The sequence below is a fragment of the Acinetobacter sp. NRRL B-65365 genome, from assembly GCF_001605865.1.
In the GTDB taxonomy this organism is placed as follows: Bacteria; Pseudomonadota; Gammaproteobacteria; order Pseudomonadales; family Moraxellaceae; genus Acinetobacter; species Acinetobacter vivianii.
The window spans coordinates 1-55977 of sequence record NZ_LRPD01000078.1 but is presented as its reverse complement, the minus strand read 5'-3'; the positions used below and the strand labels follow the sequence as shown (position 1 = coordinate 55977).

Genomic DNA, 55977 nt, shown 5'->3' with positions numbered 1-55977 from the left:
CCCATCTGAGGTTTTAGGCTATCTTATTGCAATTACAACTTGGGGATTTTTACTGGAGTCGGTTTCCCATTTAGTACCGTGGTTGCCTCCGTTATTAAAGCTATTTAGTGCTGTTTTTATTATTTATTTAGCTGTAAAGCTTTGGTTAACCTCAACAAAAGAAATTGATTTAAATCAGCCATTGATTACATCTAAGGCATTATTTGTTGCAACACTGCTTAACCCGAAAGCGTTATTATTTGCTTCAGCCGTCTTTCCACATACAGCATGGTTGAATCCAGATCAATATTTTATCCATATGGGAACATTTTTAGCCCTGATTACGCCAATTGCATTTTTATGGATTGCTTTTGGAACCATGTTGATTTCTAATAAAATCGTTTGGTTAAATCAACGTAACTTGCAACGAACTGCTGCTTTTATTTTAACTTTTTTTGCAATGCCTTTAGCTTTTTCGGCAATTACATCTTTTTAATTTATTTAGCTTTTTTCAATTTTTAAAATGGAGTTATTTGATGAACAATATAAAAATCAAAGTAAAGGATCAATTTGAGGCTGAAAACATAGCCGTTGCCTTAATTCGAAAGGCGAATGATCAAGAAATCCCTTTATTTAAAAGAATAGAACACATTGAAATTGAAGGAGAGATCCTTCTGCCAAATATGGAACTTCTTTATGAAAATCCAAAAGATGGTCGTATCTATAGATTTATAGAGGAATTATAATTGAGTTACTGAGAGACTTATATTCTCGATGATAAGGTGAATTCCATGATCAAAAGTCATGGAATTTTTTTTTGCTATTATTATTCGATTGAATTATTTAAATTTTTTTGCTTATATTTATCTATTTCCTAGAAGCCAAGCATTTGAAAATTATTGGTAATTAAAAAAATATAATAAACAAGATGCTTAAGCGTATTTGATTTGTTGTTTTTTATAAAGAAATTATATTAATTAATGGTGGTCTTATTTCTGATTTTTATTAAATACATTAACTGTTAAATTTAAATGGTTTTAATGATAATTTTTTAGTTGATGTCTTTATATAATGAACACTCTTTTTTATAGGGTGTCTTTAATGATTGAATGGATTTGTAAAACATGTAAAAAGTATAAGCGGTTTAATCCGAATACTTTAAAATTAGGGCAGATTGTTTCCTTTTATCAATATGAGGTGATTGCCGGTAAGCTAAATAGCTTAATCAAAAAGGGCGTGATATTGAGAATAAAGAACAAAATCTTGACCGTACTGGATAATGGTTTAATCCTTTACTTTAAGGATACACAAGTTTATCCGCTAGATGCACCTGCGCAACTTGTTTATAAAATATTTGGTGAGTGTAGATGTTTGGGGCGCTGATCAATATTGTATAAAAGGAGTCAATAGAAGGAGGACATTTGAATGATAGTATGAAATTCTTGTTTCATTAAAAGAATATAAATAACAAGATTTTAATTCAATAAGAATAAATTAAAAATAGAAGTCTAGATTTTTTACTCAATATCTCATCCCCATCCAAAGCTCTATTTAATGATATTCCTTTGTCAATTCCGTAAATTTTCAAGCTATTTAGATAAAAAATAACAGTGCCTAAGATTTTAAAAATCAACAATAAAATGATGACTTTAAATAATAAAAGACATCATCTGATGCCTTTTATTTTAAAGATTAGATCATTGAAGAGGTTTAGGGCATTTTAATTTGCCGTAGTTTCTCTTCGTGGTAATTCGCTACGTGGTACGCGTGTTAGATCCATCGTCATTTGGGTAAAGGCTGCAGTTTGTCGATGTAACAAATCAAAATCAACAAAATCTACGGTATCAAGACCATAGTTCAGCAAGTACGCTGGTCCTGTGAGATAGTTGATGGTTGGAATACCACCAGCGCCCCAGAAATAGTGTCCTTCACCTGGCCAGACCGAATCTTCAGCATAGCTTCCATTTGGATGTAATGGCGGCATGATAAAGGTTGCGCCCGCTTTGGCATTGACTGGCCATTGCTTTGATAACTCGACAAGGGCAGGTTGGTTAGAGGTAAATATAGCTCCAAACTCTTTTTTACCTGTTGCTGTTAGCACACCTTTTTCATTTGGAATCCATTCATTGATACCCAAGTGTTCGATCGTGATCGCAGCGTTGATTCGATCCGCAATACCATCATTTTTGTGCTGATCCAGAAAACTACGGATCCCGCTACCTGCAAAGAAATGGCCCGTCGACAGCATGATCATGACACTTCGATCTAAAGACTTTTGAGGTAGTCGAGTCAGATATTGGGCAATATCAATGACTGCATTTGGTCCATTGTCCTCAACACCATTCGTACCATCAGTATGACTATTCAGTACAATCAGTTCATCACTTTTTCCAGCAATAGTGCCGATGATATTTTGGGTCGTCACTTCTCTTTCTGTCGCGTTCAGTTTAATTTGAACAGTATGCTTAGCATTAGCTTCTTGGCGTAGTTTGACGCCTGTTGCCATATCTACATAAAAACCTGGTAAACCATAAACCTCGGCATAGAACGGTGCATAAATTTGAGCAAGTTCTTTACTGCCTGCATCGTTAGCAATAAATACAATTCCCTTGGCATTAATTGCTTTAAAGCCTTTGAGCAGATTAATGACAGAACCCATGCCATTTGCTGAACGTTTATAGGGATCTGATGGGTTGAGGGTATGATCTGGGTCGTATGTACTTATTGCTCGATTGGCGTAGAAGTTTACAGTGAGTGCGGGAGTTGGAAAATCTAAAAGCACAATTTTATCTGCATACTCGGCTGCCAGACTTTCAATAGAGGTAGCCCCAGTTAATAAGCTTTGTAATTGAGTTGGTGTTAAATATTTAAGTTCAGCGGTGGTGCCTTGAGTAGGTGTAATGCCAGAATAGGGCACATAAGATGCACTCACGGTTTCATATTGGTTGATACCAGAACTAATCCCTAAATTCCATGAAGTGGGTTCCCAGACTTTAATCTTGATTTCTTCAAGATGTACATCTTTCACACCTGCTTTTTGCAAACGTTTATATAGATCCTGCGTATAAGCTTCATGTGATTCAGAACCTGGTGTACGTAAACCATAGGCATCGAGTTCTTTATGCCACTCACGCATGAGCTGGGTTGGTAAGAATTGTGTTTCATCAACCTTAATTGCTGCACTTGCTGGCAGGCTTTGAGTCGGCCATTCTTGATCTTTGGAAGGAGAGGTATCTGAAGAGGACTGATGATCATTTCCACAACCTGAAATAAACAGTCCCAATAGACAAGCTGAGGCAAATTTGCGATATGAACGTTGATTCATCCTGATGTTCATTTCTTTCTCCATATTGGATGTGCGCTATTTAAAATTTAATTTATTTGTAAAGGATGATGGCTAAGATCTAATAATGAGTTGGCTATTCACCAGACTTATAGATTGCAATCCATTTACGCATCTATATCATTTCCTAATGATAGGCCTACCCAGCATAAGCTTAAATGATAGAAGACAAAATAACGGAAGCAGGACATCTCATTGTGTTTTTAGGGCAAATATAGAGAAGAAAATAGTGTGACTCAAACTAAGCTTGATACATGAGATAGATTTATTTCTTTTTATACATCAACAAATTTTTTTGATATTGCCCAGGTGTATAAGTGGTTAGTGTGCGAAACCAGCTAATAAATGAATGGCTGGTGTTAAAGCCCAAAGATCTAGTAATCGATTCAACTGTATTTTTCTTATCTTGAAGATAATTTTCTGCAAGTTCCAAACGGACTTCATTTAAAAGCTGACTATAGGTTTTACCTTCTTGTTGTAAGTTGCGGCTTAAAGTTCGTTCATTCATTCCTAATTGTATTGCAATCATTTTTCTGGAAGATTTTCCTTGATGAAGCATCAGGCGAATACGCGCCTTAACCTGTTCAATCAAGGTGGTTTTTATTGCCATCTGCTCAAGAAGTTTGCGTGCTAATTGCTCGACACTATCATATAGGGCAGCATTCATTGTCTTTAGTGGAAGGTTGAGTGCCTTATCTGACAGAATGAGAGCTGATTCAGGCATGCCGAAGTAGACAGGACATTGAAATGTTTGCTCATAGATGCTTAACAATGCAATATCATTTTTATCGGTCATTTCATGATGAAAGTGCACTGCCAGTAAATTGGGATAACCATTGTCCCTGATCAGCCGTACCAGCATAGACCAGTAGCCCAGATTATATTCTGTTGCACAGCGCACAAAGATCGGATCTTGGGAGTTGCAATCCCAGCCCCAATAGACCAGATTAGATTTTCTTGTTAGCGATATTCTACCGATTCTTCCAATCAATTGCTGGTAGCGCTGCATCATTTCGATGGCATCGCCCAAGGTACCGCTCAGTGGTACTAAATGTCCCAATACCCCGTAAGCTGTAGGGTCGAGCTGTTGTAGCAGTTTGATACTAATTAGAGGATCATGATTGAGCTGGTAGCAATAATTCACCATACGTTCCAGATAGTACAGGGGAATACAGGCATTCGGATCAATCAGTAATTCTTCGTCAAGGCCACTGGCAAGGAGCAAAGCTGAGCGGCTGGTCTGAAACATCGCTGCATTATCTAGAATATGCTTAATTAAACTGACCAGAACAGCACTATCGACTGCTAGTTCTTGCGAGGATAAATTCATTTCCATTGAGCCCTGCAATATATGAATCTATAGTATCTTTTTAGTATAACGATGCCTATGTATCTTCAACAACCTCAAAACAGCCCCTTCATTTTTCCTGTAAGTCAGAGAATCCGCACGGTGAAATTGATTTAAGTCTATGTATTTAAACTCTCTATATCAAAATCAAATCGAGTAAGTTTGTTACGCAGTAATGGCATCGCAAAATCCAGAAAGAGTTTGGTGACGAGTAAAACATTCTGTCGTGTGGGAAGCAGTGCATTCATTAAAGAATCAGGGGATGACCAGGGCGAGTGAGTGCTAAAGACTTCAATAAACTCTTTCTCCTTTAACTCATCAATACATAAATAATGTGGAAGAACGGCAATCCCCATTCCATTTTTAACAGCAGACTTTATAACAGACATATTTCCGCAGCTTAAATAGGGTTCAAGTTGCACGTTCAATACATCACCATTTTTGTGGACAAAGTCCTTTAATACATAATTTTCATGAATCCCTAGTGTTATATAGTTGAAGGCTGTCAGTTCACTCGGATGTTCTACTTGGACTTTACCGTTGTTATAGTTTTTACTTGCGACCAGTATCATCGGAATCGCGCAGACTGGACGTACAATTAAACTCGAGTCTTCCAGCGCTTTGGAAGTAATGCGAAAAACCAGATCAACCTTGGAACTGATCAGATCGATATTGCTGTCTGCGACATGGATAATGACACGTATTTGAGGATATTCCTGCATGAACAAGCCCAGAATTGGAACAACCGCTTCTTGAGCAAGCGTTGAAGAGCAACCGATTCTTAATGTGCCTTGAGGTGTGCTGGAAAGGTCTGAGGCGACAGAAAAAGCATTGCGTGCGGCTTGTCTAAGCTCTACAGCATAGTGATAGACCTGTTCACCTGCTGGCGTCAATACAACATTTCGGGTGTTTCGATGTAACAAACGAATGCCCATTCTATTTTCAAGATCAGCAATATGTCGACTTAATTTAGAGCGTTGTATGCCTAAGCTACGCGCGGCTGCTGAAAAGCCTGCGTGTTCTACAACTTCAGTAAATAATAAGAGATCGTCGAGTTTTTCCATTCGCCCTATAAATCATTGTTGCTATTTTTAGAACAGTATATTGTGATTTTTATGAGTTCTGTCAATTTCTTTAAGTTGCTAAATTATTTAAAGGTATATCGATGGGATTTTTATAAATGAGTATATATAAAAATCAACTGATCCGTAAGAGTTTGACAAATAAAGTTTTTATGTTTCTTTTGATGTCATGTGCAGTCACTTCAGTTGCTGCCCATGATAATGGCAAAACTTTTGATCAGTCTGCATATCAGAATCGACCCGTGCTGGCGGATTTTACTGCGGCTGCATGTCCCGATAATCCCCGAGCTTTAACACAGGTCAAGGGCAACCTTTATCGTCATACCACAGGTGCTGGTCTAGCGGTGCATAGTGGTCTTGTCTTGATCACCAAAGAAGGTGCATTGGTAATCGATCCAGCAATGACATGTACATCTACCTGGTTAAAAGATGAGATCAAGAATCGCTTTAATGTACCTGTGAAATATGTGGTGTATACCCATGCTCATGCGGATCATATCAGTGGCGGTCAGGTCTTTAAAAATGCCGGTGCAACCATCATTGCAAATCAACGCGCGGTTGAACCTATTGTCGGAGAGAAATTACCGACTGCATTACCCGATAAAGTTTTTGATCAGGATATGAAAATCACATTAGGAGGTGAGGAAGTCTTACTACATTATGTTGCACCTAGCCATTCCGACAGTATGGTGATGGTTCTTTTCCCAAAATATAAAGCGTTGCAATGTACGGATGTCTGCGAAAGTAAGAGCATGCCTTACAATGATTTTTTAGATTTTTATTACACAGGCTGGATTGATACGTTGAATTGGGTGATCAATCAGGATGTGGATATTATTGATGTTGGGCATTATACGCCCGCCACTCGTGCAGATCAGATTGCACTCCGTCATTACATTATCGATTTACATCAACAAGTTTTAGATTTGGTTCGTGCAGGACAGTCATGGGATCAACTCTATCGAAACGTAAAATTTAGTCCTGAAGTACAAAGCTGGACAGGTTTTAGTACGATGAAAATACCAAATATTCAGGGAATGTATCGGTGGGTGACTAACCATCGAAGAGGCAACTGGTAATTACCATCCTCATTTATAGGAAGATGTATCCAATCACGGATTCTAATCTTATTTAAGTGCACCATTATCTTGAAGATAACGAATTTTCATGTGCTTTCTTACATTTTCAGTAAGGAAGTCATGAGAATATCCGAAATTTTCATAAGCAATTAATGAGTATTAAAGTGTTAGAGATTAAAGATTTAGAAACCTTTATCAATGTTGTCGAGAGTTCTTCTTTGGCAGATACGTCTAAAGAGTTGAACGTGAATCAATCCACGATCACCAAGCGTATCAATCAGCTTGAAGAGAAAGTGCAAGGAGAACTATTTAATCGAAGAAGTCGACCGTTACGATTAACGCAACTGGGAGAGAAAGTTTATTTTAAGGCGCGTTATATTCTTGGACAACTTGAAAAGCTGGAAAGTGTATATGAACAGGAAATTGGACTGTCTAAGGAAAAAGTAAAAGTCGGTATTTCAATTACTTTGATGGATGGTCTGTCTGAGTATCTATATGAAAAGTATAAATTTGCTCAATCTTCTACAGAGTTTGATATTTATGGGGGCAGAGCGCAAAGCCTGATCCAGCAGGTGCAAAATAAGGAGTTGGAGCTTGGGATTGTCATGTTGCCATCCAATTTCAAGTTGCCAGCGCATTTATCTTTTTTAAATATTGGTGCAGTGCCGTTGGTCATCGTGTCTAAAAATGTAGGCGTTAAACAATATAGCGATTTAGAGAGTTGTTGCAAAAAAGGGTGGGTCATGCCGCCTGAGGGATGTTACTTAAGAGAACTTTTAAGTGATGTCTTGCAAGAAAAACAGTTAAGTTTTGATGTGAATAAAGAAGCCTTTGGAATAGATTTTTTATTGGACAGTATTTTAAATGATGAGGGTTTAAGTATTTTACCGAAACCATTTTTTGATCATTATATGAAGTCTAACAATAATTTAGAGGCTGTTCTGGTAGAGGATTTTAAGGTAAACCTTAATCTGGGCGTTATTTACTCAGATAAGAAATATCTGGATAAGGTGAGTTATTTCTCAAAAATCTTGAAGCAACTCTACTTTCGAGAGAACCCCTATAATTAATATTTAAGCTACCTTGCAAAGTAACTGATAGACTTGCTCTAAGTCTATTATTTGCTTAGCGTTTTCTCTAAAAATAATAAAATGAATAAAGCCAATTCTATTAAAAAATGTGTAGGCGGTTGCAGAACTCTCGTATTACTTACATGTAAGGCGGGAATCTTTACAATTAAAAAATAGTTTTCATCTCAAAATAAGAATAATAGCTTGCACCTAAAGGAAATAGAAATGCCTCAATATTTAAGAATTTCTGAAAATATTTATCGGAAATTTAAGGAAAATGATAGATTTACCGACAATAAACAAGATTGTCTGAATCTCATCATTAAACAAATCCGTAAAGAACTTGTCGATACAGATCTGAAGCTAATTTATAACTATATTGATTTTGTAGACGGATTTGAGCAGCCACTCAAAGATCGACGAATGACGCTGGATATCAGTTTAATCCCGAGCTACAAGCATAAAGATGAATTTGTGTTATGGCTTGCAGGTTTTATTGAAAAAATTACGGAAGGTGGGGTAAAACGCTTAGCGCCGATTCATGCCAATATTCCGCCTGAATTTACCTTCCAGAGCGATCCAAATGTCGTTTTAGATATACGAAATGAACATAGTGGCGAAAGAATTATCTCTTATTTTAGGAGTGATGACTTCGCAGAAGAAATCAAGAATATCTGATTCGATTGAATAAGCAGCGGATCTCTTTAGTAGATAAATGAGATCGTTATGCTTTTTGCTGTAAATATTATAAAAATCAGGGCTTGAACCACGATGAACAATACAAAAGCTTGCTGAATAAGTTATTTTTCGTCGAATCAGATTGAAAGATAGAGGGAGGCCGGATTTAGGTAAAGATTAAGCTAAATTTTATGCCAATTGATACAACATAACATGATAATATTCATCACTAAAATTAAAAATTATTGGGGCTTGAGAATGAAAAAGACACTATGTTCTGTGGTTATTTTTATTATATCAACAGTGACTTTTGCTGCTGATGCATCTGCAAAGTTACAGAATTTAGAGCCTGTTCCGGCTGCTCCGATCTCTACGGACAAAAGCAAAAAATCGCTTATTAAACAATCGGTGAAAAAAGCCAATATTAATGAGGAAGTGGATACACAAGCCTTAAAGCTCGGCGGTATCCATCGTAGAGAGGATGCGCGGGAATATCTTGAACTCAGAAATGATGTAGAAAAAGAACCGCAGCAACAGCCGATAGAAAAAGCCAAAGTGAAAAATACTACGGAGGAAGTGGCAAGCAAATAGCCGTTGCTCAGGTATCAAAGGGATTTGATCAGGCAAGTTTGGATCTAAGATTTGAGGCTTCAAAACGCGATAAAGCGAAATATCGATATCTAAGTGATTACATTGTGCTTGGAATTATTTTGAAACGTTTCCTCCCTTCATTGTAACCCGATGGTTAATTCAATATTAACAAAAACCATGATTTTAGAGTGAATTTCAATGACTTAGCGCTTTAAAGAATAAAACTATAATACTTATAACTCTTGTTACAACCATTTGATCGACAATTTATAGAAAATTTCCCATAGTCCTATGAACAAGATTATTGGGAGAACTGTTATGGATAAGATTACAGTCATCGTAAAAGATCAAGAAGAAAATGAGTCTATTGTCGTGGCCCAGTTAAATGACCTCGAAGATCAGGATATTCCGTTTTTTAAACGTGTCGAACATATCGAAGTTGAAGGGCATATTATTCATCCAAATATAGATTGGCTGTTTGAAAGTGAAGCAGATGGAAAAATCTATAAACTCGTTGCACCTGTGGACGATAAAAGATTCGTTTAAATTCAATAAAGTTCAATTTCTGTTATAGAAAACCCACTTAGCATTAAAATAAGTGGGTTCTGTTGTTGCCGATCATAAAAAATATCTTTTTCTTCATCAATTATTTTTATTCTATCAATATCTCGGGTACTGCACGGGAGATGATTTAAAGAGCTGGCGGGTTGACGTGCGGAGTCCAAGCTCTTTCTAAATCAAATATCATTTTCAGGGTGTTCTTGATCAAGTAATTGGGTTGAGGCCTTTCACGATATCATTAAATTCTGAACCATTTAACCAGAAGGATTTCTTGAGGAAAAGTGTGGTCATAATACTCTCGGCACTTTCACTGTCTGGACTTTCACAAAAGAGCCCATAGCTATTGCCAAGTACGGTATTGTTTTCAATCAGACGAATAAAATATGCATGTTGTTCGTCTGCATAACCTAAAATAGCATCACGTTGATTGTTCATTTTTCATGTCTCCACATCAAAAATATTTGAATAAAACCTAACTGCTGAAAGATCAGAAATATTTATGAATCAGATCAATAACTTACTCTTTTAAGACAATCTTTAAAAATCATAAGTTATTCATTCAAATCATTAATTTGCTTTGTTTCACATCCTTGTCTAAGTTAAACAAGCCAAAATCTGATCTATGGGATTTATTGTTATGCAAAATTAATTGGCCGTCAACTTGAATTTGTAACTTTTTCAAGTTAAATTATTTAAACGCATTTTAGACTTGGGTAAGGGGGGGATATGACCAAAAAAACGGAATTTGAACATGGCGGTGCCAGAGCCAATGCTGGACGAAAGGCCCAGTTCAGTGAACCAACCAAAGTGATTCGTGTACCTGAGTCTCAGGTTGATTTCATCAAAAACTGGTTACGAAATAATGTCAAAACAGGCTCACGTTCTGATTTGACCTCCTCATTGAAAATACAAAATGTACAAGCCAATAATGATCGACTTTACCATATTCCGCTTGCAACGGAACGTGTTGCAGCGGGTTTTCCATCGCCTGCTCAGGATCATATTGAACAAGCACTGGATTTAAATCAGTTTTTAATTCGTAATGAAAACTCTACTTTTATCGTCAAGGCAAATTCGCTTTCAATGCTGGATGCGGGCATTGATGTTGATGATCCTCTCGTAGTGGATCGTAGCCTATCTGCCAAATCGGGTGATATCGTTATCGCCTTAATTGACAATGACTTTACCGTAAAACGTTTAATGATTGATCATCATTTCAATCCACCAAAAGTCTGGTTAAAAGCCGAGAATCCTGACTATCAGGATATTTATATTAGCGAAGGCCAAGAGCTACTGATCTGGGGCGTTGTGACTTACAACCTGAAACCGATGAGATAAGCCGATGAGTCTGCCACAACGTATTTTTGCCTTGATTGATGTGAATAACTGCTATGTCAGTTGTGAGCGCGTGTTCAATCCAAAGTTAGAAAATCGTCCTGTGGTGGTGCTGTCCAATAACGATGGTTGTGTAGTTTCTCGTTCTTATGAAGCCAAAAAACTCGGTATCAAAATGGCTGCACCCGTATTTCAGATTGAGGACATTATCCGGCAACATCAGGTTGAGGTGTTTTCCAGTAATTATGCCTTATATGCGGAAATATCACGCCGTTTCATGAATATATTGGGGAATTTCGTTGATCCTTGTGAGCAGGAAATCTATTCGATAGATGAAAGTTTTCTGGAATTGACGGCCTATCAACATTGTTATGATTTAAGTGAATATGCCCAACAGATTATAGACACAATCAAAAAATGGTTGGGTATTCCATGTTGTATTGGTATTGGCTATTCCAAAACGCAGGCGAAACTTGCCAATAATTTAGCCAAGAATCATGCCAGTTTTAACGGTGTCTGTAATATGGTGGATGAAGATCCCTGTGTGATTGAGAGCTTGCTGGGAAACATGCCTGCTGGTGAAGTTTGGGGCGTGGGTCGCAAGATTCGGCAACGTCTGGAAAAAATGAATATCTACTCGGTTATGGATTTGGTACAAGCTGATCCCAAAATGATGGGAAAGTATTTTTCAGTGGTGATGGAAAATACGGTGAAAGAATTACAGGGTATGGCCTGTCTGGAAATTGAAGATGTGATCGCTGATCGTCAGCAAGTATTGAGTAGCCGTTCTTTTGGTCAGCCGATTGAAGATAAGAATAGCCTAAGCGGAGCTTTAACTGAATTTACCTTACGTGCGGTAGAGCGGCTGAGGCAACAGAACTTACTCTGTAAAGCGGTCGGGGTGAGTATCCGTACCAATCGCTTTAATAAAGAAAATTACTATCGTCCGTTTACGGTGGTGTATCTGGCGGATTATAGTGATGATCGACTTGAGATCACGAAAGCCGTGCAACAAGGTCTGGACCGTATTTATCAGGCAGGACACCGCTATAAAAAAGCCGAAGTGATTTTACTGGATATTATTCCGCAACGTAGTCACTCAGTTGATCTGTTCCACGATACGGATGAGCTGATTGCCCGACGGAACCTGTCACTGGCCTTTGATGAAATCAATAAGAAATTTGGTCGGGATGCCATGACGTTAGGTCGGTTAATTACGCCGCATGGACGGACATGGAGTATGACCCAGAATCATAAATCTCCCAGTTATTTAACCAAGTGGGATGAAGTTCTGAGAGTTTTATAATATTTTTAATCGTAATGGGTATTACCAAATCCTTATATACTCTTTGCCCCCAGCTTGATTAAGCTGAAAGTGATATCACGCAATGCACATTTCATAAATTAAAGTGTTTTAATATCAAATTATTGGTTCTGATTTAACGTTTTATTGGGATAAACAGCTTGTATGGCGACTTCTGTAGAAAGACATATACCGACCGAGCAACTGATTAACGCAATTGCACGTTTTACAGAGGTGCAGGGCGACCATGTCTCGGACATTCCACAGCTTTCATTTCATAGTCGCAAACATCCGACAGACAGTGCGCATTGTATTTATAATCTAGGCATTGGCATAATTTTGCAGGGGCAGAAACAAGTCGTTATTGGGGATCAGGTCTATCAATGCTCAGAAGGGCAAAGTATGCTGACCACGATTGATCTGCCCGTTACTTCCCATATTGTTCAGGCTTCACCGCAGAAGCCCTTTTTAGCCGTTTTACTGTTACTTGATTTACAAATGGTGAATCAGGTGATTGCTGATATGCCTCAAGAATTATGGATGGAATCAGAGCAGAATCATCCTTCATTTTCCGTGGAGTCGGTCGATGCAGCATTGGTGGATGCATTTTTGCGATTGGTGAAAGTGCTAGATGAACCAGTGATGATTCCTCATCTGGTTCCCCTGATTCAGAAAGAAATTATTGTGCGGGTACTCAATGGTCCGCATGGAATTTATTTACGGCAATTGGTGAAATCAGGTTCGGCACATCATAAAATCCATCAGGTGGTGAGCTGGCTCAAGCATAACTATGTACAACCCATGCGTATGGATGATTTGGCGGATAAAGCGTTTATGAGTCCTTCGACTTTCAGGCAGCACTTTCGTGCTGTGACTGGCATGAGCCCATTGCAATATCAAAAGCAGCTACGTTTACAGGAAGCCCGACATTTGATGTTTAATCAGAATGTTGATGCAGGACGGGCAGCGGGGCTGGTTGGTTATGAAAGTGCCTCACAATTTAGCCGTGAATATAGTCGTTTATTTGGGGAGTCGCCCCAGCGGGATATTCAACGGATGCGACAAGGCTTATAGCTATTCAATATAGGATAGGCTCTGTAACTTGAGAGATTTAAGTGGATAGGTTTTGCGATGGATGAGTCCGATCAGATATCAGAACGAGTCAAAGGTTTAGCACATAGAGTCGATGGGCTGGTTCAAATCGAAGATTTCCAGACGGAAATTTCAGGATTCTCTTTGCATCGTCGTACCGCCAAGCAATCCATTCATTGTATCTATGGACTTGGTCTGGGTATTGTGTTGCAGGGGCAAAAAGAGGTGCTTATCCGCGATAAAGTGTATCGTTATGGCGCTGGTCAAACGATGCTCACTACGATTGATTTGCCCGCCATTAGTCGCGTTACCCAAGCCTCTTATCATGAACCGTTTTTAGGAATGATGCTCACACTGGATCTGAATCTGATTATTGAAACAGTGCAGACATTGGATGAAAGGATAGAACTCAAAAATTTTCCTGCATTTTCTATTGAATTTATGGATCATGGTTTGGTTGATGCGTTAACGCGTCTAGTCGGACTGATCGAGCAACCGACACTGGTTGAGCAACTCGCTCCACTGATAAAGCAAGAAATTATTATCCGTTTACTGGTTGGCGAACATGGGCGTTATTTGCGGAATCTGGTGAAAGCAAAGGCTTCAGATCAGAATATTTTTAGTGTAATCCAATGGTTAAGAAATAACTTTCTTCAAGAAAACTGTATAGAAACTGCTTTCGAACAGGTAAATATCAGTGCAGCGACATTGAGAAATCATTTTAAGCAAGTGACGGGTATGACACCGTTGCAATATCAAAAACAATTGAGATTACAGGAGGCTCGAAAGCTAGTTTTATCGCAAGCCATGAATGTGCAGCAAATTGCTGATCTGGTTGGTTATGAGAGTCAGTCACAATTTACGCGTGAATATTCACGATTGTTCGGCAACAGTCCTCGTCAAGATTTACAGCATTAAATCCTCAAAATAGGCAAACAATCTTCAAGAATAGGCAACTTTGATTTGTAGCAAGTCTCTAAACTGATCACATCAGCAAAGACTTCTTTGTTTACTATTTCCGACATTCAAGAGGTGATGAAATGGAAGCAGTTAAAATCAAAAATACCTATTGGGATATTGCCGCAGATCTATATTTTCCCCCTGCATTTGATCAAAACAAAAAATATCCAGCCATTATCAGTGCACATCCAATTGGCAGTTGCAAAGAACAAACCTCGGGGAATGTGTATGGTGAAGCCCTTGCCAAGGCTGGTTTTGTGGTGATTGCATTTGATGCAAGCTTTCAGGGCGAAAGTGGTGGAGAGCCGCGCTATATTGAAGATCCATCGCTACGTGTTGAAGACTTTCGCGTTGTGGTTGATTATCTGGTTACACTGGACTATATCGATGAAAACCGAATTGGTGTCTTAGGCATTTGTGGTGGCGGTGGTTACTCGATCAATGCCGCTATGACCGAACGCCGGATTAAAGCCGTAGGAACGATTACAGGCGCAAATTATGGTCGTGTTATGCGTGAAGCCAGCGCTGGTAATCCGATTGCATTTTTAGAAGCTATTGCAGCACAAAGAACGGCTGAGGCCAGAGGCGCAGCGCTTAGAGTCGATCAGGGTCTCTATCCAACGGTAGAAGCTGCAAAAGCCGATCATGCCGATATTGATCCTTTGGAAGCAACCGAATATTACCGTACAGCACGCGGTGAAAAACCGAATGGCGTAAATAAAACATTGTTCTCTCACAATGCAGTTGCTGTTGGCTGGGATGCTTTCCATCTGGCAGAAATTTTATTAACTCAACCTTTGATGGTTGTGGTGGGAAGTAAGCCAGGTGGTTTTGGTGCATATCGTGATGGTTTTGAAATTATCAATCGTGCGGCATCGACCAATAAAGAACTGGTTGTGGTTGAAGGTTGGTCACATTACGACTTATATGACAAGCCTGAACCCGTCAAGATTGCGCTAGATAAGCTGATTCCATTCTATCAGGCCAATCTTTAATTCTGATTTTTGATTTTATTCTCGCTATTTGGAGTTGGTCAGGTTGCTGGCCAACTTACTACTTCTGAAAAATCCCCAATTCAATATGAATAATGGTGTCCTCCGTGAATTCTAAATTATTCCAGCCCTTTCAACTAACTTCAGCATTGAGTTTGCGTAATCGAATCGTTATGGCACCGATGACCACATGGTCGGCAAATGATGACGGTACTATTTCAACTCAGGAACTTGAATACATGCGTGAGCGTGTTAAAGGCGTGGGCTTGGTGATTACAGGTTGTACACATGTACAGGAGAGCGGACTTGGGTTTACCCGTGAATTTGCTGGTTTTGATGATCGGTTCACACCAAGTCTGGCGCAATTGGCCCAAGCGGCTAAAAGTGGTGGTGCACCCGCCATCTTGCAGATTTTTCATGCAGGCATCAAAGCCATTCCTGACCTGATTCCTGATGCCGATATTGTGAGCGCCAGTGCTGTCGCCATTAGCGCAGGCCCATTTAAACATCAGCAGCTTGCTAGTCGCGCATTGTCACATGATGAAGTTTTACAGTTAATCCGTGATTTTGGTGAGGCGACGCGTCGAGCGATAGAGGCTGGATTTGATGGCGTTGAACTGCATGGTGCGCATGGCTTTATGATTCAGAATTTCTTTTCGCCTTTGTATAACCAGCGTGACGATGTATGGGGTGGTTCATTAGAGAAGCGGATGACGTTTCCGCTAGCCGTTGTACGGGAAGTAAAGCGCATTATTCAGGAACATGCGCAACGTCCTTTTGCTTTGGGATATCGTATTTCTGTTGAGGAATATGAGGACAAGGGTTTAGAGATTGCCGATAGTTTGGCGCTGATCGATCAGTTAATTGCCGATGGTGTTGATTATTTGCATGTGTCATTAACCGATGTGTTACACGCTGTTCCTAAACACAATCTTGAGCAGCAGTTGACCATTCAACAGGTCTTGCAACGCGTTGCGAATCGTATTCCTGTGATTGCCGCAGGTTTGTTACGCACACCGCAGCAGGCCGAACAGGCTTTAGATTTAGGTTTACCACTCATTGCCATTGCTAAAGCATTAGTCATGAATCCGAACTGGGTTGAGCTGGCCCAACAGGGGCGATATGACGAAATTACGGTGGAACTCAATCCTGCTGATGTCCCTCATTTGAGTATTCCAGATCATTTATGGCAGGAAATACAGGTACGAGAAGGTTGGTTCAAGCTCTATCAGGCTAAAGCAAAGCAAGCTTGAGGCGTGTTTAGGTGGAGGCAGGAGAGTATGATGTTTCATGAAGATCAGAATGAGGTGATGACGGCTCTAGTGCAGGCAGTCAACCAGCTCATTACAACGGATGGCGATCATCAAACCGCGATTCCTGCCTTGTCCTTGCATCGCCGTTCTGAACCAGAAGCGACTCATTGTATTTACCAGCTCGGATTAGGCATGGTGTTACAGGGTGAGAAACAAATCATTGTGGGACAGCAGATTCTGACCTATACCGCTGGACAGTCGATGTTGACCACAATTGATATTCCTGTGATTAGTCATACACGAAATAGTATCAAACATCAGCCTTTTCTTGGGTTGATGTTACAGCTGGATCTACAACTGATTCGGGAAATTGTTGCCGAGATGGGACAGGGAAAGCTGAATGAACAGGTTTATCCTTCATTTGGTGTTCAAACGATTGATTATGCATTACTTGAGACCATTCAGCGCTTAGTGAATTTGTTGAATGAGCCTGTTCTATTGCCACTGCTTTATCCAATCTTGCAACAAGAGATCATGATCCGTTTGCTCACTGGTGCAAATGCTATTTATTTACGCCAGTTGATCAAGACGGGTTCCGTCAGTCAGAAGATTGCCAAGGCTGTGACATGGTTAAAGCAGAATTTTGTGCAGGCAGTTCGGATGGATGATCTGGCAGAGCAGGCTTATATGAGTCCTTCCACGTTTAGACAGCATTTCCGTGAAATTACAGGAATGAGTCCGTTACAGTATCAAAAGCAATTGCGCTTACAAGAAGCACGGCATTTGATGTTGAATCAACATCTGGACGTTGGACATGCGGCTGGATTGGTCGGTTATGAAAGTGCCTCGCAATTTAGCCGTGAATATTCACGATTGTTTGGTAATGCACCGCAAAGAGATATTCAGGACTTACAACTGATTTAAAGAGTTTAATGCTTGAGAGGATGAGGGGCCAGCGTACTAGGTGGCGCTGGTTGTTATATCTGATTGAAAATCATAACTAAATTTTGAATCAGTATGAATAAATAAAATAGGCAAATATCCCGTCAAAATAGGCAATTTAAACAGGTTTTACAATTCTATACTCATTGCATGAAAAGCAAAAATCCAGTCTAAAACACGGATTTTCGTTATACGTAATCATCTGGTGAGGTACTCAGCATGCAAGCAGTTCAATATAAAAATTTGGCATGGGAATCGGCAGCAAATATTTTATTCCCCAATGATTTTGATCGAAGCAAGAAATATCCTGCGATTGTCAGCGTTCATCCCATCGGAAGCTGCAAAGAACAAACCTCAGGCAATATTTATGGTCAAGCCTTGGTAGAAGCTGGTTTTGTGGTTTTAGTGCTGGATGCCTCTTTTCAAGGGGAAAGCGGTGGAGAACCACGATTTATCGAAAACCCATATCATCGCGTTGAAGACATTCGCTATGCCGTAGATTATCTAGTTACACAAGAGTTCGTGGATGAAAATCGTATTGGTGCATTAGGCGTTTGTGGTGGCGGTGCTTATGTCCTAAATGCGGCATTAACTGAACGTCGTCTTAAAGCGATTACCTCAATTACAGGAGTAAATTTTGGTCGAATGATGCGTGAAGGCTATGGCGGTACAGGGCAGGCTTTAATTGATGGCCTTGATGCTATTGCACAACAGCGTACCGCTGAAGCGCGTGGTGCGGCACACTTGGTCAATGATTTTCTTCCTGCTTCAGTGGAGGCAGGTAAACAAGCAGGGATCACCGATATTGATCCTTTAGAAGCAACGGATTACTACAAAACGTCACGAGGGCAACAGCCGAATGGTGCAACCCGTGCTTTGTTCTCACGGATGAGTGTGGCATTGGGCTGGGATGCATTTCATTTATCAGAAATATTGCTTACTCAACCGATTTTGGTCGTGATTGGAGATAAGCCGGGTGCGTTTGGTGCTTATCGGGATGGCTATGAAATTTTTAATCGTGCCGCCTCAAAGCAGAAAGAACTTTTGGTTTTGGAAAATACATCGCACTATGAATTGTATGATCAGCCAGAGTCTGTAGCGAAAGCTTTAGAAAAAGTCATTCCGTTTTTTAAACAACACCTTTAATCCTTGCGTGAAGCAAAAAAGACAGGTTTATCCTGTCTTTTTTATGGCAGCTTGCTTAGATTGGCGTGGTCAGTTGCTGCGGTAAGCAGTCGACGAATTCATCAATAGCCAAGCGAGTCTTGAGCGGCATATAAGGCGAGTTCGGCCATACCACATGGATCGGGAAATACATACTTGAGTAATTTTCCAGTACTTGTAGCAAAGTACCGTCATGGAGTTCGGTATGGATGAGCCAGTCTGGTAACCACGCAATGCCATGATGCGATAAAGCCGTCTTTTTAATGGCTTGCATATCATTGAGCATAAATTTGGCTTTGGGCTTTAGCGAGTAGGCTTGTTTATTTTCATCTTGTAAATACCACTTTTGCAGATGTCCCGAATAAGAGTAGGCGATGGTGGTATGTTGCTGTAGGTCGTCCAGTGTATTTACTGGGCCAGAGCGCTTTAGATATTCAGGTGTCGCACAAAGTAACATGCGATGATCCCCAAGTTTCCTTGCGACTAAATGGGTGGTATCTGGCAATGTCCCAATACGGATGGCCAGATCAAAACCATCATCAACCAAGTCCACAGTCCGGTCATTTAAAGAAAGCTCAACTTGTAAGTCTGGATGTTGTTGCGCAAGGTTAACCATCAAGGGCGCAATATAGAGTTGCCCAAACAGTGCAGGGGCTGAAATTCTTAACAGACCTGTGGCACTGATTTTACCTTGATCCAGCAAGGTTTCCGCTGTGGTGATTTCTGTTAAGGCCCGACGACTGTGTTCATAAAATAAGGTGCCTTCAGCAGTTAAGCTTAATGTGCGGGTGGTGCGTTTAAATAAAGAGACACCAAGACGATCTTCCAGACGGGCAATGCTTTTGCTGACCGCTGAACGGGTCAGATGTAATTGTTCTGCGGCATTGGAAAAGCTACCAGCTTCAACAACGGCGACAAAGATTGAAATCGTGCTGAGTTCTGTTTGCATTATTGTGGAGTTTTTGGAATCAATTTTATGAAATAGTATCACTACTGGTGAATAAAATATAGTAGTAAGATGGCGACATCAAAGATATAGAGAACAAACATGGCGAAAGTGTTGGTATTAAAATCGAGCATCATGGGTGATAACTCGCAAACCAATCGTTTAATTGATGCATTTTTAACGCAACGTGCTGAAAATGGTGTGCAAGATGAAGTCATTATTCGTGATTTAACCACTTTAAACTTACCTGTACTGGATGCTGAAATATTCCACGCCTTACGTGGTGCTGAAAATGTCGCAGCGCCAATTCAGGAAATTATTCAATTATCGGATGAATTAATTGCTGAGCTTAAGGCAACTGATCTATTGCTGATCGGTGCACCGATGTACAACCTGAATGTACCGACGCAATTGAAAAACTGGTTTGATCTGGTTGCTCGTGCCCGCCATACTTTCAGATATACAGAAACCTATCCGCAAGGCTTGGTGGAAGGGGTAAAAGCCATTGTGATGAGTAGTCGCGGTGGGATTCATGTTGGGCAAGCGACCGATGCAGTAACACCTTATCTTCAATCTGTTTTAGGCTTGATGGGAATCCATCAGGTTGATTTTGTCTATGCTGAAGGTCTGGATATGGCGGCGTTAAGAACAGATGCTTTAAAAGATGCCCATCTTAAAGCACAACAGATCGCAGTTTAAAATTTCCTATTCCTTTTGCTGCTCCTTTGGCAGAATCGGACAATGCTCCAACGCCTGTCCGATTTCTTTTTACCCCTTTACATAAAGTAGGGGCGATCTGCATCTGTGTTCGGTTTATTGATGCCTAAATTTTGTCGTGAGGCGAAGCTTGGTGTCTGGATAATTTTCACCACCAGTGCAGCTACACTTTTACGTGAAACGACTGTACCTTTAAAGTCTTCATGACGTTCAGTTATTTCATAATCAATTTCATCTTCATTCGTTAACCATGCTGCACGTAAAATACTATAGTCCAGATCAGAAGTTTCTAATAAATCTGCTGCTCTACGATACGGACCAAGATAAATACCAATTTCCTTGTTATTCCATTCACCGAATTTGCCTTTGACTTCATCATAAATTCCTAATGAATTGATCAAAATAATACGTTTTACACCTGTCGCATGCATTGCAGTGATAATATTCTGTGTTTGCGTTTCTAATTCACCCGCCAGATTTGCATAGACAATATCTTGTCCTTGCATCGCCTGCTTTAGCTGTTCCAGATCCAACACATCTGCCTCAATAAGCTTGGCATTTTCAGGTAAATCCGAACCTAATTTTTTTGCATCACGAACCAAGAGTGTTTGTGTGAGGTCAGGCTCATTTGCCAGCAGCTCAATCGCCCATTTAGCAATTTGTCCTGCTGCGCCTAGTATTAACACATGTTTCATTTTGGACTCCCAACGATATAAATAATTTTCCAAGAAAATAGGTATTTATGACTCATCTTCTTGAGTGTTGATGGTTCTATTTAAGCTTAAAGTTAAACGGGAGAATCACCTGAAATGCAGGGTTGTTTGCCTAATCTGACGAAGCTGTGAAAATGTCTGTGATAGGGGGAAATAAAAAAGCCTCATGGAAATGAGGCTGGATGAGACAGGTTCAGTTAACGAATATTTTTCCACCATTGTTGAAAGACTTGCTGTTCATTATCGAGTTCAATCAGTTCACCAATCATCGGCGTCGCAAGGCGATAATTGCGTGTTCTCGAATATTCGACAATACGGGTAATCGGTTCATTCCATGCATGTTTGGCCAAACTGAATTTTGAATGATGTACAGGAATCATATTGCGTGCATTCAGTTCTTCTGTGGCTTGAGCCACTTCATCCGGATGACAATGGACTGAGCGCCAAGCTGGATCGTATTGACCATTTTCCATTAAGGCCCAATCAAATGGCCCGTATTTCCTGCCAATTTCTGCAAAGTGCTGGTCATATCCACCATCGCCCGTATAGAAAATATTTTTATCAGGCGATTGGATCACAAAGGACACCCAAAGGTTTTTACCGCCGTCAAAAGCTCGTCTTGAGTCATGGTGGGTCGTTTCAGTGATAATACGGATGCCATCATCGAACTCAATTTTATCTCCCCAGTCTCTTTCAATCAGCTTGTCACGCGAATAACCCCAATATTCGAAATGTTCACCTACACCCAGACCTGTAATGACATATTTGACCTTGTCTTTGAGTTTAACAATGGTGTCATAGTCCAGATGGTCATAGTGATCATGCGAAATCAGTAAATAATCAATATCGGGTAAATCCTCAACCTGATAGATATCCGTTCCTTTATAGGCGCGTGTGCCCCAAGGAAAAGGCGAGGCTTTGCCACTCATGACTGGATCAATCAGAAACTTTTTGCCATGCAGCTGCATGAATACAGACGAATGCCCAAACCAGACCATCACATCTTGTTGTGGATCCAGTGTTTTTAAATTGGTCTTAATCGAAGGAATAGGGTCAATTGGATTACGATGTGGAATGGTTTTGATAAAGGTCTTATAAAGTTCGACCACAATACTGGAACCTTCACTCATCCCCGATTTTTCAATTAAATTACGAAACTGGCCTTGGCGATAATTGGGAGAACTTTCAATCAATTGCAAGCGTTCGCCAGAAGGGCTTTTACCAAATAAGGGTTGTTGCGTATAGATGAAACTGCTCACAATAAGCAGCACCACAGCGATCGCAAAAAGAATAAGCATAAATGGAGTCAACCTTTTCATTTGAGCATTCGATACAACAGTAATAAAAAGTCAAAGCGACAAAATGATGAAATATTATCTAAAAGCCGACGAATGAAAGGTTGCCTATTTTTATTGAATATTTGCCTAAATGAATGAGATGCGTCTTTTCTGTATGAGACTGAAGATGTAATGGCGTGATTGAGCAAAAGGAAGCCATTTCGAGGAGGTTGGTTTATGTTAGACTATCGGGCGTTACAGTATTGAAAATGACTGTAAGTGTAGACAATGAGTAGGTAAGATGATCGGGCAGCAGAGAAACGTATTAGCAACTTTAGGAATAGATGTCTGGATTCCTAGGGAAGTCGTATGTCAAAAAAATACTGCAGCCAGCCTCTGGCGAGATCAAGTGGTTGAAGAAGTTCAACAAGCACCTGTGCTTACCTTTGAGACTGCACCTGTTGCGCAAGACATCCAAGTCACTCCACAGACAGCACCAGTCACAGAAATTGAACGTCCTCAACAAGCAAAAGTTGTTGCAGAAGCTGTGGTTAAAGAAGCGGTTGTTGAAAAAGAACAGATCGTGATTACCGCCCAGATTCCAGCATTTGAATTGCAAATGTATGTCTTGGAAAACTGCGCTATTTTATTAGAAAGCAGTCAGTTAAACGATGCACAACGCCAGTTATGGCAAAATATTCAAAAGGCCAGACTGGGACAATATGCCGAGTTGAAATGGCCATTTCCATTGGCTGCTTTTCAGGAAAGCCGAGGATTGTCTTCATATATTCAAGGTTTTCTGGACGCGACAGCCACCAGTAAAAAAATATTATGCTTAGGTCAACTGGACTTTATTCAGCATTCTAATATATTACATTTAGCGAGTTTGGAAGAAATGCTGGCTCAACCTTTATTAAAACGACGGTTGTGGCAGCTCATGCAATAAAGAGCGGAATTTAATAATGAAGAAAGTCGTTGTATTTAGCCAAATAGACCAAGACGTTATAGCGCAGTTACAGCAAGATTATCAGGTGGTGGTACTGAATCCCAAGCTTGGTGATATCAATGAACAAATCCGAACTGAAGTAGTCGATGCCGATGCCATGATTGGTGCAGGGCGCTTACTGAATGAAAGCAATTTAGCGCCAGCACAAAAACTAAAAGTGATTTCTACCGTTTCGGTAGGTTACGACAACTACGATGTAAATTATCTGAATCAAAGAAAAATATGGTTGGCCAATACACCACATGTATTGACTGAAACAACGGCCGATCTTGCTTTTACATTATTGCTCAGTGCAGCGCGTCAAATTCCATATCTGGATGCATGGACCAAACAGGGGCAATGGAAACGTACCGTATCGACTGAGCAGTTTGGTGTCGATGTTTTTGGAAAAACCTTAGGTATTATTGGTCTGGGAAATATTGGCGCTGCCATTGCCCGTCGTGGTTTTTATGGTTTCAATATGAATATTTTGTACCATAACCGCCGTGAAAAAATTGAAGTTGCACAAGCCTTCAATGCCCAATATCGAGAGCTTGATCAACTGCTTGCACAGTCTGATTTTATCGTAGTCGCCGTTGATTTAAATACTGAATCGAAAGCGCTGATTGGCGCAGCAGAGTTTGATCTCATGCAGAAACATGCAGTATTCGTCAATATTGCCCGTGGTTCAGTGGTCGATGAAAATGCATTGATTGACGCATTACAGCAAAACAAAATCTTTGCAGCGGGGCTGGATGTTTATACCAAAGAACCTTTGCAAAGCTCTCCTTTATTCGAATTACCCAATGCTGTGACTGTACCACATCTAGGCTCAGCAACAGCCGAAACACGCAAGAAGATGGTAAATCTTGCTTATCAAAACCTGATTGAGGCTCTAGAAGATCGGACGCCGCGTTATCTGGTCAATCCAAAATTCGAATAATTGCTTACAATGCTGAGCATTTGATTGCTGCATTATTGCACGAGTCGATCTTTTTAAACTGGTGAATATTGCTACACTTGCGCCCTTTATGACTTCATCTTGGGGCGTCTGGTGTTTGAGAAATTAGCTGAACAAAGTTTAGGTTTAATGGGCTGGGAAATTGACAATCATTGGGATCTGAATATTGACCAATGTGTCATGATTGCTGCTCCGCACACCAGCAATTGGGATGCGCTTTATGCACGTTTGGCCTTGAAAGCGCTCGGTGTTAATGTGCGTATCACCATCAAAGATAGCTATATGAAGTTTCCATTTGGCCCTTTTGTACGGGCGATGGGTGGAATCGGCATTGATCGTAGTGTGAAGCTGGAAGGTCAGGAACGTCCAAGTATGGTTCAGCTCATGAGCAACCTATTTAAAACACATCCTAAATTAGTCATGTTGGTGACACCAGAAGGAACGCGAGCAAAACAGGAACAGTGGAAAACTGGTTTCTATCATGTCGCGATTACTGCAGGTGTACCCATTGCCTTGGCTTATATGGACTATGCTAAGAAAAAGACAGGCGTGGGAAAAATCGTTTATCCGACAGGGGATTATGAAAAAGATATGACGGAAATCATGTCGTTCTATGCCGAGATTAATGCAAAATTCCCTGAAAAATTCAGTGTTGATCAACGTTACATTTAGCCCCAATCATTTGCGTCGCTTGCAAAAATCATAAAATAAGGCAGGATTTTTCTGCCTTTTATAACACATTGTTGCAAATTTCTCCTTTTTTCAATGCTATATTAAATTTCTTTATTAAAATCATAGAGAAACCACTTGAGATCGTTGCTGCTTGCATGTGGCTTGTTTGCCACAACTCAACTTACTCATACTCAGGTCTTTTTACCTACGGTGACGGCTGGGCAAACAGAAGTACCCGAAATTGGCAGCGGTATCGGTTTACTCGACCAACAAAAAGAAAAATTTATTGGCGAAAAAGTTTATCGTGAAGTGCATCGTCAAATGCCAACTGTGCAAGATGCATGGCTAGAAGATCAGTTTTTACAAGTTTTCTCAGGCATTTTAAGCCAGACCCAGTTAGGCCAGCCGATTGGTCTGGTCATTGTCAAAGATCCTCAAATTAATGCTTTTGCTGTACCAGGTGGACTATTTGCCTTAAATACGGGGCTGATTACTTCTGCAAAAAATCTGGATGAGATTGCTGGCGTTATGGCGCATGAAATTGCGCACGTGGCACAGCGACATTACAGTCGTTCACAAGAAGCATTCAAAGGGCAGGGTTTATTGGCATTGGCAGGGATTATCGTCGGTGCAGCCATTGCCTCTCAGGCCGATGGCGATGCAGGTTCGGCAGTGATGCTTGGAACACAAGCAGCATTAATGGACAAGCAGCTCAGTTATAGCCGTAATCAGGAACGTGAAGCGGATCGTATTGGCATGCAATTTATGTATGCTGCTGGCTATAACCCACAAAGTATGGCGGATTATTTTGAAACCATGCATCGGGCGACCAGCCGAGTGAGTTTCTTGCCCGATTTCTGGTATACCCACCCGTTAACCACAGAACGTATGAGTGAGGCGCGTTTGCGTGCCAATCAATTGCCTAAAGTTAAATCAAAAATATATGACATTGATTTTGAAATTTTGAAACTGTACACCTCTGTTGTTTCCAATCAGGCTACAGAAATCCAGTTACAGGCATTGGCCAACCAGAACAATACCGCAGCGCAACTTGCGCTCAGCAAGTTTTATCTAGAGCGCGGTGATTATACGCAGGCGCAGCAAAATCTGGATCTGGTAAAACAAAAATTGAAGAATCACGTTCTGATCCCTTTGATTCAGACAGATATTTATTTAGGTCAAAATAAAATTGAGCAAGCCAGCAGTAGCATTAGTTCGGTACAAAGAACCATGCCTGAAAATCGGGCATTGTCCTATAAGCTGACAGAAGTCTTGATTCGACAGGGGCAAATTGCTCAGGCACAAAGTCTAGTGCAACGTTTTATTCATAAAAACCAAAGAGATATTGAAGGCTGGCAATTATTACAACGTGCCACCAATCTGGATAAAAGCTCATCTCTACAGGCAATTAATGTATTGTGCTATCGTGCAGAAGCTGAGTATTGGTCGGGATATGAGGAAAATGCGATTAAATCGATGCTACATGCCCAGCGTTTAGCAAAAGGTAATTTGGCAATGTCGGCCAAAATCGAGTCACGCCTAAAACAAATGCAAGATGAACGGCGTATGAAAATCTAAAACCAGTTTAAAAAATTCAGGAAAATAAAATGATTAAAGGGCAATGTTTGTGTGGTGCTGTACAGTATCAATATTATGGGGAAATTGAAAACAGCATCTTGTGCTATTGCATTCATTGCCAGCAGGCACAAGGTTCAATAGCAGGTTGGAATAGTCCACTTGAGCAGAGTAAATTCGAGCTGATTTCTGGGCGTGAGCAACTGAAAGAGTATTTTCATACGTCCAACAAGGCACGTGTATTTTGTCAAAACTGTGCCAGTCCACTTTATTCCTATCGTACAGATTTGCCGAATATTATTCGTTTACGTTTGGGTACGGTGACTGAAGGTGAATTACCTGCTCCTAAACAAGAATTTTTTCTGGAGCATAAACCAAATTTTATTGAATTGAGATAAGATGGCGGGCGTAAGCAATTGCTGAGCACTTAGAATATTTATGAAAAAGATTTTAGTTTTAATTTTTGCATTAAGCACAGTGGGGACAAGTTCAGCAGCATCTGTTGAACAATATGTAAATGCAGTGGATAAAATTCGTAGTACCTATGCGCAGGATATTCGTGGTTTTTTGCGTGGCTTAAATCCGCAACTTACCCAGTTTACGCCTGAGCAGCAGGCTAAATATTGCCAGATTAATCAACGTTATATTCAGGACATGTCAGATGCAATTGAACGTAATCGTTCTTCATTGCCACCGCAATATGCGAATATGACCAAGCAGGATTTAATCAAGCAGGTTGCCGAATCCAAAGAGATGCAAATGCTTGCGAAATATAATGTTCAGTGTGATTTTAAATAAAACCAAGACATTGGGTTCATTGTTGAAATGAATCCAGTTTTAAATAAAGCAGGGGAATAGAAAGGAAGTTAAGCGGATTAGCTTAATTTTGCTTTAATTTTAGAAGAAACTTGTGCAGGATCGGCACGCCCGGCTATGATCGGACGTAGAGAATTCATCACCTTACCCATATCTTTCATGCTAGTAGCTTCTTGAGCAGCAATCGTTTGCTCAATGATAGAATCAAGCTCTTCCTCAGTCATAGCTTCTGGTAGAAATTGAGAAATAACCTCAACTTCGGCTTGTTCTTTACTAGCTAAATCATCACGACCAGCGCCTTGAAAGGCTTTGATCGATTCTTTACGTTGTTTAATTTGCTTTTCAATGACCGCAAGAACCTGAGCATCGTCAAGCTCTATGCGCTCATCGACTTCGATTTGCTTAATTGCTGCCTGTACACCACGAATAACCGTTACTGTTGCCATATCTTTGGCACGCATTGAGTTTTTTAACACGTCAGTAATCTGGTTTTTTAAAGTATTCATAGTATTTTCAGCAGTCAATCACAAATTAATTAGTAAAGGCGAGTAGTACGTACAGATTCGCGAGTCAATTTCTTTTGATAACGCTTAACTGCAGCAGCTTTTTTACGCTTACGTTCTTGAGTTGGTTTCTCATAGAATTCGCGCTTACGAACGTCAGCTAAAACACCCGCTTTTTCGCATGAACGTTTGAAACGACGGATAGCTACGTCTACTGGTTCGCCTTCTTTCAACTTAACTTGTGGCATGTAAAATCCTCTAAGATTATGGATAAGATCTAACGCACTATGCACTAGATCGCAAGTGAAGGTCAGTATTTTACTCATTTACAACTCAGATCACAAGTCTATAATAGCTCAGATATTATTTTTGATCGTTGTAAAGGCAGTTTAATGATTGTTTTGGGCTTGGAAACTTCGTGTGATGAAACTGGGTTAGCACTCTATGATAGCGAGCTCGGCTTACGTGGACAGGTTCTATATAGTCAGATCAAACTGCATGCTGAATATGGTGGTGTAGTGCCTGAACTGGCTTCGCGTGACCATGTTCGTAAAATGATTCCCTTGATTAATCAATTGCTTGAGCAAAGTGGTGTCACAAAGCAAGAGATTGATGCAGTTGCCTATACGCGTGGCCCGGGCCTTATGGGTGCGCTCATGACAGGTGCATTATTTGGTCGTACTTTAGCATTTGCGTTAAATAAACCTGCTATTGGTGTACATCATATGGAAGGTCATATGCTGGCACCATTACTTTCGGAAACTCCACCGGAATTTCCGTTTGTCGCACTATTAGTCTCTGGTGGCCATACGCAATTAATGGCTGCTTATGGTATTGGTCAATACGAATTGCTGGGTGAATCGATTGATGATGCGGCGGGTGAAGCTTTTGATAAAGTCGCAAAAATGATGAAGCTCCCTTATCCAGGTGGGCCGAATATTGCGAAGTTGGCTTTACAAGGTGATGCACAAGCATTTGAATTCCCGCGTCCGATGTTGCATCAAGGCTTAAACTTTTCATTTAGTGGTCTGAAAACTGCGGTTTCTGTACAGTTGAAAAAGTTAGGTGAAGAAAATCGCGATGCGGATGTGGCTGCTTCTTTTCAGGAAGCGCTTGTCGATACTTTAGTGAAAAAGTCTGTGAAGGCCTTGAAACAAACTGGTCTTAAGCGTTTGGTAATTGCTGGTGGTGTGAGTGCCAATGTTCGCTTACGTGAGCAATTGGAAACTTCATTGAAGAAAATTAAAGCACAGGTTTACTATGCAGAACCTGCTTTATGTACCGATAATGGTGCCATGATTGCTTTTGCTGGATATCAGCGTTTAAAGGCCGGGCAGCATGATGGCTTGGCGGTCACAACGACACCTCGTTGGCCGATGACAGAGTTAAAGCCAACCTAAAATACAAATGGTCAGTGTTATTGGTTGCTAGGCTGCTGGTCAGTTTAGCCTATTCTCATATTTAAAAATCAGATTCTTGATTTATGTACATGGCGCAGGCTTGAAACTGGCGCTATGGTATAAAGTATTGGATATATTATTTATTTTGATGAGCTAAAACTCATTGTGGAGTACAAAAGTTGAAAATTTCTTATATTTTTACATGTGGCCGACTAGAATCTTTATTCAAGATTCTATGCCTCACTCAAAAAGGTGAGGAGAAGGTTGCATCAAAAGAAAAAGTAGTTGAACAATATAGAAAAGATATCGCTTTAGGGCGACCATTTGAAGAAACTGAACTTTATCAATTGATTGAACAAAGTGAAGAAAAAATTGTCATTAATCGCTTACATAATATTCTTCGAGAAAAACCGACTCAGCAGAAGGGTAGCTTTGATGCGGATGAATATAAGACGGGTGCATGGTCTGAGTTTAATGATTATAAGTTGGCAGTTCGATTCTCAAATGCGAAAACCGAGTTAAGTGAAAAGCACTTTGCGAAAACGGGTGAATATATGACCAGTCGAGGCATTGCAAAGCTGACAGGTTTTAATCCAAGTAACATTAAGAACATGTTGCATCATAAAAGAAGTGTAGTGAGAAAAATGCTTACCACTTTAGAGAAGTTGGCAAAAGAATATTAATCTTTAAGCTCTATTTTCGATGCAGAGACAATGTCTTGCTCTGCATCGATAGTACTCAATCTTTTTAATAATCAAATAATTTTAATATTTTTTAATAATATATAAATAAAAAGGAATAGATCATGTGGGTGGTTAAAGCAGCCAATGGCTGTGCATGGTTAAGTATTCTGCTTATCGTCGCGGTGACAGGCTTTTCAATCTATGTTTTCAGTATTCCATGTACGACTGATCGAATCTGTGAAATGCCACCGATCCATTTGTTCTTTTTCTTGGCATGGATCATTTCAGTGATCTGTAATTTTATTGGCATTATTTTTTCGATCATTGGATTGAAAAAAGATGAACCCATTAAAAAACTAGCCAAATCAGCATTATTCTTTAATGGGAAAATCATTGCTTTTAGCTTTGTGTGCGCTTTATTACTATTTATCGATTTTAATGGGTTAGCAATTTTTCTAGGTGATTGACTGTGAACGATCCGCTTTAGACAGCACAGCTAAACACACAAAAATCAAAGCCATACCGACCCAACCAATGGGTGCCAATTGCTCGCCAACCAATAACACTGCAAACAATGCTGCAACCAATGGTTCAAATAACGTCAATGTCGTCGCGGTACTGGCTGAAATGGTCTTTAAGGCATATCCAAATAACAGATAACCAAGAAACATGGGGATCAGCATCATATAACCCACGACATAAAGATTGACGGGTTCATCGAACAGATTGGTTCCCGTAAAAAACAATGTCGGTAATAGAATTAAAGCGCCGAAACCAAAAATTAAGCCCATGGATGCTTTTGAATCAACGCCTCGATCAATCATTTTTTTGGCTGCCCAAGAGTATAAGGAGTAGGTCAGTGCTGCGATCAGTCCGAGAATAATACCAATCGTTTTCTGATCCGTTGCAATGCTTTGGCTTGTACCTTGGGAATGAGACTCTCCAATCATTAACAGTAACACCCCAGCTACGCCAAAAATGAAACTGATAAACCATTGGCTAGAAAGTGCTTTTTTATCAAAGAATTTTTCCAGCAATGCGGTAAATAAAGGCGCTGATCCAATTGAAACCACAGTCCCAATCGTGATGCCAGCCATCCGCATAGAGGAATAGAAGGCCAGTGGATAAATAGCAACCGAAACCATCCCAATCAAAAGCAAAGGATAGTAAGAGCGAATTTGTGGTAAGTGGCTGCGGATATTTTTATGGGCCAATAAGGCTTGGAGTAATCCACCACCGCCCATTGCGATTGCGCCTATGGCTAAAGGACTTAAATTCGGTGCATAGGAAGCAGCAGTTCCTGTTGTTCCCCATAAAATAGAGGCCACTAAAACCGCAATAAAGCCATAATGAGCTTTTAGGTTGATTGAGCTATTCAATTTGCAATCTCTTGTTCTAATAAACGCTGAACCATGTGTTTTGCGGCAAATACTTTATCACTAGAGCTTTCTAAACCTGCACGAGCGATCGATCCTTCTAAAATAAACGAAAGCAGCAGAGCTAGTTCTTTGGCTCGCTCTGGATTGCTGGTTAATTGACTTAAATGTCCCACTAAAATTGCTTCAATTTCATCTTTATGGTTTTTGACAGCTAATCGCTCAGGACTATGTGCAGGAAACTCAGCGGCAGCATTTAATAAGCCACAGCCACGGAAACCTTTTTCATAGGCAAATTCAGCGTGATCCTGATAGGCATCAAAAACAGCTAGAATTCCATCTAAGGGTGTTTCAATCTGAACTTTTCTTTTTTCATATAAGTCGAGCCATTCCTGATGACGTGCTTCGATGTAGCAAGTAATCAGATCTGACTTGGTGGCAAAGTTATTATACAAAGACATTTTGGCCACATTGGCTTTCTCTGTAATGGTATTGATGCCTGTGTTGCTGATGCCATCGTTATAAAACAAGGTTGATGCTGCATCCAGAATTTTTTGTTTTGCTGATTTAGAACTCATTGTAGAAATTTCTTATGTATACCGATCTACCTAATATTAGGTAAAAACTACTTAATTAGCAAGCATGAATGCTTAAGTAGAGAGCAATATTATCCAGATATGAAGCGGAGTGAGGAGTGAAAGAGAAAATAAGCCTTTGAATCATTTCAAAGACTTATTGGTGCTATACGCGTGTAGATAGATTTATTTTTGAAATGAACTTTGATCTTCAACATCAATATATTCAATATAACCACGTCCTTGGACTGGTTGTTCCAGATATTCACCTGTAAAAGTGTAAGCACTGGCATAACCAATCCCATGTCCATAACGGAATGGGCTATCGATTTCCGCAGTAATATTTAAAATGTTCTGATCAGCATTATTTTTGACAGACCAGATAAATTGTTGCGGTAGACGCATTTTTTTACCGCTTGGAGAAACATGTGCATTCGGCTGATTGCTGATGACCTTAAATTCAACATTGGTATAGATTTCAGCAGGTCGGTCGGTGTGGCGGACATGCAAAGTATAGGCCGCAGGTTGCCCAAGAATATCCGCTTTAGTCAGAAGTAGCTGAGTTGTTTCAGTTAGATTAATGATTTGATAAGTGAAAAAATCAAGTGGTAATTTATAGGCTTCTGGGAGTAGCTTTTTCACGACACCATGTGCACCTGCTGCTCGTGCATATTCGTAGGTACATAAGCCTTCAGCAGGGGTAACTTGACCTTGATATTCAATCTGACCTTTAAAGTTTGCCAATAAACTAAAATGATCATAAATCGGGGTTTTGATAAACCATGAAACCTGATCGCTCACATCCAGATCAAATTCAAAACTTAAGCCATGATAAGCGCCCTTGAGTTGAATATGGGGCAATGTCCCTTGAATTGAGACTTCTTCTCCAAGTTGGATGACTGATCCATTGTCTTGAATATTGGTGTTTTCTGGAATGACGTAGGCTTTTAAGAGATGCTCGTCGATTGCAGCTGTACTCGAAAAGAATGTTGCCGTTTTTCTTGGATCACCCAAAGTAATATCATCATGGTCGAATGCCAGCGCACCAGGTGTGCCGAGCAAAATCATAATATTTAAATAACGATGTGGCTCAGGCAGAAGCGGAAAGAAAATCCCATAATGTGTCCATGTATAGAACTTTTCTTGTGTACGTGGTCGGATAATGTCTGGCTGGGAAAATGGCAGGGTTGAGTATTGAATTGCTTGATCTAATGTACCCTGCGCCAAGAGTAGGCTTTTTCCCATGATTTTGCTGGTGAGGGAAGTAGGAGGCAACTGTTTTTTCATCTTGTTTCCTAAACTTTATCGTAGCTGAAAAGTAGGTTATGAAAAACAATTGCCCATGCTAAGCGGAAATAAGGACAAAGCTACGGCTTTTCAGGACATTTATGCAGACGCTTTGTTGGACAATTTTTCCAGATTTTGTGAGCCGATCCAGTGTTTTGAGAATTGATAGGCGGCACGGCCAGAACGTTGCCCACGAGCCTGACACCATTTTAAACTTTCACTACGCACTAAGTCGTTATATTCCAGATTAGCTTTCACAATATAGTGCTCTACAATTTGTAGATAGAGCTGCTGATCCATTGGATAGAATGAAAGCCACATGCCAAAGCGATCCGAGAGTGAAATTTTCTCTTCAATCGCTTCCTGTGGATGCAGTTCGGTATATTGCGGCACATCTACTTTTTGCACAGGCGTATTTTCATGCATAAATTCAGGCAATAAATGGCGGCGATTACTGGTCGCATAAATAATAAAATTGCTTGAACCTGATTGCAGTGAGCCATCCAATACACTTTTCAGGCTACGATAATTTTCATCTTCAGCGTTAAACGCCAGATCATCACAATAGACAATGAATTTCTCGGGACGATTTTCAATGAGTTTCTGAATTTTAGGTAAGTCAGATAAATCATCACGTTCGATTTCGATCAGACGTAAGCCTTGCGCTGAATATTCAGTAAGGAGGGCACGTACAATCGAAGACTTTCCTGTGCCTCGTGAGCCAGTAAGTAATACATCATTGGCGGGTAAGCCGTTCAGAAACTGCAAGGTATTCTGAATGATCTTGTCTTTTTGGCGTTCAATCCCTTTTAAATCTTCCAGATACATCTTCTTTGGCTGCTGTATTGCGACCAGCTGCTGATTTTCCCAACGAAACGCAATTGCAGAGAAATCTGTCGGTTGTTTCGGAGCAGGGAGCACTTGCTGAAGCTGTGTTAAAACATTCGATAAGGACTGGATGATAGATTCTGGTAAATCAAGGATAGCCATAAATACAAACCAACTTAATGATGAATAGGGATACTAACATTGCTATTACTGAAATAAAGAAAATATCATCAGAAATATCGAAATAAATCGATTTTACCCTTGATTGTTACGGCAGCTTTTTGCATTGTATAGGTGCAAGAATTCAAAAAATATGCCGAAAATCAGGAACGCGAATGTTTAATAGAGTTCAAGAAAAAAAGAATACATATCAGTCGCATAGGGTTGATGTGTTGCAGGAACACTTACGACATGCAAGCTCTTATGATGAATGGAAAGAAATTGCACTAAAACTGGATGAAGACTCAGGCCATGAAGCATGGAAATATGACAATGAATCGCCTTATTTTGATGCAGAGATTCTGTCTAAGCGCTATAACTTATTAAAAAAGTATCGGACCCAGCATCGGACACTGGATCTGATTTATGTATTAAGAGAAGGATTGTCCTATGATTTTGCCAATATTGGTCATCCGATGTTATTTGCGGAGACTTATATTGGAACAAAAAAGATTATTGAAAATTATGTCGAGGAAATGAGCGACTGTTTTCGTTATCTTGCCTCCAGTGAATGCATTACCTTTCAGTTAAAGGAAAAAATCCAGTTTTTTGAAGAATGCCAGACTGCTTATGGACAGCCAGCCTTGATGTTTTCTGGTGGCGCAACTTTGGGTCTGTTTCACACTGGTGTGTGTAAGGCTTTGCTAGAGCAGGATTTAATGCCACGGGTGTTATCGGGTTCTAGTGCTGGGGCAATCATGACCGGTATGCTGGGTGTCTCTGCATCGGATCAGGTTCCTGATTTGCTCAAGGGTGAGCATTTCTTTAGTGATGCATTCAAGTTCCGAAAAGTGAGTGAACTGATCAGAGGGCATGGCGGTATTGCGGATGTCATGTATTTAAAACAATTCCTCATGCAAAACTTGGGCGATGTGACTTTTGCGGAAGCTTATCAGCAGTCCAAGCGCCATATTAATATTGTGATTGCTCCGTATAACACGGCACAAAGCCCACGGATCATGAATGCATTGACCGCGCCGAACGTGTTGGTCTGGAGTGCCATTCTGGCCTCCTGTGCCGTTCCAGTCTTGTTTCCCCCTGTGCATCTGACCAGTAAACGTTATGACGGGCAACATACGCCGTATCTTGCTAACACCAAATGGGTGGATGGTAGTATGCGCAGTGATTTTCCACAGGAAAAAATGGCGCGCTTGTATAATATTAATTACACCATCGCCAGTCAGGTCAATCCGCATATTGTGCCGTTCATGCAAAGTGATTCTGATCGCTTCCGTAGAGATGTATTGAGCTGGCCTGAGCGGATTGTACGTCGCCAAGGCAAAGCCATTGCACTTGAAGTAATGGATCTGACACGTAACTATGCAGGAAGTTTTTTCCCGATCCGTCGCGCTTTGGATCATGGTTATGGCATTTTGGGACAGCGTTATTATGGTGATGTGAATATTATTGCCAAATATGGTTTGCGACACTATAGCTATATGTTGAAAAATCCACGACCAAAACTGTTTAAAGTGTTGCAACGAGAAGGTGAGCGGGCAACCTGGCCGAAAATATCTGCAATTGAAACCCATGCGCGGATTGGTAAAACCATTGAGCATTGTTTAACATCATTGCGAAAGCAGGAAGAAAAGCAGCAGAATGAGTTTTACTACGTGGATCTGTGATCCTAAGATTGAACTTAAAAACTTGGCATTAGTGACCAAAGCGCAAAGTTATGCCTTTGGGCGACGCTTATATCGCTTTGAAATTCATCAGCAGCGTTACTGGCTTAAATTTCATCATTCAAATACACATGAGGGCTTTGAACAGGCGCTATTGCGCGAGCTAGATTTTTATCAGCATCGCCAAGACGTACAATGCTTTTTATTGCCCCATCAGATCATTCAACTGAATCCTTTTAAACAGCAACTAAATTGTACTGGTGATGAGATTGGATTGGTCACCGTTGCTGCAAAAGAATTCTTTAGACCACTTTCGGATAGCTGTGACATTGAATTCATTAAACAAAAGATCGTTGAAGCTTTAGATGCATTGAATGGTTTACACCAAGCGGGCTGGATTCATGGGGATTTAAAGGCAGAACATTTTCGTGTTCACGCTAACGCTTGCAAGCTGATCGACTTTGAACAGACTTTTAGAATAGGGCAATCCATTCAAACTCTAGATGCAACACCGCATTATATGGCGCCAGAACTGTTTCATGGTGCAGGGAAGAGTATTCAAAGTGATTTATATGCCTTTGGTATTATTGTTTATGAATGGTTGACGCAAACTAGATTACAGGCTCAAAGCTATCATGACTGGGCAATCTTGCATTGCCAGCAACTGCATATACAGCTTCCAGAACGATTACAGTGCTTTTTGCCAGTGTTAACAGGCCTATTGTCCAAGCATGTTCAACAACGATTGAGCTCTGTTGAAGCGGTAAAAAGCGCTTTAAACACTATGAATTCGCTTTAAAAGTAAACATAACACCTTGATTTGAATATTATATGTTCATTTGAGTGGTTTTTTTGCGAGAAAGACTTGTCATAAAGAAAGTTTCTCTCTAATATGCATACCCATCGGGGGCGTGGCGAAATTGGTAGACGCACTGGATTTAGGTTCCAGCGCCGCAAGGTGTAAGAGTTCGAGTCTCTTCGCCCCCACCAAATTTAAAAAGCAAGTTTAATCTTGCTTTTTTTATGGTTGAGTCTCTTAGGCTCTAATCATGCGGTTATAGAGGATTGGTGTAATGGTAGCATGACGGTCTCCAAAACCGTTCGTCAAGGTTCGAGTCCTTGATCCTCTGCCAAATTTGAAAAGGACTTTTTAAAAGTCCTTTTTTTACGTCTGTTGTTTTTAGTTGTATATTAAAAAAGCATTAGGTTTCATAGACATGATTTTTTTATAAAAAGGGCTTGTCATGGAGAAAGTTTCTCTCTAATATACACACCCATCGGGGGCGTGGCGAAATTGGTAGACGCACTGGATTTAGGTTCCAGCGCCGCAAGGTGTAAGAGTTCGAGTCTCTTCGCCCCCACCAAATTTAAAAGGCAAGAACATCTTGCTTTTTTTATGGTTAGACCTGCTAGGCGCTAATCATGCAGTTTAGAGGATTGGTGTAATGGTAGCATGACGGTCTCCAAAACCGTTCGTCAAGGTTCGAGTCCTTGATCCTCTGCCAAATAAATAGAAGAGCCCTTGTGAAAACAAGGGCTTTTTTATTGTCTGAATTTTATCTCCTATTGTTATTCTAAAACTAACTTCTTTTACTACTAGTATTACTTGTAGTTTGAATTAAGAGTTACTGACTTATTTTTTGTGATCATATGGCTAGGGGTGTTATGAAGAGGCCAGTGATTTAACGCATTGTTTTTATGCCATCTCAACATATTTGAATAGAAATTATGTTATTAAAACACTATTGTGAATATTTATATACTATAGTATTTTTCTTGTGTTAAATTAATTTCTTTTAGAGAAAATTTTTGTCAGATTTTGAATGTAGATGTAGAGATAAAAAATGTTAAAAATTCGTATGTCACGTCCTGATGAAGGTGCTCAGATCGTTGCAATCTGGAAAAGTTCTGTTGATGCAACGCATCATTTTTTGAAGCCAGATGATCGTATCGAGATCGAAAAAGAAGTCATCGGCTTTTTTACAGAAACGCCTGTATGCGTTGCTGTGAATTCGGAAGATCAACCCCTAGGTTTTATGTTCTTGCATGAAGGGCATATGGAAGCATTATTTATTGATGCAGTAGCTCGAGGGCAGGGCGTTGGAAAGTTTTTGTTATCGCATGCTTTAATGCTACATCCCAATCTCAGCATTGATGTGAATGAACAAAATCAGCAGGCAATCGGATTTTATCAACATCTTGGTTTTCATATAACAGGACACTCAGAACTCGATAGCCAAGGCCGAGCATATCCACTATTACATCTTGGAATTGACCCTAATACTTAATATTATTTTTATTGAATCACAAGTGTGGGGTGGGTTGTATTGAAGTGAAAGCATATTCTGATCATTCAACATTCATTCTATTTCTGGCTAAAACTCACCATATAAACACAAGGTTGTTGATCGTTGGGGTTGGTTAAGTGGCAATCTGCGGGGGCTGTTAGTGCAATACAATCTCCAGCTTCTAGGTGAAAGACTTGTGTATTAACTTGGATTTCAAGTTGTCCACTTAAAAGCCAAATGGTTTGACCGCTAAGATGCTCATATGCGCTTGAAGGGATATTGAGTTGACCTGATGCTGGAATTTGAATTTTAACCATCTCTGGAATTGCGCCAGCGGGAGAAATTGACCAACGAGTAATGCCCAGCTGGTGATCAGTCCAATATTGTTGCTGTTGTTTTTTTGAGACCATTACATGTGTATTTTGATTGAGCTCAGCTTCTGCAAACAGTTTAGATAGGGTGATCCCCAAAGCGCTTGCTAAGCGGCTGAGAATGGCTGCACTAGGGCTAGAAGCCCCGCGCTCAACCTTGCTGATCATTGCTTGACTGACTCCTGAATGCTGAGCTAATTCGGCAACCGTCCACCCCTTACTCTTTCTTTGCTTAAGCAATAAGCGAGCGATTTCAGTATCAAGTATCTGACTGTCAGCTTTTTCGATCATCATATGAACCTTCATTTTGAACTGACATATTATGCGATAGAAATGAGCTGGATGTTGTATGCAATGTCTATATTAATGTGCTTGATCAAAGTTCGTATTTAGGCAAATTCATTATTCTTGGTGTAGTGCCATGAATATGGTCCTCTAATAATAAAAAATTTTTCACATTGTCACTGTCAATGAATAAATTGCTAAAAAACAGCTCATTTTTTGCTTAATTTTAAATTTTGTATGGCAATTAGTTTTTGAATAATAGAGTTATCAATCTGAATATGCATCTGGTGATGCTATTTAATTTTGGTTTCAGGTTGATGAAAGTGGTCAAAAAAGACTTGCATAATTAAAGTCAGCTCAGCTGGAAATTGGCCTAGCTAGGGAAAATTTAATAATTAAGGAATAACAAATGTTGGTATTGTGCATGGTTCAGCAAGGAAAGCGTAATCTGGATAGCATTACGCAACGAGATCGTTACTGTGGGACTGGTTCATTTTTTAATGATTCAAAATAAGGACCAAATCGCATGATGATTATTCGTTATATCGAGCAGAAAGATATTCATGATCTTTACCATTTGGCGCAAAAAGCAGGTTTTGGCTTAACCTCCTTGCAACCTGATATGGAAATGTTGGCTGCTCGTATTGATCGGGCTGTAAAAACAGTGGAAGGCAAATTAGATAAGTCGGAGCAGGGTTATTTATTTGTACTGGAAGATACCGCTCTCAATAAAGTCGTAGGTGTGTGTGGCATTGAGGTGGCGCTCGGGTTAAAAGAGCCGTGGTATAACTTCCATGTCGGTACACAAGTTCATTCCTCAGAGCCTTTGAATGTTTATAAAGCGCTGCCGACCTTGTATCTCAGTAATAATCATACCAATTGCAGTGAACTCTGTACCTTATTCCTCGATCCTGATTATCGCTTAAACAAGAATGGTAAGTTCCTTTCCAAAGTTCGTTTTTTATTTCTATCTGCGTTTAGACGATATTTTGAAGAAACGATCGTTGCTGAAATGCGTGGATTTTCTGATGAGAATGGACATTCACCTTTTTGGGATGCAGTCGGTCATAAATTTTTTGATATGGATTTTGCCAAAGCGGATTATTTAAGTGGGACAGGTAAAAAAGTCTTTATTGCAGAGTTGATGCCACGCCATCCGCTTTATGTCGATATGTTGCCTGATGAGGCCAAAGCGGTGATTGGTGCAGTGCATCCGAATACGGTTCCCGCCTATAACCTCCTGATTGAAGAAGGGCTGCGTTATAAGGGTTATGTCGATATCTTTGATGGTGGTGCAACGCTACAGGCGGATATCGAAAATCTAAGAGCCATTAAAGAGAGTCATGTGGTTCAGGTGCAGGTCGAGCAATCCGATCTGATCGCTGTAGGAGATGAGCCTTATATCGTTGCCAATGATGATTATGATAATTATCGCGCCATTCTCATTTATAACCATCCAGAACACAATCAGGTGAAATTAAGTGAACAGCAAGCGCGTGAGATGCATGTCAAAAATGGTGATTCGGTTCGGGTGTTAAATATCAATATTCATCACAAGTCATAAAGCGTGACCGCTTGGCTATTGGGCATTTATAAGCGTGAAATTTATTTGACTTGTATTGTATTTTTTATGGTGTGAATCTATAAGTAGAAATTTTTAACTTCTTATGGATAGGTAATTGCAACGATTATTTACATAAAAAATCCCTCTAATAATTAAATATATTTCACGTTTAATTGCTTGCTAATTGAGCGGAAAAGCGAGGTCTGCTCCTAAAGTGGCTGATGAATAGGATATGATGCTTGCGCCTAAAATAATTTTGATCAATAAGAACAGATTTTAGTGGCTCAATAAGTAATACATGGAAAGGATTTATAGGTGAGGTGAATGAACTAAGATATTCATTTTAAAATAATTTTATTGAACTAAATGGAATTTTTATATTAAAGCAGCTTAAAAATATTTTATTTTTATCAAGTGCTTATAACGGTTGTTGTAAGTTGGAGTAAGGATTACATGAGTCATAATAAAGAAAAGCAACTTCAGGATGAAGACCTGTCAGAGAATCAGCAGGATGAGGAAAAGTTACAACGCTCTTTGACCAATCGTCATATTCAGATGATTGCGATTGGTGGCGCAATTGGTACTGGTTTGTTTATGGGTTCTGGCAAAACCTTGAGCGTTTCGGGTACCTCCATTGTTCTAACTTATTTGATTATCGGCTTTTTCTTTTTCTTTGTGATGCGGGCGATGGGTGAACTGTTGCTGGCAAATACCAATTTTAAAACCTTTGCTGATTTTGCAACCGCGTATATAGGCCCTTGGGCTGGCTTTTTTCTGGGTTGGTCGTATTGGGGGAACTGGATTATTACCGCAATCGCAGATGTCATTGTGATTGGTGGTTACATGCAGTTTTGGTATCCCGATGTGCCTGTCTGGATTCCGGCATTTACTTCGCTGGCGATATTGACGATTTTGAATTTTGTCGCCGTCCGAATGTTTGGTGAGCTGGAGTTCTGGTTTTCCTTAATTAAAGTCTCTGCCATTATCCTATTTATCCTTGCAGGGATTTATTTAATTAGTACAGGTTTTACTTCTCCAAGCGGTGTAAAGGCTTCGATGAGCCACGTATTTGAAACTGAATCCATGTTTCCTTATGGTCTTACTGGATTTTTGGCTGGGTTCCAGATTGCGATTTTTGCCTTTGTCGGGATTGAGTTGGTGGGGACCACAGCGGCTGAAACCAAAGATCCGCATAAATCCCTGCCGAAAGCGATTAACTCCATTCCATTACGTATCCTGCTATTTTATGTCGGGGCGTTGGTATGTATCATCGCAGTCACGTCTTGGGCAAAAATTTCACCAGAAAAAAGTCCATTTGTTGAGATGTTCTCACTGATCGGCTTACCGATTGCGGCTGGCTTGGTTAATTTTGTGGTGGCGACGTCGGCGCTATCTTCTGCCAATAGCGGTATTTTTGCAACCAGTCGTATGCTTTATGGTTTGTCATTGGATAATGATGCGCCTAAAAGTTTTAGTAAATTATCAAAAAGAAAAGTGCCGATTCGTGGGTTGGTTTTCTCCATGACTTGCGTCACCATCGGTACTTCGATTTTATTTATTGTGCCGAATGTCATGACAGCGTTTACCATCATTTCAGCGCTGACTTCGATCTTATGTGTGTTTACCTTTATACTGATTGTTCTTTCTTATATTTGTTATCGTAAGAAGTTTCCTGAGTTGCATCAGCAGTCTAAGTTTAAAATGCCTGGTGGCTTAATCATGGCATGGTTCACGATGTCATTTTTGGTATTTACCATCGTTATCTTGGCATTGGATCATGATACCTTGATTGCATTGGCAGTTTCACCCATCTGGTTTTTTGGTCTGTTTATTGCCTATCGCCGTAAAAAGAAAAAGATGCTGGAGCTGGATGTATTAAAAGCCAGAAGTATGGATTATGTTTAAGCAGGATTGAGTGGAGCGGACCGAGTTTAAAAACAAAAAAGCAGAGCCGAAGCTCTGCTTTTTTATGTCATCAGTTAGATTTTGCTGATTAAATCATTGATTTGTTTGGCTTGTTCTGCTGCATTACCCGTGTAGGTTGCAGGTGTAAGCTCAGCCAGACGAGTACGCTCATCTTCTGGAACTTGAGCAAGTTCGTCACCTTTAACGAAGTTCACCATCATGTCGCGCGTCATAGCTTGACCACGAGTCAGGGCTTTTAATTTTTCGTATGGCTTTTCAACGTTATAACGACGCATAACTGTTTGAATTGGCTCTGCAAGAACTTCTTGTGCTTGGTCTAAATCTTCATTTAAACGTGCAGCATTGAGTTCAAGTTTACCTACACCTTTTAAGCAGGCATCAAAAGCAATCAAGCTTTGCGCAAAACCAACACCCATATTACGCAATACAGTTGAGTCGGTTAAGTCACGCTGCCAGCGAGAAACAGGAAGTTTTTCACCAAGATGACCCAATACTGCATTGGCAATACCCAAGTTACCTTCAGAGTTTTCAAAGTCAATCGGATTCACTTTGTGTGGCATGGTTGAAGAACCAACTTCGCCATCTTTTAACTTTTGTTTGAAGTAACCAAGCGAGATATAACCCCAAACGTCACGGTTAAAGTCGATCAGAATCGTATTGAAACGACGTAACGCATCAAACAATTCAGCCATATAGTCATGTGGCTCGATTTGCGTGGTGTATGGGTTAAATGCCAAGCCTAAAGACTCAACAAATGCTTGTGCATGTGCAGCCCAGTCAATTTCAGGATAAGCAGAAAGGTGAGCGTTGTAGTTACCTACTGCACCATTGATCTTGCCAAGTAATTCAACATTTTCAAATTGCTTAATTTGACGTGCTAAACGGTAAGCAACGTTCGCCATCTCTTTACCCAATGTGGTTGGGCTTGCAGTTTGACCATGCGTACGAGACAACATTGGCTGTTCGGCATGTGTGGTTGCCAAAGCAGAGATCGCATTGAGAAGTTGCTTCATGCTTGCAACTAAAACTTCACGACCATTTTTTAGCATCAATGCATGAGACAGGTTGTTAATGTCTTCAGAAGTACATGCGAAGTGAATAAATTCACCAGCATTTTTTAATTCATCAATGTTGGCAATTTTTTCTTTAAGGAAGTATTCAACTGCTTTTACATCGTGGTTGGTGGTGCGTTCGATTTCTTTAATGCGAGTTGCATCTTCTTCAGAGAAGTTGGTCACAATCGCATCTAGCGCTGCATTGGTTTCATTTGAGAATGGTGCAACTTCGATGATTTCTGCACGATTTGCAAGTGCTTGTAACCAACGCACTTCAACCGTGACACGAGCGTGGATTAAACCAAACTCAGACAAAAAAGGGCGTAGGGCATCGCATTTGCTAGCGTAACGTCCATCAAGTGGCGAGAGTGCGGTTAAAGCATTCATACAGATTCCTTAATTTTGGAATAAACATAAAAATAAAATCGTTGGCGCATCGGCTATACCACCTGATACTGCAAACGAGCGAGAGCTTGAATATCTTGCAATAATTTGCGTTTACTAAAGATCATACTCCACGAGCTGCCGCCAGATTGTTTCCATAAATGGGCAAGCTGTAAGCCTGTAAACAGGCAAGCTCGGATACGGTTGGTATGATTGATATCTTTAAATGCTTCTGCATTACCACGGACTAAAATGCGCGGATTAATTTGGCCTGCGGTTTCAACATAGGTTTGTGCGAGGTTGGCAATAATGCTTGGGTGCAAATAATTATTATCGAAAAAAGAGAGCTGTTTTAAGATTTTTTGTTGAGCGGTTTCAATAATTTTGACGTATTCAGGATTGCTGTAGACTTTCTTTTCCAGCTGCAATAAAGCCATTGCATAGGACATTGGTAACTTGGCAGTCGACATTTTTGGCACACGAGATTTCGGTGCAGTATTAAAAGGCTGGGTAATGCAGCCTTCTAAAGTTTTTAAACCAAGGGAAATATCAGCAAGCTGATTAAAGAAATCGAGCGTTTGAGTCGCCTTATTTGAAGTCGGGCGGATGTTTAGGCTGGCCTTGATCAGTAATTCAAAATAAAAATTACCACTATCACCAATGCTTTGTTGACCCGCCATCGCTGTCATATGCGTTAGCTGAGTTGCCTGAAAGACTGCCGCCAATGCCAAAGCACGGTTTTGTCTAACATTCAACGCTTGAGTGTGCTGAAAGGGTAACTCGACCATGCTTCGCTTCCAATTTCCTTAAATAAAATCTGGTTCAGGTGCATTAGTATGGTGAATCACACCACCGCCTAAGCAAACCTCTCCTGAGTAGAACACGACGCTTTGTCCTGGAGTCACCGCACGTTGCGGTTCATCAAATTCAACACGCACACCATTTTCAGTCTGTTCATCGCGGTAGATTGTACACGCTTGATCAGGTTGGCGATAACGGGTTTTTGCTGTGCAACGGAAACCTGTCGTTGGAATATCCTGTTCGCCAGCCACCCAGTCAATCGACTCACTCCAAAGCTGTGTGCTTTGCATCAATGGATGTTCATGTCCTTGTCCAATCACTAGTCGGTTATTGGCAATATCCTTATGCAGCACGAACCATGCGCCTTCTTGCACACCTTTCATACCACCGATACCAATACCACCGCGTTGACCCAGCGTATAGTACATTAAGCCGTGATGTTCACCAACTTCTTTACCTGATTCCAAAACAATTTTTCCAGCTTGTGCAGGTAAGTATTGTTTTAAGAAATCAGTAAAGCGACGTTCACCAATAAAACAGATACCAGTGGAGTCTTTTTTCTTGGCAGTTGCCAGATCTAGTTCTTCTGCAATGCGACGAACTTCTGGTTTCTCGATTTCACCTACAGGGAACAAGGTCTTGTTAATTTCACGACCATGTACTGCATGTAAAAAATAAGTCTGGTCTTTATTGTTATCGATACCACGGAGTAATGGCGCATAGGTTTCACCACGAGAATTCTGCATGCTTGCACCACGACGCGCATAGTGACCTGTTGCAATGAAATCTGCACCTAAAGTCATGGCATGGTCGAGAAACGCACGGAACTTAATTTCTTTATTACAGAGAATATCTGGGTTCGGTGTACGGCCCGCAGCATATTCAGCGAGGAAATGCTCGAATACACGATCCCAATATTCCATGGCAAAGTTGGCAGTATGTAGTTTGATGCCAATTTTATCTGCAACGGCCTGAGCATCTGCCAAGTCTTCAAGGGCTGTGCAGTAATCCGTACCATCATCTTCTTCCCAGTTTTTCATGAAAAGACCTTCAACTTGATATCCTTGTTGAAGTAACAGTGCGGCAGAAACAGAGGAATCTACACCACCAGACATACCGACGATGACACGTTGTTGCATCTAATTAAGCATCCAAATGAGAAGTTAATGAGGGAGAGAAAGGGTGCTCATAAATAAGCGATAAAGGATATTTTTTGCCAGCAAGGGCATCTTCAATAGCTTTTAGAACCAATGGACTGCGCGCTCGTGCAGATTCTTGTAGCTCATCCAGATTCATCCACACAGCACCCACGATACCTGTATCCAGCTGCGCATTTTCTACAACTGATGTGACATGTGCCAGAAAGCAAAAACGATAATAGGTACGATCGGGGAACATTGGAGGAGTGTAGCTATAGATACCGAGCAGATGATCGATTTCAACATGATGACCTGTTTCTTCCAGAGTCTCACGAATCGCTGCCTGAATAATGGTTTCACCACATTCTACATGACCAGCAGGTTGATTAAACACGGTATGTACAAAGCCTTCGCTGTGTTCTTCAACAAACAGAAAACGTCCGTCTTTTTCGACAACAGTGGCGACTGTGACATGAGGTGTCCAAGCGGTCATAGAAAGCACCATGGTTTTAAAAAATGTATTCTACAAAATTTGAGGCGCGGTGGCTAGTTGATGTCGTTTAGCAATTTTCTTACTACCACTAAAAGTTATGTTTTTGTTGTAAAGTTATGCATGAATCAATTAGTGTTTAATATATTTTATATTTTTCCAATTTTTTGAAACATATGCAGTCAATTTCAGCCATTTTCTTAGATGAACATCCAATTCATGGGTGTATTCATGACGCAAGTAATAATTTAAACCCATTTCCAATTCTTGCAATTGATGATGTACCTCTAAACTTATGGGTGCATGAGAATACGAATATTTTTGAGCGAGCAGATAATTTGGTTCCAGCTCAAGGCTGGCTATATGACTTTGAGAGTGAGTTAGCATTAAGTCATGCTTGGAGACTTTTAACGCCCAATTTTTCTGAATATGGACCAATTTCTACAATTGTTCCACTTTTAGTTTGTCCTGATGATCTAGATTTGATATGTAGTGTCATTGTGGTTGAGCAAATTGTCACTGACATAGAAGTGAAATGGGTAAGGTTTGGTCAGGCATTTGGAAATCTTCAAGATATCGTGACTTCTGTTATTTGGGAATATCCTAAAAGTACGCCAGAGTTAACATTTCAGTTTGCACAATTTGAGCAGGCTATTAATGAATTAAAGGTTTTAGATAAGAAGTGGAGCAATGCTTAAAGTTAGTCATAAGATTTATTAACTAACTAATATAGGGTATTTATTAAATAAAAATAGACAGTGATGGTCTTTTTAAGATATTGCTGCATAGAGATATAAATATGATTCAAAAGGCATATCAGCCAATTTTAGACGATCTAATCTCGGTTTTTACTAGAGAATTCATGACGGAGCTTGATAGCCTTTACATTTATGGAAGTGTTGCGCAAGGAAAAGCGGTTGTCGGTCAGTCAGATTTAGATATATGTGTGGTCTTTAAGCATCAAATTGAGAATCTGGATCAAAAACTCGCTAAAATAAAATCAAGCTTGATTACTAGTTACCCATTTATCCCAAAGATTGATATTGATGTTGGTTATTTAAAGGAGATCCTAGATCAACAGAATAGGAAGAGTTGGGGTGCATGGATTAAATTTTTTTGTACAGCTGTTTACGGCCAAGATTTAACCCGTTTTTTTCAAGATATAGAGATTGATAGAGAGGTAATCCAGGCAATTAACGAGGGACATTATGAAGAGATACACCGCTATTTTGATTGGTTAGAATTAAAAGAAAAGCCTCTAGAAGAGTTGAGCAATATAAAAAAATCTTTAATTAAAAGAATGATCCGATTGCTACCTTTAACCTTACCGCATGTTGAAAAGTGGCCATTAAGTTTAAACGACACCATTGATCAAGCAATACAGGTTTATCCTCAACAAAAAGATGAACTCTACTTATTATTAAAAGAGCTTAATAGCCCTAAGTTAATCGATGAGATCTCTCTTAATAAGCTAAGAGAGATTTATACTTGGATAGAGGCTCATCTCGTTTAGTACTGGTTTTTTTAGCTTAGTCTTGTGATTGATCTAAATAATTATCCTTCACTTTCACATAATGGCGTGCTGAATAAGGTAAAAATTCCATTTCTTTTTCAGTCAGTGCACGCACTTGTTGTACTGGGCTACCGACATACAAATAACCGCTTTTTAACACTTTACGTGGCGGAACAAGACTACCAGCACCAATCATTACATCATCTTCAATGATCACGTCATCTAAAACAACAGTATTAATTCCAATCAAGACACGATTGCCAATGGTACAACCATGTAAAGTCACATGATGCCCAACCGTTACATCTTCTCCAATGACGAGTGGAGAACCATTCGGTTTAGATTGATTCTTATGGCTGACATGTAACATACAGTGATCTTGTACATTACTATTTTTACCAATCTGAATTGAATTTACATCACCGCGAATCACAGCAAAAGGCCAGACAGAAACATTCTCTGCTAATTTGACATCACCAACCACAACTGACATTTCATCCACGTAACAGCTTGGATCAACATCAGGTTTTTGGTCTAGATAGGGACGGATGTTCTTTGGCATAGTGGCTTTCGATTGGAAAATTTAGAGTAATTATAAAATAAAAAAGCATTCATGCCCAAGAGCATGAATGCTTAATCTGACTATTCTAAAAATTAGAATAAGTTGCTGAAGAACATTTTGATATGGTCAATCATACGTGCAAAGAAACCGGCTTCTTCAACAGGTTTTAATGCAACAAGCGGTTTTTCAGCAATCACTTTGCCATCAAGGCTAGCCACTAACTTACCAACCACTTGACCTTTCGCTAAAGGTGCATTCAGTTTAGGTTGAACCACAAGCTGAGTTTTGATTTTGTCTACTTGACCTTTAGGCATGGTGACATTGAAGTTTTCAGCTAGGCCGATTTGAACTTCATCTTGTTTACCAAACCATACTTTGGCTTTAGCAAGAACTTGATTAGCTGGTTGAACGTTTGCAGTTTCAAAGTTTGCAAAGCCCCACGCCAATAATGTACGCGTTTGGCTGGCACGTTCATTCATGCTTGGTGTACCAAAGATCACTGAGATCAAACGCATTGGGCCGCGTTTACTTGAGGTGGTTAAGCAGAAACCTGCTTCATTGGTATGACCTGTTTTTAAACCATCAACGCTTGGATCTGTATAAAGCAGGGCATTACGGTTGCCTTGCTTGATGCCATTAAAAGCAAATTCTTTTTCTGAATAGATTGGATAGTATTTAGAACTGTCTTTAATGATGTGCTGTGCAAGGATTGCCATATCTTTGGCTGTTGAATAATGACCTTCAGCTGGCATACCTGTTGAGTTGATAAAGTGAGTATTCACCATACCAACACGCTTTGCTTCTTGGTTCATCATATGAGCAAATGTACCTTCATTGCCCGCGATATGTTCAGCCATTGCTTTAGAAGCATCATTACCTGACTGGATGATAATCCCACGTAACATTTCTAAAACAGTTGCAGTGCCATTTAATGGAACATACATACATGATTCAGAGCTGCTACCACGACACCACGCAGATTCATTCATGCGTACCTGTTCGTTTTCAGTCAATTCACCCTTTAAAAGTTTCTGCTCAATGATGTAGCTTGTCATCATTTTTGTCATTGAAGCTGGTGCAAGTTTTTCATTTTCGTTTTTGGCAGCGAGAATCTGTCCAGTCTCGTAATCCATTAATACGTAGGATTTATTATTTAATTCTGGTGGAGCGGATAGGACAGTTGCTGCATATGAAAAGCTTGGCAAAAGTAATAATGCAGCAAGAGCGCTTTTGTGTGTCATTCTAGGTGGTTCCAATATCTTGTATGAAGCAGACGAGCCTAGCATTTTAGGATAAAGCAAAGCCGACTTCTACGGGGGAAATCGGCTTTTTCATACAGTATTGTAACCTGAACCTTAATTGTTCATCTTATTTGGAATAATAATTACGGACATCATCGCAAATTTGACGATTATCACTGTCAGATGCTGCTTTTGCATCACTACGTGCTTCTTTTAAAGCCTCTTTAAAATCTTGGCCTTTTACACGTTTATTTAAAGTTTCAACTGCTTTCGGGTCATTATTTAAATAAGCTTTAACCAGATTGTCATAGGCTTTGTTAAATTTTAAATCTTTGCCAATCAGGCTTGGACAAATTTCAGAGAGAACATAGATCGCTGCAAGCTCTTGCTTGGTTACGCTATCAGAAGTTGGGGTCACTTCAATCTTTTCTGCATCCGTAGATTTTTTATCTGCCGCAAATGCTGTAGGAGCTAAAGCGCTAGAAGCGATGAGAAATGATAAACCTAGTGTTTTAAAAACATTTTTCTTCATAAGAAATCAAACTCAGAACAAGACTTAAAGAATTTGAATAACTTATAGCATAGAAGCAGGTAAAAAATTGTATGTTTGCTGTAGGAAACGTGGAGAAAGTGTGGGTTTAAATTTTCAGAATTGAAAATTCTTCAATAGATTTAAGCGATTTTCTCCTGCTGTATTCGTCTTGCTTTCGCTGTGTGTGGAGGATGGCATGAGTTCACTTGACATCCTGTATAGACTTAAACAAGATTAAAAAATAGCCATCAAGAAGTGAGGTGGAAAATTAAAATGATAAGAAGGAGTTAATAAAGAAAGAAGAGATTAACGTAAGGAGTAAAAGAATGAATAGGTTTAATGGTGGTGTTGATATCGCACTAAAACTTCCACCTCATCAATTTGAAGTGACGGTTGCATTTTATCGGGATGTGATTGGTCTTAAACAGATTACAGAAAAAGAACCTGATATTGGTTTTGAATTCGGGCCAGTCAAACTGTGGATCGCCGCCGTACCAGAGATGAGTCAGGCAGAACTTTGGCTTGAACTATTTACGGATGATTTTGCTGAAGCAGCTCAATATCTAAATGAAGCGGGTGTTGTGCGTTGTGATGCGATTGAGCCTTTGCCCGAAGGTTTTAAGGGTGGATGGATTACCAGCCCTGCAAATATTATTCATATGGTTCGTGAGCCAGATGCATGGTAATGGCTGTAGCGATATAAGGATATGATGTGGATGATGAAATGGAGAAGGTGTGGTTTTAAACAATCTAGATTTAAAACCACACTGATATTCTAAAGTGTGATTAACCTTCGAAATTCAATACTTCTTCACATACAGCTTTTTGCTCAGCCTTGTCGACTTCAGTTGCCGCTTCATGGGCATCCTTCAACAAACTTTTAAATTCAGCATCTTTTTGCAAACTCTCAAGCGAAGCTGATTTGTCAGAATAGTTACTTAAATAAGTTCCGACCATTTTTTTGATGTTTTGATCAAATTTGGCATTTTTACCAATCAGAGCTGGACACATCTCAATCAGTACTTGCGCATTGGCAATATCATCTTTAATCAGTGCATCTGCTTCTTTAACTGAAACCGCTTCATCTGCAAATACAACAGGTGCTGTAAAAAGCGTGAAACTCACCCCAAAAACTTTAAGAAAATTAGATAAATGTCTCATGGCTGCGTAAATTTTTAATACTAAGAAGCCATAAATATATATAATTCAAAGAATAATTCAATTGAAAAAACTGCTTAGTAACATTGAAGAGAATTGATTTTAGTGAATATTTTAATTGCAAATGCACATTTTAAATATAAGTCGTTGTTAATTATATAATCTTGAATTGATGTAGTAGAGAATACCCGTTGCGTTACCCGTTTTTTTAAATGCAACCTAGAATATAAAAAATAATAAAGCCTGCTATGAGCAGGCTGGTGTACCAGATTCAATCTTATGTTCTTCGACTTTCTGTTTCACATAAGATTCATGCCAGAAAACATCTTTTTTGTTGATCCGAACAGGCTGTTCAATTTCTCCTGTTTTAATGCGAGAGTAAAATGCATCCTTCTTAATTGAGAGTAACTGCATAAACTCTTTCGCCCGAACTCTACGATCAATCTGCATCTTCACCCCTCCGCATTCGCTTTTGCTTCTTTCTTGGTAGAATCACTTTTTTTCATTTCACCAAGTTTCGTTTCAATTACTTCAAGAACATCTGATCCAATTTTTTGAACTCTTTCGTTTAATGCTATTTGCTCGGTGGCATATGCACCAGCCATTAAATATATGGTTTTCTCACTTGGAATTATTGCTGAAAAAAATCCAGTGATTAACGCGCCAAATATAACAAGTTTTACTTTTGCAGATGCTTTTGCTTTTAGTTCTGGCAGAGAATCATTAAAAGCCTTCTTTTCTGCCTTTTCTTTATCTGAATCAAAACTATAAATTCTTTCTTCACCTAAGTTTGGAACAAAACAACATGTATAAAGCGCATAGCTAACTGCAAGAGCAGTAATTATTGCAAAGAGTAATGATATGCTGTTTGCTATACCCGCAAAATAAACCAATAATGCTAATTTCATTTTTCAGCCCCTTGCTGCTTCTACCATTGTTACTTTGTATGGATGCTCATCGTTGTAATAGAATGAGTAACTTTCTGGAAGTTTGAAGTTTTTAGGCATCCAGTAGGTGACATCAAAAGTTGCTTGCCATCCATAGCAGTTGCGCTCTTTAAATCCGCCTGCATATCCACTATCTTTCGTTGCTTGAATTACCTGACCATAACGGTGCACAAGCACTTCAACACCCTCGGCTGGCAAGGATTCCTTTGTTGAAATCCATTCAGGCACCACCACGCAGCCTTCAAGCTTTTTGGCTTCATGTGCTTGGGCTCTATTCATACCAATTTGCCATGTACCCCATGCAACATTTGTAGGTTCATGTGTATATTCATCACATTCATCAACCTCAAAGCCATAACCAGCAAATTCAACAAGACCTGTATCTGTTAAGTGTTGCTCAAAAGCCTCGCGTTCTTTTTCAATATTCATGCCGCCACCTCACCAAGTTAAATAAGCGATAACGGCGGTGCCTTTATCTTTTTCAGCCGCAATTTTGTATTCCTGATAATACGATGTATCAAACGTCTCACCAGTATCTTCACTAATCCATGTGCGATCGCGCTTTGCAATTTCGCTATCGAGTTCGATTTCCATTAAATTTGCAATAAATTGCTCTTTAGTTTCATCTTGGCATTCTTCAGTCGAGCCGTAATTTTCAACAAAATAGTCATAAACCGCTTCTTTAGATTTAGCCGCATATACAGCATCATCACCATTCTGAAAAATCTTATAGTCATTAATTTCTAATTGAGTATTCATGATGCCACCTTGCCAATTCTGTGAGTTGATAAGCGCTTGCGCAGTGTTGTTCGATTTAAGCCGAGAATTTCAGCGGCTTTAGTTTGATTGCCACGGGTTTTAATTAGTGTGTATTCAAACAATGTTTTCTCTAGGATGGCTAACACATCAGTATAGGCATGGTTGTTTCCTGAATTAAGCGCTTCTCTGATTTGTTCAATTGTTACTACTGCTGGGCTTCCCATTTTATTGCTCCAAATAGTTTTAATATTTATGGTCGCCCTGCGATTAAGCAGGGCTTAACCTGTTAACCTTGTAATTCTGCTTCACGCATGTCTGCCGCTTGATTCAGCACCGCCATATCATCATCAGAGTATTGCTCTAGCGCTGGATCGGCGAAGATTGCATTAATCTCATCTTGAGACTGTGCCGCCTTGATTTTTTGAATTGTTGAATCAATGGTTGTTGCGGTATTTGGCGAATCTTCAAAAATATCTTGCTGTGCAAGAATCTCTTTGCGTTGAGCGTAAGTTAGTTGTAGATCTTGGTAATCTGGTTTTGTAAGGCTTGATTCACTACCCTTAATTGCACGTGCCACTTCAGCTTCTAGTGAAATTACATCCTTTGCATCAGCAATCATGCGCTCAAGACCTGATTTCACTGAATTGCTTTTAATTGGATCTACTGTTGTTGATTCTTCTTTAGGGGCTTCTTTAGCTGGCTGCAACTTCTCACTTAGCTGGACATATGTATCTTTTAAATAAGACAGATGCGCATCAGTTAGGCCATCATTCGCTAAAAACTCATCCTGAATTTTATTTAGTTCGTCCAGACTTCCAGCCTTATTCATCTTCACAAGGTATTCTTTGCGAATCGCCATAGATGATACTTTTTCCACATCCTTTGGCTGGCGGCGGTCAGTAACTTTATTTTCTGGTTCTTTAGGTTGAGTATCTTCTGCTGTTGTTACATCTTTAACAGGCTCTACATCAACAACTTCACCTAGAAATTTCCCACGCTGAGCCACAAAAATACTATTAATGCCATCCCAGTCAGCTTCCGACAATTCAGCAATTTCACCTTCCAGTTTTGCTAAGTCAGCCAATGACTTAGAAGCAAGAATTTTTTGTTTGAGTGCGCGTACTTGACCAGCCGTATTTATAACTTCTGGTTCAGGGGTTACATCAATCATGTCCTGTTCTTCCTCAACAGAACGTAAGCCCATTAATATTTCAGGTGCATATACACGACCAAAGAACGATGCAGCGCGATAGCGGAGCATTTGCTCTGGCATAGTTTGCCATTTGCTACCGTTCTTTGTGTACCAACCTTCTTTAATAGCCATTTCAATGCTGATTTTTGAAGATTCTAAAACAGGGATTCCATAAGCTTTACAGCATTTATATACACCACCATGCTCTTTCAAATCTTCAAGAGAAAAATTAGGAATTGCCACGCCTTGTTCAGTAGCCCAAGCAATGCAACTCACATCATGCACACGCATTGTTTTGGTAACAGTATTTTTGCGACCATTCGACCAATTGGTTTCTTGGTATGAAACATCCTTTTCACCACGGCTCTCAAGTTCATAGCGAAGAGGTGAGAAGCGTCCACTGTTGTTGATTGATGCCAAGATAAATTGAGATGACCATGAAGGGCGACCTTCAATTAAATACAGGTTCTGCATGATCATTAAAGTATCTGCACCCATGCGATTTGCCATGTTCAATGCAATAATGCAGTTTGATAGGCCATTAGGGTTCGGCTCGTCACGGTATTGCATGACTCCATTATTATCTTTGCCAGCCTTAACCTTTTTTACTGCACGATAGTCTTCAGGAACCAAGGTTGAATTCGAGAGCATGTTCGCAACACGTTGTGAGAATTCAAAAGATTCAACGTTTAAAAAACCAACTGAATTAGATTGTGCAGATTGAAGTTGAGCGTTCATAATAAATACCTATAATTAGTTAAAATCGTTTTGTAGAGCGAGTTTTGTCATATACGAAGGCAAGAAGATTTCTTCTAATTCAGGTGAGTAACCTTGCCATTCGTTCATTAATTGAGATTCAGCGAGCAATTCTTTAGCCTTGCGATAGCGTGTTTCACCTACGCTTAAAAATAGATCTGAAGCTTTGTATTGTTTGGCGATAAACGGCGCATCATTCTCAGCAACCAGATAGATAAAATCTGGCTTATCTTCAGTCTGGTAATATTGCTGGAAGCCTTCTTGATACATCACAGCTGATAGATCGTAGGCAAAGTTGCCGCAAGCTTTAGAGAACACCATAGGGCGAGCATCGTTCGCCGTTTTCACATCAATGATCAAACCATTAGGAAAAGCATCACATGGGATGATGTGATAATCAGGGCGCACACGAAGTTGCAAATCATAAATTGGATCGGTGAAGAAAATACTTGCCTCAGCCATACCTGGGTTATCTTGCATAACGGCGTACATGCTTAGCTCTTGAAGGCTTCGAACGATACGCCTTGCACCAGCCAACTGATCTTCTGAGATCGTAATTTTCTTGCCGTTTTCAGCTTCCCATGCATCCCACCATTCAATGCGAGCAAGTGAATCTGCAGACGGGTTTTTAGCATTACGCATAACATCCGTTGGCGGCTTTGGCGCATCTGCTGGCAGCACACTAAATTCATCTGCAAAAACTTCTGGCTCAAGGAACAAGGCATGAGCCAATGTTCCAAAATCCAAGTGTTTCTTTGATTCCTTCTCATGCTCTTTGGCAATATTGAAAGAGTAGAAGTGTGCAGCACTACGCAACAAGTCTTTTAACTGACTTGAGCTATATTCTGGGCGCGAGTGATATTCATCATTACTCATGTCAGCAATTAAATGATTATCTTGGGCGATGGTAATAGAGGTGTTCATCTATATTAGCCCTCCACTTCAACAAACTTATGATTTTCATCTAATTTGTATGCTGTTTCTGCTTTTAAGCCACCTTCACCGATATACCCAATTACTGTGCGATAGCGTTCAGCTTTAGAATCCCAGTATTGGATTCTGATCTCACCTGATTCGCCAGCAGTTG

Annotated in this window: 63 protein-coding genes and 4 tRNA genes (1 of these 67 only partly in view); 38 read left to right on the top strand and 29 right to left on the bottom strand. The window is 40.0% G+C overall.

Translation table 11 applies throughout. From position 1 onward, the window contains the following. From AWW72_RS18205 to AWW72_RS18195, 3 genes are all read left to right on the top strand, one after another. Positions 1-475, top strand: partial view of a LysE family translocator gene (locus tag AWW72_RS18205; protein ID WP_062848254.1) — the 3' portion only. The gene continues 119 nt to the left of window position 1, outside the view; the window shows 475 of its 594 coding nt (coding positions 120-594); the start codon falls outside the window, past its left edge; the stop codon is at positions 473-475. 40 nt (positions 476-515) lie between these two features. After that, positions 516-725 carry a hypothetical protein gene (locus tag AWW72_RS18200; RefSeq protein WP_004770555.1) on the top strand — a complete coding sequence of 70 codons (210 nt, stop codon included), beginning with the start codon at positions 516-518 and terminating at the stop codon, positions 723-725. A gap of 355 nt (positions 726-1080) precedes the next feature. Further along, on the top strand, positions 1081-1362 hold the full coding sequence (locus tag AWW72_RS18195; protein ID WP_004770553.1) for a hypothetical protein: 282 nt from the start codon (positions 1081-1083) through the stop codon (positions 1360-1362). A gap of 337 nt (positions 1363-1699) precedes the next feature. Here AWW72_RS18195 and AWW72_RS18190 read toward each other — a convergent pair whose 3' ends face one another. The 3 genes from AWW72_RS18190 to AWW72_RS18180 form a co-directional block, all read right to left on the bottom strand. After that, positions 1700-3304 carry a M28 family peptidase gene (locus tag AWW72_RS18190; RefSeq protein WP_062848253.1) on the bottom strand — a complete coding sequence of 535 codons (1605 nt, stop codon included), beginning with the start codon at positions 3302-3304 and terminating at the stop codon, positions 1700-1702. Between the two features lie 283 nt (positions 3305-3587). After that, the gene (locus tag AWW72_RS18185) at positions 3588-4658 is read right to left on the bottom strand and encodes an AraC family transcriptional regulator (protein WP_062848252.1); all 1071 of its coding nucleotides are present in this window, start codon (positions 4656-4658) and stop codon (positions 3588-3590) included. A 131-nt stretch (positions 4659-4789) separates the two neighbouring features. Then, positions 4790-5734: a LysR family transcriptional regulator gene (locus AWW72_RS18180; protein WP_062848251.1), complete on the bottom strand. Its 945-nt coding sequence runs from the start codon at positions 5732-5734 to the stop codon at positions 4790-4792. 116 nt (positions 5735-5850) lie between these two features. Between AWW72_RS18180 and AWW72_RS18175 the strand changes: the two genes are divergently transcribed. The 5 genes from AWW72_RS18175 (at position 5851) to AWW72_RS18155 (ending at position 9716) form a co-directional block, all read left to right on the top strand. Beyond that, on the top strand, positions 5851-6831 hold the full coding sequence (locus AWW72_RS18175; RefSeq protein ID WP_062848250.1) for an MBL fold metallo-hydrolase: 981 nt from the start codon (positions 5851-5853) through the stop codon (positions 6829-6831). Positions 6832-6983: 152 nt separating this feature from the next. Continuing rightward, entirely contained in the window at positions 6984-7901 is a 918-nt protein-coding gene (locus tag AWW72_RS18170; protein ID WP_062848249.1) for a LysR family transcriptional regulator, read from the top strand. Between the two features lie 225 nt (positions 7902-8126). Continuing rightward, positions 8127-8579: a hypothetical protein gene (locus AWW72_RS18165; RefSeq protein WP_047428846.1), complete on the top strand. Its 453-nt coding sequence runs from the start codon at positions 8127-8129 to the stop codon at positions 8577-8579. A 258-nt stretch (positions 8580-8837) separates the two neighbouring features. Then, complete coding sequence (locus AWW72_RS18160) at positions 8838-9170, top strand: hypothetical protein (protein ID WP_004770539.1); 333 nt, start codon at positions 8838-8840, stop codon at positions 9168-9170. A gap of 318 nt (positions 9171-9488) precedes the next feature. After that, the gene (locus AWW72_RS18155) at positions 9489-9716 is read left to right on the top strand and encodes a hypothetical protein (protein WP_004770538.1); all 228 of its coding nucleotides are present in this window, start codon (positions 9489-9491) and stop codon (positions 9714-9716) included. Between the two features lie 219 nt (positions 9717-9935). On the opposite strand, the gene AWW72_RS18150 is transcribed toward AWW72_RS18155, so the two are convergent. Beyond that, complete coding sequence (locus AWW72_RS18150; protein ID WP_004770535.1) at positions 9936-10166, bottom strand: hypothetical protein; 231 nt, start codon at positions 10164-10166, stop codon at positions 9936-9938. A gap of 291 nt (positions 10167-10457) precedes the next feature. On the opposite strand from AWW72_RS18150, the gene AWW72_RS18145 reads away from it, so the two are divergent. The 8 genes from AWW72_RS18145 to AWW72_RS18110 all read left to right on the top strand — a co-directional run bounded on the left by AWW72_RS18145 (position 10458) and on the right by AWW72_RS18110 (position 18754). Beyond that, complete coding sequence (locus tag AWW72_RS18145) at positions 10458-11069, top strand: LexA family protein (protein WP_062848248.1); 612 nt, start codon at positions 10458-10460, stop codon at positions 11067-11069. A 4-nt stretch (positions 11070-11073) separates the two neighbouring features. Further along, on the top strand, positions 11074-12372 hold the full coding sequence (locus AWW72_RS18140) for a Y-family DNA polymerase (RefSeq protein ID WP_062848247.1): 1299 nt from the start codon (positions 11074-11076) through the stop codon (positions 12370-12372). Positions 12373-12534: 162 nt separating this feature from the next. Next, a complete protein-coding gene (locus AWW72_RS18135; protein ID WP_062848246.1) occupies positions 12535-13443 on the top strand; it encodes an AraC family transcriptional regulator in 909 nt (302 codons plus the stop codon). A gap of 57 nt (positions 13444-13500) precedes the next feature. Next, the gene (locus AWW72_RS18130) at positions 13501-14379 is read left to right on the top strand and encodes an AraC family transcriptional regulator (protein WP_062848245.1); all 879 of its coding nucleotides are present in this window, start codon (positions 13501-13503) and stop codon (positions 14377-14379) included. A 122-nt stretch (positions 14380-14501) separates the two neighbouring features. Beyond that, positions 14502-15416 carry an alpha/beta hydrolase gene (locus AWW72_RS18125; protein WP_004770527.1) on the top strand — a complete coding sequence of 305 codons (915 nt, stop codon included), beginning with the start codon at positions 14502-14504 and terminating at the stop codon, positions 15414-15416. 92 nt (positions 15417-15508) lie between these two features. Beyond that, positions 15509-16666 (top strand): NADH-dependent flavin oxidoreductase, encoded by a 1158-nt coding sequence (locus tag AWW72_RS18120; RefSeq protein WP_081410401.1) that lies wholly within the window; start codon positions 15509-15511, stop codon positions 16664-16666. A 27-nt stretch (positions 16667-16693) separates the two neighbouring features. Continuing rightward, on the top strand, positions 16694-17590 hold the full coding sequence (locus AWW72_RS18115; RefSeq protein WP_062848244.1) for an AraC family transcriptional regulator: 897 nt from the start codon (positions 16694-16696) through the stop codon (positions 17588-17590). A gap of 237 nt (positions 17591-17827) precedes the next feature. Next, entirely contained in the window at positions 17828-18754 is a 927-nt protein-coding gene (locus tag AWW72_RS18110) for an alpha/beta hydrolase (RefSeq protein ID WP_062848243.1), read from the top strand. Between the two features lie 55 nt (positions 18755-18809). Here AWW72_RS18110 and AWW72_RS18105 read toward each other — a convergent pair whose 3' ends face one another. Beyond that, the gene (locus tag AWW72_RS18105) at positions 18810-19721 is read right to left on the bottom strand and encodes a LysR family transcriptional regulator (protein WP_062848242.1); all 912 of its coding nucleotides are present in this window, start codon (positions 19719-19721) and stop codon (positions 18810-18812) included. Between the two features lie 99 nt (positions 19722-19820). Between AWW72_RS18105 and AWW72_RS18100 the strand changes: the two genes are divergently transcribed. After that, positions 19821-20417, top strand: coding sequence for an NAD(P)H-dependent oxidoreductase (locus tag AWW72_RS18100; RefSeq protein ID WP_062848241.1), 597 nt, complete (start codon positions 19821-19823; stop codon positions 20415-20417). A 77-nt stretch (positions 20418-20494) separates the two neighbouring features. On the opposite strand, the gene AWW72_RS18095 is transcribed toward AWW72_RS18100, so the two are convergent. Both AWW72_RS18095 and AWW72_RS18090 read right to left on the bottom strand, forming a co-directional pair. Further along, positions 20495-21130 (bottom strand): SDR family oxidoreductase, encoded by a 636-nt coding sequence (locus AWW72_RS18095; protein ID WP_062848240.1) that lies wholly within the window; start codon positions 21128-21130, stop codon positions 20495-20497. A 215-nt stretch (positions 21131-21345) separates the two neighbouring features. Continuing rightward, the gene (locus AWW72_RS18090; RefSeq protein WP_062848239.1) at positions 21346-22446 is read right to left on the bottom strand and encodes an MBL fold metallo-hydrolase; all 1101 of its coding nucleotides are present in this window, start codon (positions 22444-22446) and stop codon (positions 21346-21348) included. A 280-nt stretch (positions 22447-22726) separates the two neighbouring features. On the opposite strand from AWW72_RS18090, the gene AWW72_RS18085 reads away from it, so the two are divergent. From AWW72_RS18085 to AWW72_RS18060, 6 genes are all read left to right on the top strand, one after another. Next, positions 22727-23371, top strand: a complete 645-nt coding sequence (locus AWW72_RS18085; RefSeq protein WP_062848238.1) for a hypothetical protein — start codon at positions 22727-22729, stop codon at positions 23369-23371. Positions 23372-23387: 16 nt separating this feature from the next. Then, positions 23388-24353, top strand: coding sequence for a 2-hydroxyacid dehydrogenase (locus tag AWW72_RS18080; RefSeq protein WP_062848237.1), 966 nt, complete (start codon positions 23388-23390; stop codon positions 24351-24353). Positions 24354-24464: 111 nt separating this feature from the next. Continuing rightward, positions 24465-25043 carry a 1-acyl-sn-glycerol-3-phosphate acyltransferase gene (locus AWW72_RS18075; protein ID WP_047428824.1) on the top strand — a complete coding sequence of 193 codons (579 nt, stop codon included), beginning with the start codon at positions 24465-24467 and terminating at the stop codon, positions 25041-25043. Between the two features lie 162 nt (positions 25044-25205). Beyond that, positions 25206-26621 (top strand): M48 family metalloprotease, encoded by a 1416-nt coding sequence (locus AWW72_RS18070; RefSeq protein WP_502686084.1) that lies wholly within the window; start codon positions 25206-25208, stop codon positions 26619-26621. A gap of 29 nt (positions 26622-26650) precedes the next feature. Further along, positions 26651-27016, top strand: coding sequence for a GFA family protein (locus AWW72_RS18065; RefSeq protein WP_062848235.1), 366 nt, complete (start codon positions 26651-26653; stop codon positions 27014-27016). Positions 27017-27056: 40 nt separating this feature from the next. Continuing rightward, positions 27057-27416 carry a hypothetical protein gene (locus AWW72_RS18060; protein ID WP_062848234.1) on the top strand — a complete coding sequence of 120 codons (360 nt, stop codon included), beginning with the start codon at positions 27057-27059 and terminating at the stop codon, positions 27414-27416. Positions 27417-27493: 77 nt separating this feature from the next. Here the strand turns inward: AWW72_RS18060 and AWW72_RS18055 are convergent, their stop codons facing one another. Beyond that, entirely contained in the window at positions 27494-27940 is a 447-nt protein-coding gene (locus tag AWW72_RS18055; protein ID WP_004770502.1) for a GatB/YqeY domain-containing protein, read from the bottom strand. Between the two features lie 29 nt (positions 27941-27969). Then, complete coding sequence (gene rpsU, locus AWW72_RS18050) at positions 27970-28185, bottom strand: 30S ribosomal protein S21 (RefSeq protein WP_004652785.1); 216 nt, start codon at positions 28183-28185, stop codon at positions 27970-27972. 144 nt (positions 28186-28329) lie between these two features. Between rpsU and tsaD the strand changes: the two genes are divergently transcribed. The 3 genes from tsaD to AWW72_RS18035 all read left to right on the top strand — a co-directional run bounded on the left by tsaD (position 28330) and on the right by AWW72_RS18035 (position 30487). After that, entirely contained in the window at positions 28330-29337 is a 1008-nt protein-coding gene (tsaD, locus tag AWW72_RS18045; RefSeq protein WP_047428814.1) for a tRNA (adenosine(37)-N6)-threonylcarbamoyltransferase complex transferase subunit TsaD, read from the top strand. Between the two features lie 179 nt (positions 29338-29516). After that, positions 29517-30020, top strand: a complete 504-nt coding sequence (locus AWW72_RS18040; protein WP_004770499.1) for a hypothetical protein — start codon at positions 29517-29519, stop codon at positions 30018-30020. A gap of 122 nt (positions 30021-30142) precedes the next feature. Next, a complete protein-coding gene (locus AWW72_RS18035; protein ID WP_062848233.1) occupies positions 30143-30487 on the top strand; it encodes a hypothetical protein in 345 nt (114 codons plus the stop codon). On the opposite strand, the gene AWW72_RS18030 is transcribed toward AWW72_RS18035, so the two are convergent. The 4 genes from AWW72_RS18030 to AWW72_RS18015 all read right to left on the bottom strand — a co-directional run bounded on the left by AWW72_RS18030 (position 30476) and on the right by AWW72_RS18015 (position 34248). Further along, a complete protein-coding gene (locus AWW72_RS18030; RefSeq protein WP_062848232.1) occupies positions 30476-31399 on the bottom strand; it encodes a DMT family transporter in 924 nt (307 codons plus the stop codon). The genes AWW72_RS18035 and AWW72_RS18030 overlap by 12 nt on opposite strands. Beyond that, positions 31396-31974, bottom strand: a complete 579-nt coding sequence (locus AWW72_RS18025; RefSeq protein WP_062848231.1) for a TetR/AcrR family transcriptional regulator — start codon at positions 31972-31974, stop codon at positions 31396-31398. Before AWW72_RS18025 ends, AWW72_RS18030 begins: the two co-directional genes overlap by 4 nt. A gap of 183 nt (positions 31975-32157) precedes the next feature. Then, a complete protein-coding gene (locus AWW72_RS18020) occupies positions 32158-33258 on the bottom strand; it encodes a DUF6670 family protein (RefSeq protein WP_062848230.1) in 1101 nt (366 codons plus the stop codon). A 99-nt stretch (positions 33259-33357) separates the two neighbouring features. Then, entirely contained in the window at positions 33358-34248 is an 891-nt protein-coding gene (locus AWW72_RS18015; protein ID WP_062848229.1) for an ATP-binding protein, read from the bottom strand. Between the two features lie 173 nt (positions 34249-34421). On the opposite strand from AWW72_RS18015, the gene AWW72_RS18010 reads away from it, so the two are divergent. From AWW72_RS18010 to AWW72_RS17980, 7 genes are all read left to right on the top strand, one after another. After that, the gene (locus tag AWW72_RS18010; RefSeq protein WP_062848228.1) at positions 34422-35930 is read left to right on the top strand and encodes a DUF3336 domain-containing protein; all 1509 of its coding nucleotides are present in this window, start codon (positions 34422-34424) and stop codon (positions 35928-35930) included. Beyond that, positions 35905-36726: a protein kinase domain-containing protein gene (locus tag AWW72_RS18005; protein WP_062848227.1), complete on the top strand. Its 822-nt coding sequence runs from the start codon at positions 35905-35907 to the stop codon at positions 36724-36726. The genes AWW72_RS18010 and AWW72_RS18005 overlap by 26 nt, the downstream gene beginning before the upstream one ends. A gap of 106 nt (positions 36727-36832) precedes the next feature. Beyond that, positions 36833-36917: transfer RNA gene (locus AWW72_RS18000), tRNA-Leu, on the top strand. A 69-nt stretch (positions 36918-36986) separates the two neighbouring features. Next, positions 36987-37060, top strand: a tRNA-Trp gene (locus tag AWW72_RS17995). Positions 37061-37206: 146 nt separating this feature from the next. After that, positions 37207-37291 (top strand) — tRNA-Leu (locus AWW72_RS17990). A gap of 67 nt (positions 37292-37358) precedes the next feature. Beyond that, positions 37359-37432, top strand: a tRNA-Trp gene (locus AWW72_RS17985). Positions 37433-37771: 339 nt separating this feature from the next. Then, complete coding sequence (locus AWW72_RS17980) at positions 37772-38215, top strand: acetyltransferase (protein WP_062848226.1); 444 nt, start codon at positions 37772-37774, stop codon at positions 38213-38215. Between the two features lie 77 nt (positions 38216-38292). Here the strand turns inward: AWW72_RS17980 and AWW72_RS17975 are convergent, their stop codons facing one another. After that, positions 38293-38877, bottom strand: a complete 585-nt coding sequence (locus AWW72_RS17975; protein WP_062848314.1) for a helix-turn-helix domain-containing protein — start codon at positions 38875-38877, stop codon at positions 38293-38295. A 520-nt stretch (positions 38878-39397) separates the two neighbouring features. Between AWW72_RS17975 and astA the strand changes: the two genes are divergently transcribed. Next, positions 39398-40435, top strand: coding sequence for an arginine N-succinyltransferase (gene astA, locus AWW72_RS17970; RefSeq protein ID WP_062848225.1), 1038 nt, complete (start codon positions 39398-39400; stop codon positions 40433-40435). A 453-nt stretch (positions 40436-40888) separates the two neighbouring features. Next, the gene (locus AWW72_RS17965) at positions 40889-42340 is read left to right on the top strand and encodes an amino acid permease (RefSeq protein ID WP_062848224.1); all 1452 of its coding nucleotides are present in this window, start codon (positions 40889-40891) and stop codon (positions 42338-42340) included. A gap of 74 nt (positions 42341-42414) precedes the next feature. Here AWW72_RS17965 and purB read toward each other — a convergent pair whose 3' ends face one another. Genes purB through AWW72_RS17945 form a run of 4 tightly spaced genes read right to left on the bottom strand, consistent with a single transcriptional unit; the run spans position 42415 to position 46233 of the window. Next, positions 42415-43803 (bottom strand): adenylosuccinate lyase, encoded by a 1389-nt coding sequence (gene purB / locus AWW72_RS17960; RefSeq protein ID WP_062848223.1) that lies wholly within the window; start codon positions 43801-43803, stop codon positions 42415-42417. Positions 43804-43856: 53 nt separating this feature from the next. Next, entirely contained in the window at positions 43857-44588 is a 732-nt protein-coding gene (gene hflD / locus AWW72_RS17955) for a high frequency lysogenization protein HflD (protein WP_004770483.1), read from the bottom strand. A gap of 18 nt (positions 44589-44606) precedes the next feature. After that, on the bottom strand, positions 44607-45740 hold the full coding sequence (gene mnmA, locus AWW72_RS17950) for a tRNA 2-thiouridine(34) synthase MnmA (RefSeq protein ID WP_005258581.1): 1134 nt from the start codon (positions 45738-45740) through the stop codon (positions 44607-44609). A 4-nt stretch (positions 45741-45744) separates the two neighbouring features. Further along, the gene (locus AWW72_RS17945) at positions 45745-46233 is read right to left on the bottom strand and encodes an NUDIX hydrolase (RefSeq protein WP_062848222.1); all 489 of its coding nucleotides are present in this window, start codon (positions 46231-46233) and stop codon (positions 45745-45747) included. 173 nt (positions 46234-46406) lie between these two features. On the opposite strand from AWW72_RS17945, the gene AWW72_RS17940 reads away from it, so the two are divergent. Further along, entirely contained in the window at positions 46407-46928 is a 522-nt protein-coding gene (locus tag AWW72_RS17940) for a hypothetical protein (RefSeq protein WP_062848221.1), read from the top strand. Positions 46929-47029: 101 nt separating this feature from the next. After that, a complete protein-coding gene (locus AWW72_RS17935) occupies positions 47030-47743 on the top strand; it encodes a nucleotidyltransferase domain-containing protein (protein ID WP_062848220.1) in 714 nt (237 codons plus the stop codon). A 16-nt stretch (positions 47744-47759) separates the two neighbouring features. Here the strand turns inward: AWW72_RS17935 and AWW72_RS17930 are convergent, their stop codons facing one another. The 3 genes from AWW72_RS17930 to AWW72_RS17920 all read right to left on the bottom strand — a co-directional run bounded on the left by AWW72_RS17930 (position 47760) and on the right by AWW72_RS17920 (position 50078). After that, a complete protein-coding gene (locus tag AWW72_RS17930; RefSeq protein WP_062848219.1) occupies positions 47760-48305 on the bottom strand; it encodes a gamma carbonic anhydrase family protein in 546 nt (181 codons plus the stop codon). Between the two features lie 92 nt (positions 48306-48397). Beyond that, positions 48398-49546, bottom strand: a complete 1149-nt coding sequence (gene dacC / locus AWW72_RS17925; protein ID WP_062848218.1) for a D-alanyl-D-alanine carboxypeptidase PBP5/6 — start codon at positions 49544-49546, stop codon at positions 48398-48400. 127 nt (positions 49547-49673) lie between these two features. Then, entirely contained in the window at positions 49674-50078 is a 405-nt protein-coding gene (locus AWW72_RS17920) for an MCR_0457 family protein (RefSeq protein ID WP_004770474.1), read from the bottom strand. 326 nt (positions 50079-50404) lie between these two features. On the opposite strand from AWW72_RS17920, the gene AWW72_RS17915 reads away from it, so the two are divergent. Beyond that, positions 50405-50764, top strand: a complete 360-nt coding sequence (locus AWW72_RS17915) for a VOC family protein (RefSeq protein WP_062848217.1) — start codon at positions 50405-50407, stop codon at positions 50762-50764. A gap of 100 nt (positions 50765-50864) precedes the next feature. On the opposite strand, the gene AWW72_RS17910 is transcribed toward AWW72_RS17915, so the two are convergent. The 8 genes from AWW72_RS17910 to AWW72_RS17875 all read right to left on the bottom strand — a co-directional run bounded on the left by AWW72_RS17910 (position 50865) and on the right by AWW72_RS17875 (position 55814). Then, on the bottom strand, positions 50865-51239 hold the full coding sequence (locus tag AWW72_RS17910; RefSeq protein ID WP_062848216.1) for an MCR_0457 family protein: 375 nt from the start codon (positions 51237-51239) through the stop codon (positions 50865-50867). 243 nt (positions 51240-51482) lie between these two features. After that, positions 51483-51686 (bottom strand): helix-turn-helix transcriptional regulator, encoded by a 204-nt coding sequence (locus AWW72_RS17905; RefSeq protein ID WP_062848215.1) that lies wholly within the window; start codon positions 51684-51686, stop codon positions 51483-51485. 2 nt (positions 51687-51688) lie between these two features. After that, on the bottom strand, positions 51689-52144 hold the full coding sequence (locus AWW72_RS17900; protein ID WP_062848214.1) for a hypothetical protein: 456 nt from the start codon (positions 52142-52144) through the stop codon (positions 51689-51691). Between the two features lie 3 nt (positions 52145-52147). Beyond that, complete coding sequence (locus AWW72_RS17895; RefSeq protein WP_062848213.1) at positions 52148-52612, bottom strand: DUF551 domain-containing protein; 465 nt, start codon at positions 52610-52612, stop codon at positions 52148-52150. Positions 52613-52621: 9 nt separating this feature from the next. Next, positions 52622-52942, bottom strand: a complete 321-nt coding sequence (locus tag AWW72_RS17890; protein ID WP_062848212.1) for a hypothetical protein — start codon at positions 52940-52942, stop codon at positions 52622-52624. Further along, positions 52939-53166: a helix-turn-helix domain-containing protein gene (locus tag AWW72_RS17885; RefSeq protein WP_062848211.1), complete on the bottom strand. Its 228-nt coding sequence runs from the start codon at positions 53164-53166 to the stop codon at positions 52939-52941. The genes AWW72_RS17890 and AWW72_RS17885 overlap by 4 nt, the downstream gene beginning before the upstream one ends. 62 nt (positions 53167-53228) lie before the next feature. Continuing rightward, entirely contained in the window at positions 53229-54872 is a 1644-nt protein-coding gene (locus AWW72_RS17880; protein WP_062848210.1) for a hypothetical protein, read from the bottom strand. Positions 54873-54887: 15 nt separating this feature from the next. Further along, entirely contained in the window at positions 54888-55814 is a 927-nt protein-coding gene (locus tag AWW72_RS17875) for a PD-(D/E)XK nuclease-like domain-containing protein (protein ID WP_062848209.1), read from the bottom strand. Positions 55815-55977 lie beyond the last annotated feature (163 nt).

Bases quoted from the DNA above. Each gene is read 5' to 3' on its own strand.
- astA (WP_062848225.1), top strand. From the start codon at position 39,398: ATGATGATTATTCGTTATATCGAGCAGAAAGATATTCATGATCTTTAC.
- AWW72_RS18145 (WP_062848248.1), top strand. From the start codon at position 10,458: ATGACCAAAAAAACGGAATTTGAACATGGCGGTGCCAGAGCCAATGCT.
- AWW72_RS17930 (WP_062848219.1), bottom strand. From the start codon at position 48,305: ATGCCAAAGAACATCCGTCCCTATCTAGACCAAAAACCTGATGTTGAT.
- AWW72_RS18065 (WP_062848235.1), top strand. From the start codon at position 26,651: ATGATTAAAGGGCAATGTTTGTGTGGTGCTGTACAGTATCAATATTAT.
- AWW72_RS18130 (WP_062848245.1), top strand. From the start codon at position 13,501: ATGGATGAGTCCGATCAGATATCAGAACGAGTCAAAGGTTTAGCACAT.
- AWW72_RS18020 (WP_062848230.1), bottom strand. From the start codon at position 33,258: ATGAAAAAACAGTTGCCTCCTACTTCCCTCACCAGCAAAATCATGGGA.
- AWW72_RS18185 (WP_062848252.1), bottom strand. From the start codon at position 4,658: ATGGAAATGAATTTATCCTCGCAAGAACTAGCAGTCGATAGTGCTGTT.
- AWW72_RS18170 (WP_062848249.1), top strand. From the start codon at position 6,984: ATGAGTATTAAAGTGTTAGAGATTAAAGATTTAGAAACCTTTATCAAT.
- AWW72_RS18150 (WP_004770535.1), bottom strand. From the start codon at position 10,166: ATGAACAATCAACGTGATGCTATTTTAGGTTATGCAGACGAACAACAT.
- AWW72_RS18195 (WP_004770553.1), top strand. From the start codon at position 1,081: ATGATTGAATGGATTTGTAAAACATGTAAAAAGTATAAGCGGTTTAAT.
- AWW72_RS18165 (WP_047428846.1), top strand. From the start codon at position 8,127: ATGCCTCAATATTTAAGAATTTCTGAAAATATTTATCGGAAATTTAAG.
- AWW72_RS17940 (WP_062848221.1), top strand. From the start codon at position 46,407: ATGCAGTCAATTTCAGCCATTTTCTTAGATGAACATCCAATTCATGGG.
- AWW72_RS17875 (WP_062848209.1), bottom strand. From the start codon at position 55,814: ATGAACACCTCTATTACCATCGCCCAAGATAATCATTTAATTGCTGAC.
- AWW72_RS17885 (WP_062848211.1), bottom strand. From the start codon at position 53,166: ATGGGAAGCCCAGCAGTAGTAACAATTGAACAAATCAGAGAAGCGCTT.
- AWW72_RS18055 (WP_004770502.1), bottom strand. From the start codon at position 27,940: ATGAATACTTTAAAAAACCAGATTACTGACGTGTTAAAAAACTCAATG.
- AWW72_RS18010 (WP_062848228.1), top strand. From the start codon at position 34,422: ATGTTTAATAGAGTTCAAGAAAAAAAGAATACATATCAGTCGCATAGG.
- AWW72_RS17910 (WP_062848216.1), bottom strand. From the start codon at position 51,239: ATGAGACATTTATCTAATTTTCTTAAAGTTTTTGGGGTGAGTTTCACG.
- AWW72_RS18175 (WP_062848250.1), top strand. From the start codon at position 5,851: ATGAGTATATATAAAAATCAACTGATCCGTAAGAGTTTGACAAATAAA.
- AWW72_RS18140 (WP_062848247.1), top strand. From the start codon at position 11,074: ATGAGTCTGCCACAACGTATTTTTGCCTTGATTGATGTGAATAACTGC.
- rpsU (WP_004652785.1), bottom strand. From the start codon at position 28,185: ATGCCACAAGTTAAGTTGAAAGAAGGCGAACCAGTAGACGTAGCTATC.
- AWW72_RS17905 (WP_062848215.1), bottom strand. From the start codon at position 51,686: ATGCAGATTGATCGTAGAGTTCGGGCGAAAGAGTTTATGCAGTTACTC.
- AWW72_RS18100 (WP_062848241.1), top strand. From the start codon at position 19,821: ATGGCGAAAGTGTTGGTATTAAAATCGAGCATCATGGGTGATAACTCG.
- AWW72_RS18160 (WP_004770539.1), top strand. From the start codon at position 8,838: ATGAAAAAGACACTATGTTCTGTGGTTATTTTTATTATATCAACAGTG.
- AWW72_RS18005 (WP_062848227.1), top strand. From the start codon at position 35,905: ATGAGTTTTACTACGTGGATCTGTGATCCTAAGATTGAACTTAAAAAC.
- AWW72_RS18110 (WP_062848243.1), top strand. From the start codon at position 17,828: ATGCAAGCAGTTCAATATAAAAATTTGGCATGGGAATCGGCAGCAAAT.
- AWW72_RS18115 (WP_062848244.1), top strand. From the start codon at position 16,694: ATGATGTTTCATGAAGATCAGAATGAGGTGATGACGGCTCTAGTGCAG.
- AWW72_RS18200 (WP_004770555.1), top strand. From the start codon at position 516: ATGAACAATATAAAAATCAAAGTAAAGGATCAATTTGAGGCTGAAAAC.
- AWW72_RS17880 (WP_062848210.1), bottom strand. From the start codon at position 54,872: ATGAACGCTCAACTTCAATCTGCACAATCTAATTCAGTTGGTTTTTTA.
- AWW72_RS18135 (WP_062848246.1), top strand. From the start codon at position 12,535: ATGGCGACTTCTGTAGAAAGACATATACCGACCGAGCAACTGATTAAC.
- AWW72_RS17980 (WP_062848226.1), top strand. From the start codon at position 37,772: ATGTTAAAAATTCGTATGTCACGTCCTGATGAAGGTGCTCAGATCGTT.
- AWW72_RS18190 (WP_062848253.1), bottom strand. From the start codon at position 3,304: ATGAATCAACGTTCATATCGCAAATTTGCCTCAGCTTGTCTATTGGGA.
- AWW72_RS17975 (WP_062848314.1), bottom strand. From the start codon at position 38,877: ATGATCGAAAAAGCTGACAGTCAGATACTTGATACTGAAATCGCTCGC.
- AWW72_RS17920 (WP_004770474.1), bottom strand. From the start codon at position 50,078: ATGAAGAAAAATGTTTTTAAAACACTAGGTTTATCATTTCTCATCGCT.
- AWW72_RS17935 (WP_062848220.1), top strand. From the start codon at position 47,030: ATGATTCAAAAGGCATATCAGCCAATTTTAGACGATCTAATCTCGGTT.
- AWW72_RS17900 (WP_062848214.1), bottom strand. From the start codon at position 52,144: ATGAAATTAGCATTATTGGTTTATTTTGCGGGTATAGCAAACAGCATA.
- mnmA (WP_005258581.1), bottom strand. From the start codon at position 45,740: ATGCAACAACGTGTCATCGTCGGTATGTCTGGTGGTGTAGATTCCTCT.
- AWW72_RS18060 (WP_062848234.1), top strand. From the start codon at position 27,057: ATGAAAAAGATTTTAGTTTTAATTTTTGCATTAAGCACAGTGGGGACA.
- AWW72_RS17915 (WP_062848217.1), top strand. From the start codon at position 50,405: ATGAATAGGTTTAATGGTGGTGTTGATATCGCACTAAAACTTCCACCT.
- hflD (WP_004770483.1), bottom strand. From the start codon at position 44,588: ATGGTCGAGTTACCCTTTCAGCACACTCAAGCGTTGAATGTTAGACAA.
- AWW72_RS17965 (WP_062848224.1), top strand. From the start codon at position 40,889: ATGAGTCATAATAAAGAAAAGCAACTTCAGGATGAAGACCTGTCAGAG.
- tsaD (WP_047428814.1), top strand. From the start codon at position 28,330: ATGATTGTTTTGGGCTTGGAAACTTCGTGTGATGAAACTGGGTTAGCA.
- AWW72_RS17895 (WP_062848213.1), bottom strand. From the start codon at position 52,612: ATGAATATTGAAAAAGAACGCGAGGCTTTTGAGCAACACTTAACAGAT.
- dacC (WP_062848218.1), bottom strand. From the start codon at position 49,546: ATGACACACAAAAGCGCTCTTGCTGCATTATTACTTTTGCCAAGCTTT.
- AWW72_RS17945 (WP_062848222.1), bottom strand. From the start codon at position 46,233: ATGACCGCTTGGACACCTCATGTCACAGTCGCCACTGTTGTCGAAAAA.
- AWW72_RS18125 (WP_004770527.1), top strand. From the start codon at position 14,502: ATGGAAGCAGTTAAAATCAAAAATACCTATTGGGATATTGCCGCAGAT.
- AWW72_RS18035 (WP_062848233.1), top strand. From the start codon at position 30,143: ATGTGGGTGGTTAAAGCAGCCAATGGCTGTGCATGGTTAAGTATTCTG.
- AWW72_RS18090 (WP_062848239.1), bottom strand. From the start codon at position 22,446: ATGCTTATTCTTTTTGCGATCGCTGTGGTGCTGCTTATTGTGAGCAGT.
- AWW72_RS18155 (WP_004770538.1), top strand. From the start codon at position 9,489: ATGGATAAGATTACAGTCATCGTAAAAGATCAAGAAGAAAATGAGTCT.
- AWW72_RS18120 (WP_081410401.1), top strand. From the start codon at position 15,509: ATGGTGTCCTCCGTGAATTCTAAATTATTCCAGCCCTTTCAACTAACT.
- AWW72_RS18105 (WP_062848242.1), bottom strand. From the start codon at position 19,721: ATGCAAACAGAACTCAGCACGATTTCAATCTTTGTCGCCGTTGTTGAA.
- AWW72_RS18180 (WP_062848251.1), bottom strand. From the start codon at position 5,734: ATGGAAAAACTCGACGATCTCTTATTATTTACTGAAGTTGTAGAACAC.
- AWW72_RS18025 (WP_062848231.1), bottom strand. From the start codon at position 31,974: ATGAGTTCTAAATCAGCAAAACAAAAAATTCTGGATGCAGCATCAACC.
- AWW72_RS18080 (WP_062848237.1), top strand. From the start codon at position 23,388: ATGAAGAAAGTCGTTGTATTTAGCCAAATAGACCAAGACGTTATAGCG.
- AWW72_RS18095 (WP_062848240.1), bottom strand. From the start codon at position 21,130: ATGAAACATGTGTTAATACTAGGCGCAGCAGGACAAATTGCTAAATGG.
- purB (WP_062848223.1), bottom strand. From the start codon at position 43,803: ATGAATGCTTTAACCGCACTCTCGCCACTTGATGGACGTTACGCTAGC.
- AWW72_RS17890 (WP_062848212.1), bottom strand. From the start codon at position 52,942: ATGAATACTCAATTAGAAATTAATGACTATAAGATTTTTCAGAATGGT.
- AWW72_RS18085 (WP_062848238.1), top strand. From the start codon at position 22,727: ATGATCGGGCAGCAGAGAAACGTATTAGCAACTTTAGGAATAGATGTC.
- AWW72_RS18015 (WP_062848229.1), bottom strand. From the start codon at position 34,248: ATGGCTATCCTTGATTTACCAGAATCTATCATCCAGTCCTTATCGAAT.